The sequence below is a fragment of the Mucilaginibacter gilvus genome, from assembly GCF_004054195.1.
Classification (GTDB): Bacteria; Bacteroidota; Bacteroidia; order Sphingobacteriales; family Sphingobacteriaceae; genus Mucilaginibacter; species Mucilaginibacter gilvus.
This window is the reverse complement of record NZ_SBIW01000002.1, coordinates 576242-633912: the sequence shown is the minus strand read 5'-3', so window position 1 is coordinate 633912 and position 57671 is coordinate 576242. Positions and strand designations below refer to the sequence as shown.

Below are 57671 nucleotides of genomic sequence, written 5' to 3'. Positions count from 1 at the left end.
GCAGATTACGATAAATACCACTTATTTTAACGCTACCTCAACCCATTACACGACAACTTATAACTATACTTATAAATAAGGAAAATGGTCGGCAAGCAATTCGTTATGTGAGCGTATTCGTAATTATATTGTCGTGATTTCAGAAAAAATCAAAAACCCATACCGGACGATCCGTCTGCGGTGCTAAACACTTACTTGCAACTAAGCAAAACGGAATACAAAAAACCAGCTAATTTACCTGTTTTCGGTACCTGTTTTGGCTTTACTGCTGGGTTTCGGTGTAGGCTATGTGAACTGGCAATGGTATTTTCAGGCCTGGCGTGCAAATACGCTGCTTATGATCGCGGGCCCTGCAAATCTCCGGATTGAAAATAATTTGCTAAACCACATAAAACCAGGCTGCTCATTTACCAATATCAAATCTTGACAAGATTGTCAAATTAAATTTCGTGAATTGTATACTGCGGAATAGCTCTTACTTCAGGATTATCCGCATTGGCTCGCCAACTGTACAAATCATGTGGCGAATGTTCATATAACTCAACTGTCTTAATTTGCGTTTCCTGTAGTCGTTTTAATTAGTCGAATCGGAATTTTACTCTATTATGAAAAGAAAACAATTTATCAATGGTATTTCCGCAATTGCAGCCGCAATAACACTTCCATTAAATAGTATTGCCGGGGCATTCAACAAATTGCGTGAACAGAAAGGTTATAAGATTGCCTCAGGAAAAGATCGTGCGGAAAAGCCGATGCATTTGTTTGAGGGCGACACCTTTTATACCAAGGTGGCAAGTGCTGACACCGATGGAGATATGTATGTGTATGAATCGACAAGGGTAAAAAAAGGAGGCCCTAATCTTCACGTGCACCCCGATCAGGATGAGTGGTGGTATATTATAGAAGGTGAATTCAAGATCAAGGTAGGCGACAATCTATATGAAGTAAAGGCCGGTGACAGCGTTTTCGGCCCAAGGGGAGTACCACATGCCTTCACTAAAGTAGCCGGTGAGGGTGTCGGCCGCATGCTCACTACTTTTCAGCCGGCTGGTAATTTGGAAGCTTATTCCCTGGCGCTGAGCAACGGCGTTATGAAAGGCAAAACCGAAGCAGAAAGGATGAATTCAAGAAAAACCATGGATTTATAGCTATGGGGCCGCCATTGGATTATCTTAAGAAATTTTGATATCTTGCTGTCAGGCTAAATGTTTGTATATACCTACTCATGGCATATGTGTTCAAATAAATCAATTCCAATCTTTTTGCTGATTTGTGTTTGGTTATGCAACTGCACCCAGCTTAGGGCTCAGGATACAATTACGATCAGCGGTAAAAACTTTGGCAAGTTTCACGAGATCTCGCTAAGGGATAAAAGCTGGTTATTCCATCCCGAACCTGTTAGAGGTGGTGGAGAGCCGGCGCTCGGCTTATTCGGCTGGCAACCCCTTCATTTTACCGGTTTCGGCAAAGCAACGCTGCCTGCAGGCTGGCATGGGATCGGCTGGTTCGCCATATGGCTTAAAGCCGGTCCGGAGCTGGCTAACCGAAAGCTTGGCCTACGGATTAACCATGACGGCGCTTCTGAAATGTTTATCGATGGTAAACCAATAGGCGGATATGGGAAATTGGGACGCTCCGCACAGGAAATGGAAGCCGTCAGGGCACCATGGGACCTGACGCCGTTGTGGTTCAGTGACGGGCGACCGCATCTGTTAACTATTCACTATGCCAATCACATCGGGGTTTATCCCGATTTTTACGGATTTGAGGTATTATTAGTAGATTATCAACCCTTCGCGCAGCGCATGCGTCATAAACTAATACTTTACCAGTTTGCACCCATATGCGCTGCTGCCGGGCTCATTCTCGGCCTGCTCCATTTGTTATTGTTTTTCTTTTACCCGCAGCGAAAGCTTAATCTTTACTATGCGGTTTACGTTATACTTACTGGCATTAACGGCATCGTTATTTACGAATATTATTTCACAAGCTACCCGACTGTGCAATATTTCGCCGATTTTATGACCTGTTTTATTAAGGTATCGCTCCTCTGGTCCGGACTGATGCTGCTCTATATGCTTGATTACGGACGGGTCCCACGATGGCGGTTCCTTACTTTGTCAGCAATAGCCTTAAGTTACATCATTTCATACTTGATCAGGTTTTATATTTTCCCCGGTCAAAGCTGGCCGGATGGCTTTTCTATCGTCTTTTTTGTTTGCAATATTGATGGCTTTATTTCGGTGTATCACCTTATCTGCAAAAAACGGCGAAGTGCCTGGCTCGTTGCGGCGGGCGTATCAGCAGTTACCCTCTCTTATTTTTTTGCATTAGACGACACCTTCCATGTATGGTCATATGGCAATAACGCTATGCGGGTATTTACGTTGAGCATAGGTGACCTGATACTGCCTGTGTGCTTGTCGCTCTACCTGGCGCTCGACTTTTCCAAAACCACTCAAAGCCTTGCCGCCCGGCTCAAAGAGGTGGAAATTTTATCAGCCGCAGCCCTATCCCTGGAAAGTGAAAAAAGGGAAATGGCATCAGCGGAGGCCAGGAAACTTGAGTTAATGGTGCAGCAGCGCACCGCAGAACTAAAAGAAAAAGCGGAAAAACTGCACGAACTGGATGCTGCTAAATTTCGCCTGTTCACCAATATCGCGCACGAATTCCGGACGCCGCTTACATTGATTATCAACCCTGCGCGCGAACTGCTGGCCGACGCGAATAACCCGAATACCGAAAATTATCACAAGCTCATTTTAGGCAATGCCGAACGCCTGCTTCAGCTGATCAATCAATTGATGGAATTAAGTAAGCTGGAACATGGTTTAATGGAACTGTCCCTGTTGCCACTTGATTTGGTAGCGCTGATCTACGATCACCTGCAAAACTTTGAAACACTTGTTGTGCAAAAAGGTATTTCCCTGCACTTCCGTTGCAGTCACAAGCAATTATGGGTACTGGCAGACAGGGAAAAGCTGGATAAGATTTTCCTGAACATCATCTCCAATGCGGTGAAGTTTACGGATACCGGGCGTGTGGACGTTTTTCTGCAACAGAACGAACATGGCGAAGATAGCTTTACCATACAGGTACGAGATACGGGAAAAGGCATACCGCAATCAAAACTACCGCATATTTTCACCCGCTTCTATCAGGTGGACCCTGCCGCAAGTTACGTACCGGAAGGAAGCGGAATTGGCCTGGCAATAGCAAAAGAACTTGTGGAGTTGATGGACGGGCAAATATTGGTAAAAAGTTGGGAAGGAGCCTACACAGAAATCACCGTATTATTAACTCTCCCGCGGGCTACTGCTCCCGAAACTGAGGATGAAGAAGGCCTTATCTTAAACGATGAAAATGCCCGGTACGCCTTAGGTGAGGATGACGACAGGCCGGTTATCCTTTTTGTGGAGGATCACCTGGAGTTACGCGATTTTGTAAGAAGGCTATTAGCGGATCGTTATCGCGTTTATACGGCTACCAACGGCACCGAAGGTATAGCGCTTGGTATGGAATTGGTACCGGCGCTGATCATTACAGATGTGATGATGCCAGGGCAGGACGGCTACCAGTTATGTAGAGCTTTTAAAGAAGAGCCCCGTACCAGTCATATCCCTGTTGTGATGCTTACTGCCAAAGCAGATTCAGGCCACCGCCTGTTGGGTATTGAAACCGGTGCAGATGCCTACCTGGGCAAACCGTTTGATAAGCGGGAATTGATGGCCACGGCCAATAACCTGATCATTCTTAGCCGCCAGCGGCGTGACGCTGCGGGAACGAAAAATCGCTGGCTTAACGACCCAGCCTATTTACCTTCTATAGAACAAGCATTTATGAAAAAAATACAGTTGGCCGTAGAAAAACATCTTGATGATGCCGGCTACGGAACCGACCAACTGGCTACAGAAATAGGCCTGAGCCGCATACAGCTTCATCGCAAGCTTAAAGCGGTTATAGGTACAGCGCCGGGAGAACTGATACGGGTTATTCGCCTTCAATACGCCCATGCCTTGTTACAAAACCGCACTGCTACCGTTGCTGAAGTTGCCTACCAGGTAGGTTTTAGTAACCCGGCCAGTTTTTCCGCCAGCTTTTCACGGCATTTTGGTTTTCCTCCTAAAATGGTAACAGCAAATCCGGGAAATGCAGGTAATTAACAGAATAGCTGAAGTAACCGAAGTTAGTGCTAACCAAAGAGCGAGATGGTATTGAACCTAATAAAAGCTGACCGTAGGCATTCTAAAGACTGGTTATGCGCGCCTCCTATTTTATTCCCTTTTCCAGCTTGGCGTTTTGCCCGGCAAGTATCTTCCAAACGCCGTCGCGCTTAATCAGGATGATTGTTCTGCGAAACTCAAACGTTTGGCCGGGAAAACGTTCATCGCCATCCAAACCGGTACGCACATGCGAAATAGCGACATCAGGATGCGTGTAGATAACATCCTCCACCGCGCGGGTATAATAATGAGTAGCCTTGAAATAGGTTTCATGTACCTGCTTATAATGTAATTGGATATCGTCCCGCCCTTTATAGTAGGCGCCAAACCAATTTACCCATGTGGCATCGGCTGTATAGTTATCAGCCAGTCCTTTTGGATCGTGCCGGTTCCACGCATCCTCATAATTTTTGATGAGCTGCCTTATCGCTGTGTTTTCTTTTGTGGTATCCGCTTGCTGGCTGTGGGCTTTAATGCCAAGCAGCATGCACGCACCCAAAACAACGAATTTAAAATAGTTGATTTTCATGGTATAATGTTATAGGTGATAGTTCAATTGTCAATTCGTTTTGATAGTTATGGGATTGTGTTTTGCGGCCTCTGGATCGATAATGGTATTTTGTCCAGCAGATAATAACCATATGCCACTTTTCTTCTTATAGACCAACATTAATAAATTGTCCGTTTCGGGCGTTCTATTATTACCGCGATCGATTCCGTCTGGTGGAAAAAGAGAACCAACATGACAAACTAAATTTGCAATGGCAACATCACCCGTTAGAAAACGGATGTTTAAGCTTTTTTGTGAAAAAGGAACTCCATTAAAGAAAACATCAAAAGTGCTTTGGTGTGCCATTTTTACATCTTTTCTTCCTTTCCACCACATACCTACAATGTTTACCCATTCAACATCTTCAGTTGTATATAGGTCCATGTTTTTAAACTCATGAGTATTCCAATCAGAAATCATACGGGTAACTTGGGTTTCAATTGATTTTTCATCACTTTGAGCATAACAAAATAAGCTACTCATCAATAAAAGAGCGGTAAGTGTTAATTTTAAATTTGGCATTTATTTAATTTTCAATTATTTTGATGTTGCCCCGTCAAGTCCTTCAAATACAAAAAGCAGGCTCTATAGTATTCTGGCTACACGAAAACCCACCCCGCCACTGCGATAATTGTCTATAGTAAATCCACGCCCTGGAGCCCAATTACGAAATCCTGAACGAATCATCTGTGGGGGATCTCCCCAATCACCGCCGCGTACCATCCTGCTATCACAGGATCTTTTTCCATTCATAAAAGAATACCTGCCGGTCATCTTTAATATAACATCAGTTTTGTAAGCAGAGCCATCGGCCGGTACGTCAGAAAGCGAAGCTGAAAAGCAGTCCTCAACATATTGCAACACATTTCCCTGCATATCATATAACCCGAATTCATTTGGTGGAAACGATCCTACAGGCGAAGTACACATCCATTTGTCACGCTTTGAGATCATTCCTGTCCAGCCAGAATCAGCACCGTAATTAGCAAACTCATGACTGGCCGCCGTTCCCCACGGATAAGCTGTAGTGGTACCTGCTCTTGCAGCATATTCCCATTCAGCTTCAGTTAATAAGCGGTAAGTGTATCCTGTTTTTTTGCTTAACCATTTTACGTAATCCTGTGCATCGTTCCATGTTATGCAAACAACCGGGTGAGTGCTATCTTGTGTGAAACCAAGATTGCGCCAGGATGCGTTAGGGTTATCGTCCCAATCTTTTCGAGTCGTGTCCTTAAAACCACTAAATGCACAGCCGCCCATTACCGGGCGACTCGTGGCTTTTACGAAAGCTTGCCATTGCCCCAGTGTTACATCAAACTTGGCCGCCGCAAATTGCCCGACACTCACACTCTTCTGCGGTCCTTCTACAACAGAATGCCCATCTTCGTTCTCCGGGCTACCCATAGTAAATTTACCTGCAGGTATCACTACCATAACCGGACAATTAAAACAATCTTTAAAGGATTGTCCCGGCTTGAGTTTTTGTTGGGCAAGGGCAGTAATTGTGATGAAATTAGTAGAAAGTATTAGCAGGGCTACAGCTAAAATGTTCAATCTGCTTAAAAAGGACCTTATATCGCAGTTAATAGATATTTGCTCATTTTTTTTTGGCCATTGGGAATATGGGACTATTTTTTTACAGGTAGCGTTGTTTCGAAATTGTTTCATTACTGGTAGGGTTTTAAGCTTAATCATATGGCTTTAGACTGCCTAAAAAATGATAAAGCAAATTTAAGTCTTCAGTTTTGATTTATTATTAACTGTAATTTTAGAACGCAAATAAACATTATATTAAAAAAAAACACGTACGAGTTTGTTGCAAATCCTTTCGATTTTGTTTCATTTTTTTCGTTCAGGAACTATAAAGCCAGAAACTATAAATAATAGTTAAAATATGCAGATTCTTTGATTCACTTTAGAAATAGGTTGAAGATTGTTTGATACGCTTTGAAAACCTATGTTTCTATAGAATTGAATAGCGGCAGCCCTTGCTGCAGCGGAGTAAAGCATATTGCCATTTGCGGATCAGCTATAGGTCTGCGACAAAAGAGGAAAACAAAAAAAAGCTTACCATCGTTGTGAAATAACCGATTTATTAGTCAATAACCAAGTGGTTCGAATTATCTCCAGGTCTGGGGACAAAGGGGCTGTATCATAAATGGTGCAGCCTCGTTTCATGCTTTTGTTTGACGATGCCATATACAAAATGCCGTTAAAAACCGATTATAATAAGTGTCAATAACAAGATGGTTAATTCCATTACTTACCTGTTATCTTGCATCAGGAGTTGTATTGACATTAATGTGGCTATTTTATGATATAAACCGATTTTTCGCTTTTAGAGGTTAATACGGCGTTTTCACTGGATAAATATCTGGATGCTGTTATCAGGAAATTTGAGGCGTTAGACATGCAGGTGTCTGTCAAAGAAACACAAAAAACCAATCAGAACAATATTGAATCTGCGTTTTTAGAATCTGACACAGTTTGGAAGGAGTGACGTCCCAAAACGGTCTGGATCAAAACCTAATATCAAGGTCTAACTTAAAGTCGATACCGAACTGCCGCTGGATTGTTTTTCAGTCAGGTTGTGACAAAAAGGGTTAGAGGCACTTTAAACAAAAAAACTGTCAGAACAAACTAACAGGCTTTTCTTGTGGTCAAGACTTTGTGTTTATCCAACCATTCCCTTTGATTCTAAAAGACAATTGCTATGCCAATTGCTTAACGCTGAAAAATTTACAAACTTAAAATGAGTTTTTTAGTGATTGTGTTAGCTTTTCATCCGAGCTAACGCCGGCGGTCGGAAATCATTTCCATCGGGCGTATCAATTGAAACCGATTTGGATAATTTCAATGCAGACGATGACATGCTCTGGTTGAACCTTGTTATTTTCATCTCTTAAATAAGCTACCCGCTTGGTTGGCAAGATCAAGCCACCAAACTGTTGATGGTCATAAACATAGTGTGTAACCGGAACTGAACCCAAAATGTCTGCAAAATAATCATGCCGTCTTAAATGGCCGTATTTGTCAAAATAGAAGAATTGCACCTTGCTGTGGGTCACGATGTGATCAGGGAAAGTAACTTCCAGGCAACGCCATTGCTCATCATTTTCAGTATGCGATTCAACCTCTTTGGCCTTGAACCCTGAAAGATCAAAGTTAAAGGGCATAGTCAAATAGTTCCAGATCGCATATCCAATGAAATATAAAAGATCCAGCATATCCCATTGGGATGAAGGTCCGTGATTGTTAAATGATTCCTTTGGATTACGGCGCTCTTGCAAGATTTTACCGTCCGTTGATTGAAGAACAACCTGATTCGGCTCAAAGATACCTTTTAAATTAATTCCCGTAAAGGGGAAGAAGCAGGCCTTTTGTTCATGGCAAGATAAATGCAGGTGAAGATCATCCAAAATCCCACCCACGCCTTTAGCGGGCCACAACCGGCCTGAAATGCTCATGTGCACAGACATCTTTTCTTTTTTTTTCCAAGTGGCCGTCCCCACATTTGCGGCCAGAACAAATTTCAATAAATCATTTTCCATTAACAGTTGAATTGATAAAAATTTACATCAACGATACTCGTTATAATTTCAATAACACAACGAAGTTATTACATTTAGGATTTATATTTGTTGCTGATATACTCCAGTATATCGACAGGAACATGGGACAGTGCAAAGAATTGATAACCCCAGAATGTGTAAAGGATATGAAATATCTTCAAGATACACTTTACGTTATCAGCGGTAAATGGAAAATGCTGATCATTATTTCTTTACATAATGGAAGCAGGCACTACCGCGAAATTGCGAGAACCCTACCCAATATTACTTTTCGAATGCTTTCTAAAGAACTTAGAGAACTGGAGCAAAATAAGTTGATTACACGTGCGGTCTATGATGAAGCTTCTTTAAAGATCGAATACAATATCACAGCCTATTGCCAAAGCTTAATCCCGTTGATCTCTGAGATGATAAAATGGGGCAAAGCGCACCGGAAAGTAATTTGGCCAAGGCCGTTTTGAAATTTTGTCAAAAATTGCCTGGCAATATGCCCAGCATGTTGCCGCAGATGAGGACAAGATGCTGGAGTCGCCGGACTTTACAACGATAGATAGTGAAAAGGTGAAAGCCATCGTAGATCAGCTCAATGAAAAGCTGGCCACAAAAGACAACATCGACAAAAAGATCAAGCGAAGCTGAAGTATATCACCAAAGGTTATCCTGAAAGCATCGCTAAATACGAACAGCAGGAAGCGATGCTGATGGAAAGGAACAGCTATTGCAAAACAGACCCCGATGCCACATGCTGAACGGCCAGTTAAAGCCGGGGTATAAAGAACCAACATTCGGAAATATCAAACAAGACCACGGTTTCAGAGGGTTACTGCTCCGGGTAAGGAAAAAGTCGAGATTGAATGGGGACTGATCGCAATTGCACAAAACTTAAGAAAGAAAGCGGCTTAAAAAGCTTTTTTATTGACTTGTTTCTCACTCGGAAATCACTTTATCCCATTTTTAGGGTGAAATATTTCTCACATCAGCAAAATAATAAATAAACAAAAAAGACCGCATCATTTGAATTATGATACGGCCTCTTACTATGATTGCATCTCTTACAATGTTTTAGAGTCAATTATTGTAAAATTCATAAATTACTGAAGAAATTGATTTGGGGCCAATATGGCGCATAATGGTTTTAAAGGGGTTTTACAATTGCTGGCACCAAAATAATACTACCCGTAGTTTTACGTTCTTCCAGATCAGCGTGTGCCTGGTTAGCATTTGACAAAGGATATATTAAAGGCTTTTTTAATTGGAATACTTTGTTTCGCACCAAGGAGAATATCTCGGGCAATGCTTTTCCTGACTTATCCTGGTAAGCCGGATAATGATTTAATACAGCCTGTACAAAGTTTATTTTTCTTTGCTCAATAAACGCAGTATTAATTTCTGGCATACCGGATGCCCAACCGTACAGCACCGCACTTCCACCCGGTTTAACCAACTCAAGCGACTTTTGAAATGTGGCAACGCCAATACTATCATAAAACACATCAATACCCTTGTCATCTGTAATTTTCTTTACCTTTTCAGCAAAGTTCTCGGCCGATATATCAATAACGAGATCAAAACCTCGCGTTAAGGCAAGATCTTTTTTAGCTACGCTGCCTACAGTACCAATTACAGTAGCACCAATAGATCTCGCCCATTCACTTAATAGAGTTCCAACACCGCCGGTCATGGCATGGATCAGCACAACTTCCCCTGCCTTCAACTCATGACTTTGTTTTAATAACATATGTGCAGTCATGCCTTTTATCATGATTGACGCAGCCTGTTCATATGATATATCGTCAGGAAGTTTAAAAATTTCTTTAGCAGGAAGGATTCATCTTTCGGAGTAAGCCCCATTTGAGCCGTAGTAAGCCACCCGGTCGCCCACCCCAAATTCTTTGACGCCATCACCGGTTTGTTCAACGATTCCTGCTGCTTCTAATCCGATCAGTGCCGGATACGCAGGCAGAGGGAAAGTACCGTTACGAAAGAAGACATCCAGAAAATTTACACCAATTGCTTTTTGGCTGATTAATACTTCTCCTTCTCCAGGTTGCGGAATTTCAGTATGTTCATATTTGAGTACCGCGGGTTTTCTTGGTTGTTCAATACGGACAATGCCGCTTGTTATTGTGTTCATCTGATTTGAATTTATGAATGCAAAGCTACCATGACTAGCTTCCCTTTCGGTATCACTTTCCCAAAGGGAAGTAGTCTCCTTCGGGGAAGTATTGTAATTTTGCAATATGGAAACAAAATCGGTTGACGGACAGATATCGGTAGATTGCTGGGAGCGATTAAGAGCGATCAACGATACAAAGGATATATTAAGCGGCAAATGGAAGGCTATGATCATCGCCTGTTTAGCTTCATTCGAAAAAAAGCGATATATGGAACTACATCGGTTATTGGCCGGTATCGGTACCAAAATGCTTTCGAAAGAATTGCAGGAATTAGAGATCAACGGTTTAATAACACGAACTGTAATGGACACTAAGCCGATTACCGTTGATTACGAGTTGACCAGCTATGGCCGTAGTTTAAAACCTATAATCGATGAAATGGCTTTGTGGGGAATGCATCATAGGGGAAAAATAATTGGTGAAATAACTAAAAAAAAATAATTGCATGGCATCGCGGCTATTTGCTCTGGTTTTTTAGAGGCTTTTTTCTTATGGGAAAATGGGCCGTGAAAAACATTGCTAATTTAGAAAAAGTGCCTATGAAAGGTGCTACGCTGATTTTTGGGGCATCGAAAGTCGGCTAATCAACCGTGGTATTACACGGATCTTCGCAATATGGTAAACAAGTTATCCGAATATTTTATTATTTATTTTACAGTCCAATATATTTCAAAATGGAAATCGTCATAGCCAAACAAGAACACTTAGAAATAATAAACCGAATAGCGAATGATACTTGGCCACATACTTTTGGCAGTATACTTTCTAAAGACCAGATAAGCTATATGCTCGACTGGATGTACAATCCGGATGCGTTAATGAGACAGACAATAGAACTCGGGCATCATTTTATTCTTGCGAGTGAAAATGGCGATTATTTTGGCTACGCGTCTTACGAGCTTAATTACAAACAACAAACTAAAACCAAAATTCACAAAATTTACATATTGCCGGGAAGCCAGGGGAAAGGTATCGGCCTACTATTAATGAACTATATTGAAAATGCTGCTCTGCAAGCTAAGAACATCTCACTATCCTTAAATGTCAACAAAGATAATTCAGCCGTGATATTTTATCAGCGTGTAGGGTTCGAAATTACAGGTCGGGAGGATATTGATATCGGTGATGGCTTCATTATGGAGGATATTGTGATGGTGAAACAAATAGGTTAGAAGCCAAAAAAACTAACCACACATATCCGGTACTTTTGCCAACGAACTCGAAGGTAACACGGAATAGAAAACAACTGGTTTTTCTATCTAATCATCGAAATTCATTGTTCTGGGCCAAACCCGCAATGGTCTGAGTTGCTACTCTCTATTTCAGCGATGTTCCGAGTACGAGGTACGCATTCATTAATTTAAGGAATACTAAGTCTCTTTGTGTAGGATATATAATTCCGCAAACGACTTGCTTATATTTGTACATGGACCTGCTGATTGAATCAATTCGACGTTACATTCCACTTTCTGAAGAGGATGAAGCGATCATTAAATCTTTGTTTCGCGAACAACAACTCGAGAAAGGCCAACATCTTCTGGAAGCTGGTAATGTCTGTAAAAATATCATTTGTATCGGGCTGGGGTTTGTTCGATATTATACGATAATTGATGGAGAGGAAAAAACGACCTATTTTAATAAGGAAGGTGAATTTGTATGCGACTATGCTAGTTTTCTGCCGCAAATGCCCTCACAGATCAATATTCAAGCGTTAGAAAACTGTCTGCTGTACACCATTAGCCATTCCAATATCCAGCTATTTTATGAACAGGTGAAGCATGGCGAAAAATTCGGACGGCTCGCCCTTGAAGAAGTCTATATCAACCTAATCAACCAGGTGCGTTCGCTTTATAATGATCCGCCCGAAATTCGCTACCAATTGTTTTTATCGAGGTTTCCTGACATTGGGCAACGCGTGCCACAATACTATATCGCCTCCTATGTCGGGATAAAGCCACAGTCATTAAGTCGCATCAGAAAACGGCTTACCGGAAAGCATTAATTAACCTTGGTGAATGGCTGCTTGTTTTATGTTAGAGACCTTTGTGTTATAAATAATTTATAACATGAAAATAAAAAATGAAATGGCCAATTGGGGCCCTCGCTCGGCATCCTATTGGATGACCTTGCTCATCGCAGCGGGAATTATTATTATCGGCGTTAGGTTTATGCTGGTTCCACGGACTGGTGCAGCGGGATTTGGAATTCCACTTTCCAGCAATTTAGACCTTGCCTTTGGCAGGATAAAAGGGATACGTGATATATTTTCAGGTTTGGCGCTTTTACCCTTGCTCTTTTTTAGAATGAAGAAGGCGACGGCATATGTTTTTACGGCCGCGATCATTGTCCCGGCTACAGATTGCCTGCTGGTTTATCTGAATAACGGGCCGATAATGTCACAGCTGATCCATGGAATAACAGTGGTTTATATGGCGATAACGAGTTATATACTGTTAAGGGATACAAAAAAAACTACAGCCTGATATGAATATATTAACGCTGCGACATCTCCTGCTAATCGCACATCTTTCCGGCTTTGTATTGATGGCCGGAACGACAATTACCGAATTTGTAGCCTTTCGTATTTTGATCTTCCAATTTAAATTTAACGGAGAGGTATCGGGTGGAATAACAAAGCTCATGTCAGGCCTAACTACAGTTTTAACGGCAGGCGGAATACTATTATCCCTTTCCGGAATAGGCTTGACATGGATAACGGGAGGCATTTTTCTGCATCAGGTATGGCTTCAGTTAAAGTTGTTATTAATCGTGGTGCTTGCACTCAATGGGGTCTTTTTTGGAGGGAGGCAGCTAAGGCAGATCGAAGACAAGTTGTCCAAAAACAGTATTGAGGCTGATGAGGAGATTAGCGGCCGGGTATTTAAACTGAATGTTTTTTATACCATGCAAATAGTGATATTCATTACTATTGTTACATTGGCGATTTTTAAACTAAATTAAAATTATACATTTATATCATTTGTAAAGTATTTGTTTCATTTTGCTCGGATAAGTATACCAATTGTTAAGTATTTAGTACCGATTATTGTTTTATTGGTAAAACAGGAATAAAAATCCGTAATCGACAACGGCTCAACGGACATTAGTAAGGCGAAAAATTTTTATCAGGGCATTTTAGGGCTGAATAAAATAATGGATCACAGATAGATCGCTAGTTACGGTTCTAATAGGAAGATGGACATTCAGATAAGTTTTGCCAATGAAGGTGGTTCTGGTACTGTTGTACCTGATTTATCCATTGAAGATAAAGTGCGCAAGCAGGTAAAACAGCACATACAAAAAGCTACAAATTACCATGATAAGCTGATGGTTTACGCGCAGGTTTACTATAGCTTTTAACAGGTCAAAATCGTTCCCAATTGGAGGCTGCCCTATCCTTAATACCGCCGTGGAGGCCGATGATACAAATCTTATTTAAAAGGAAAGGGCTGTCTGGGCTATACAGTGCTGGAAGAGATCGATAGAAAACCTCATAGCCGCAGGCATAAGAGCAGGCGCGTTTAGGCATGGTATTGATACCAATGAAATTTCCCTTGCTATGATAGCACTTATTGAGTGCGGTATTATGATTGCCAAGGTAACGGGACAACCTGCTAGCCTTAATACTGTTTTAAAAACGGTGAGCGATTTAGTAGCCGGATTAAAGCAATAGATTTAGCATATAAAAAAAGAGTTGCGCAAGCTGCTCTATTCAACTTTATGAAATTAACAGAATACAAGGCAGGTAAAAATTTAGCATCCTATATTGACGCCTACTACACATTAGAAACCGGTTTATTGTATCAGCCAGCTAACCGACAGGTGTTTGCTGATGGATGTACGGAGATATTTATTAATGTCGGCAATTCCAGACCGCGTATAAATACTGATACGGTCCTCGTTCCGGGAAATATCTACTTAGGTGGCACTATGACGGTTTCAAATACTGTCCGCAGCGTACCTGGAAGTCGTTTTATTGGCATCCGATTTAAGCCTTTTGGCCTGTCTGCTTTTTATAATATCCCATTAGACGAATTGGTTGATAAGATCATCGAATTTCCCGATAAGGAGCTTTATTCATTGGCTGAGATAGACGACGGCTTGATCAATCGGTTAGACCATTTTTTTCTCGGTAAGCTAAAATTGATAAAGCACAGTCCTATCATACCTATCACAGAAACCATCTTTTTAAGCAAGGGCATGGTTTCCGTAGATTATATAGCGAAAACTTACAACTTAAGCATAAGGACACTGGAAAGAATATTTATTAAAGACATCGGAATCCCGCCAACTGAATTAATTAAGATCATCAGGTTTAAGCAATCGGCAAATAAACTACAACAGGCGGAGTCTGCCATCACCCTTTTAAAGATTGCTATAGATACTGGCTATTACGATCATGCACATTTAAGTCGGGAAGTAAAAAAGTATAGCGGTATAACGCCCTCACAAATAGCCCGAAACGACAATTGCTTGTCATAAATACTAAAAAACTCAAAAGAAAGATGTTTATATGATTAACAATATATATTTCTGGTAACTCCCATAACAAAGTTCACTTTGTCGTTTTTATACAAACAGGCTTAAAGCAATGCCCTGTAGCTTTGTCGGGAAACAAAATCCCAAGAAATGGAAACTACAAAAGTTGTTGCAGAAAAATTAATAAAATATTTACGAAGACAGGATTTTATAACCGCTTATGAAGAATTGTTTAGCCCGGACGCCGTAAGTTTTGATCCTTTAAAACCTGATTCATCTCCTGTTAAAGGCCTTGCCGTACTAATTGACCATGAAAAAGCTTTTCTATTAAGAATAAAAATTTCTACTATAGAAATATCTGACCCGGTGTACTCAGGTTCCTATTTCGCTCTTAGTTTGTTTATGAAATTCACCTTAGAAGGTTCAGAAGTTAATTTTAATGAGTTGTGTGTCTATCAAGTTCAAAATGGTAAAATATCCAGTCAACAATTTTTTATAAATAATTAACTATCCTCTCCAACGAGGATTTTCAGCATTATTACATCAACTATTTATGAAAAAAATATTGGAATCTAACTACAAGGTTAGGATACAACATTGCGATCCATTCAACCATCTAAATAATATGTATTATTTGGATTACTTTTTTAATGCCCAGGTCGATCAGATGAAAGACGCATATGGCATTGATATGCTGTCGAATCTTGAAAGTCTTGGCCTCGTTTGGGTAGTAACTTGTAATCAAATAGCTTATTTAAAACCTGTCGGCATAACGGAAACTATACTTATCGATTCACAACTGATCGCAAAAACGCCGAGAAGCCTGGTGGTTGAAATGCGTATGTGGAATAAAAATAAAACCTTGGTAAAAGCACTGCTATGGACCGAGCTTGCATATTTTAATTTACGTACGCAAAGGGCGGCGCTTCATTCTGAGGACTTGACGGATTTTTTTGAAAGAATCCTTTTGCCATCGGATCATGACAATTTTAATGATCAACGGGCATTCCTTATCAGCCAAAATAGCAAACGAAATATTCGTTAAAACCTTACAAGCTTGCAGAAAGCTTTGAACTTTCTTGGTTATCAATGAATACGGGATACACCTATCTGGCGGTGGATATTTTCGGTTGGATATGGAATGTAATAGTCAAGGATGGGGCGTTCATTATGCAAAGTGTTATGAAAACAAACGACTCGTGTTCGCTTTCGTTACAAGTATCAATATATTAAGAATTTAATTTACTGACAATCAAATATTTATATAATTGGCATAATAGTTTCAAACTAAATTTTAGGATCGTTAAATTTAACAATTATGGTATGATTAAAAACTATTTAAAAACGGCATTCCGGGGATTTATGCGGCATAAACTGTTCACCGGCATTAATATTATCGGTTTATCTATAGGGATAAGCGCTTCGATTGTTATATTCCTTATCGTTTATCACGATTTTACTTTTGACAGGTTCCATAAGGATGGCGACCGGATATATCGCGTAATAACAGATTTTGAATATTACGGTGATCGTTTCTATAATTCCGGAGTACCCGGCCCTTTGTCCGAAGCTATACGGCATGAAGTTGCAGGGATAAAAGGAACGGCGCCTATTTACACACAGAGTTATGATGTGAACATACCTAGCGTAACGAAACAAAAGTTCAAAGAAAATAAGGAAGTAGTTTATGTCGATCAATATTATTTTAAGTTGTTCAATTATAAATGGCTCGTCGGCTCACCCCAAATGCTGGATCAGCCATACCAGGTTGTCCTTACTTCAGATCAAGCAAAGATATATTTCCCTCGCCTGTCGTATAATCAGATCATCGGTAAACAGGTGATTTATGCCGATACTATCCGAACAACGGTTGCGGGAGTAATAGAGAAATTCGAGCAAAATTCTGACCTGACGTTTCACGATTTTATATCATTTTCAACCACTCAGCGTGTAAACGATATTAAGCAGCAAAATTCAAGTTGGGATAATACTAACGGGGGGTCTCAGGTATTCATAAAGATTGCCGAAAACTCATCATCTATAGGTATCGAAAAGCAGGTGCAGCAACTCTTGTTAAAATACTTACCCGAACGTGCAAAACCAGGAGGCACTGGTTACAAATCAAAATTCCGGTTGCAGCCATTAAGCGATATCCACTTCAATGGGAATTATGGTGCGATCAACAACCCTACGGCAAATAAAACTATGCTGTACGGCCTTATTGCAATAGCTGCATTTCTACTGCTACTGGGCTGCATTAACTTTATTAATCTCACCACTGCGCAGGCATCCCAACGCGCAAAAGAAATAGGCGTTCGCAAAACAATGGGAGGTACCCGCTTGCAACTGATAGGGCAGTTCCTGAGCGAAACATTTCTTATAACGCTATTGGCAGTCATTATATCTATAATACTTGCGCCATTTATTCTAAAATTATTTTCCTATTTTATTTCAAAGGATGTCACATTAGATATTATTGGACACCCTATTATTATACTTTTTATTTTTTTGTTGGTGCTGATAGTAAGCTTTGTTGCAGGATTTTATCCGGCGATGGTATTGTCAGGCTACAAACCAATTACGGTACTGAAAAATCAATCCGCGGATGCCTCAACCACACGCAACGCCCGGCTGCGGAAAATGCTTACCGTAAGCCAACTTATTATAGCGCAGTTTTTTATTATGGCTACTATATTGATAAGTAAACAGGTGCATTACGCGCTAAACAAAGACCTTGGGTTTAAAAAAGACGCTATAGTGTATGTGCAACTTCCCTCGAAGTCGACAGTCGGCAAAAAACAGGTTTTTATGAATCAAGTAAAAAGTTTGCCGAAGGTGCAAATGTTAAGCTTAGGCGGCGATGTACCATCGTCAGGAGATTGGAGCTCAAACGATGCAACTTTTACGGATGGAAAAAAACAAATTAAAACACAACTTTATCATAAGTCGGGTGATGAAAATTATATTAAAGTATATAATGTAAAACTGATAGCAGGAAGAAACATTACCCTTTCCGATACAGCAGGCAATATGCTTATCAATAATAACTATGCACACATTTTGGGTTATACAAAACCAGCGCAGGCTATAGGAAAAACAATAACGTTCGGAACGACAATGCATAAAGTGATAGTTGGCGTGGTAGCAGATTTTCACCAGGCATCGTTGCATGCACCTATTAAGCCTATGGCTATTTATCCCCAGCAGCCCCAATATGAAAACACTTTACACATTGCCTTAACGGCACAAACAATGGGTGGAAATGAATGGAAAACGACTATAGACGGCATGCAAAAAGCATATAAAGACCAATATCCTGACGATGATTTTCAATGCATTTTTTTTGATGAAACCATAGCCAAAATGTATTCCAGCGAACAGCATATCTCTATATTGTTGACCTGGGCTACCAGTATATCTGTTTTTATAAGTTGCCTCGGCCTCTTTGGCCTGGCTATATTTACCACCAATCAGCGCACCAAAGAAATAGGTGTGCGCAAAATACTTGGCGCTTCGATAGCACAGATTGTCACTTTGCTTTCAACCGAATTGATGGGACTTATTCTGCTGGCATTCATTATTGTGAGCCCAATCGCTTGGTGGGCGATGCATAAATGGATGGAAAGCTTTGCCGACCGCACGTCAATTAGTTGGTGGATATTTGCAGTGTCTGGAGGTGGAATGTTGCTTATGGCAATGCTCACTTCGAGTTTTCAAACCGTTAAAGCTGCTGTTACAAATCCTGTAAAGAGTTTGAGAAGCGAATAGATTGATAAGTAGTTTGTTTACCGAGTAAATCTTTATTGATAACGTAACTCACCAAAGCTGCTAAACGGTTGATACCGGGTTCTGCCTTACAGGGCGGTCTTGCTGAGTATATGGTACTATAGTCACAAAGCATTATGAAGACGCCGGTTTTTTCAGGAAGAAGAGGCCTATTCATTCCCAAACGTCGCTTTAACGTTACGAAAGCCGCTCGTTAATTATGAACATTTGAAGGCTGGCAGAACCCTTCTTGTTCAGAAGTGAGGCGGTATTTCCGTATTCGGCATATCGCGGAGCAAACGAAAACATTGGAGCGGGTTTAATGCATCGACTGATAACCATCTATCTTTCAGGTATAGAGGTTGCTTGTTAAAATGCAAATTAAACCCAAAAGCACTCGCGTTGATTTTAGTTAATATAATATCTTTTTTTTAAAATCCAGGCAAGAAACGACAATGAGAGTAACACAATACTGCTCCAAATTATTTGTTGAACACTAAAATGAACGATGGTGTACCCACCCATCAGTGCACCTAAAGTAACAGCAAGGTTTCCACAGGAAGTAAAAATACTATTGATAAACTCAGGTTCTTCGTTCACAGCGGAAGTTACATTGATGTTACTGATAAGAAAACCACTGGTATGCACAAACCCCCACAGGCAAATAGTTATGATCATCAGTAGTTTTGATGGTCCTGCATAGAAAATCAAAATATGAACCAGCGTTAAAGCGACTATGAATCCGACGATAGTTAACATTATGTTTTTACCCATTAGTTTCCCGGCCAGCCAGTTTCCTGCAATGCCTGTAATTCCAAACAGTAGCAGCATAAGGCTAACAGTTTTATTACTCATATGTGTAACCTTTTCAAGGTATTCAGCCATATAGCTATAGGTGGAATACATGGCGGAAACCATTAGTAAAGTTAACAGCAAACTAATCCACAAACCCTTATTAAGAAGAACCTTGCCTGGCGAACCCGATCGCTCTGGGGCTTGTTTGGGTATGTTGGGTAAGAATAGTAACACTCCTAAACAAGAAACTATATTAATTGCTGCCGATAAAATAAAAGATGCTTGCCAGTTAAAAATAGTAGCTACGAATGTGGCTAATGGAACCCCAAATACGCTGGCGATAGTAAAGCCGGCAAATACTATGCTAACAGCTTGAGGGGCTTGATCTTCGGGGACAGAGTTAGCGGCCGTTGCTAACGCAATAGACCAAAAGACAGGATGCAGAAATGCCGGCAACATCCTGGCTAATAAAAGGATGGTGAAAGTAGGCGATATAGCCGAGATTATATTGGAAACCGCAAACACGGCTACCACTAATACCAGTAATTTTTTGCGGTCAAACGGGGAAAAAAGCATCATCATAAAAGGCGCAAATACTGCAATGATGATTGCAAAAGCACTTAGCAACCAACCTGCCTTATCAATAGTTATGTGGAAAGATGCTGCTATTTGCGGCAATATGCCGATTACTCCAAATTCAGTAGTCGCAATACCAAATATTCCTAAGGCTAAAACGTATAATAATGGTTTTTTCATAGAAGACGAATGATTTTTTACAAATTTGCATCATCTATATCTTGAAGGGCTCAAATGCACTTTTAAGTGATATACTATCAAAAAGGAAAGTATACTTAATATTAAAATATTACATCATGCCCGAATTTTTTCACGATCAGAAATTATACTATACACCTATTGAATTCGCGCTAAATCATATTGGAGGTACCTGGAAAATGCCTATTCTTTGGCGTCTCCAATACAAAGTACTTCGATATGGTGAACTGAAAAAGGATATTCCGCATATCACTCATAAAATGCTGGCCAGCCAGTTACGTGATATGGAACAAAAAGGAATGATTGAGCGTAAAGTTTATCCTGTCGTTCCACCTAAAGTAGAATACAGTCTGACCGAAAAAGGTTTAAAGGCAATTCCGGTGATTGAACATATAATGAAGTTTGGCTATGATATGATGAATGAAGCGGGTATTACGTTATGAATAACATTAGTGGAGATTCCGATGAAACGAATTAATCAGATAATCGATTAAATCAACCTTAGGTAGATATATTTCTCTGAATGAACTAGCCGCCGTGACTTTTTCCTTTTCACCGGATCTTTATTAGTGTAACGAGCAGCTTTGCACCATTTAAAGGAATTCTACTTGAACCTTACTTAAGCAACTTGTAAATTGCTTATTAGTTTTTAGTTGGCTAGGTAAATGGTTCAAATTATACCCAATTTTTGAGGGATATAATAATTCAATCTTGAAAAAGCTTTTTCAAGATTTTATCGCAATAGGCTAATTATCATCTATTCGATGAAAATATAAATAGAGTTTTTACAGCTAATCTGTGCAATATGGCAAATCAAAAATGTTTAATAGCTGTTTGAGATCTATCTATCCGAAACAAGAATTAGATATCATCTGGGTTGCCAAGTCTTTATCTAATATAACTTTTTGATTTCGGATATAGTAGATTTGGTTCATGATGATTTCATCAGGTATTAGTTGATTTTTCATTTTCCGATTCTATAAATTTCGATTGATTATAAGGTGCCAATTAGGCACCTTATATATTGAATGATTTAAATTCAGCGTACTTCTGTTTAAGAGCCGCCATATCCTGGCTAACTTTCAAATCCAATATTTTAGCGTAGTGTTGAGTGGTTTTAATATTGGTGTGACCTAACATTTTGCTAACCGTTTCAATAGGCACATTATTAGAAAGTGTGACTGTTGTAGCAAAAGTGTGCCTTGCCAAATGAAATGTTAGATGCTTAAAGACATCCGATAAGTCTGCTATCTCCTTTAAGTAAGCATTCATCTTTTGGTTGCTCAAAACCGGCAATAATAAGCCCTGATTTTCACATTGCGGGTGATCCTGATATCGGTTCAAAATTTCTAATGCTACAGGTAAAAGCGGTATCCTAGAAGAAGTATCTGTTTTTTGCCTGCTTGTAAATATCCATTGGCCACCGTCCATGCCTATACCTATCTCGTTTCTTCTTAGTTTTTTAACATCAGCATAAGATAATCCGGTATAGCAGCAAAAGACAAAAACATCCTGCACCTGTGTCAAACGTTCAACAACAAATTTTTTACTGGTAATGGCATCCAGTTCTTGTTGTGTTAAGTAAGTGCGCTCTTTTGCTTTTGCAGTAGATTTGAAATTGATAAACGGGTTCTGTTTCAGCCAATTGTTTGCAATACAGTGATTGACGATTTTTTTCAAATGCTTAATATATTTGGCTGCCGAGACCCCACTAATTTTACAATGGGCTTTTAGGTAAAATTCAAATCCAGTTATAAAGGCATGGTTTAACTGGCTAATTTCAATATCGGTTTTACCGTATTCTTTTTGTAAATAACCTGTAAGATGTTTTTCGGAAGTATTATATCCTTTTAATGTATTGGCTTCGAAACCGTTTCCTATTAATGCCTTTACTTTCGAATTATGTTCTTTGAATAATTGCATCAGGAAGTGGCTCTTTTGATTCTTTCCGGCAAATTCGTTGTGGAGGCTTTCGGTTGTTACCTGTTGGTTCGTATCAATTAATGCCTGTTGTGCATTCCGAAGTTTGGTTTGCAGGCTGTCGAGATAGTTGTTAAGTGACTTGATTTCTTCTTTGGTTCCAATTGCACGCCCCGCTTGGTTGTTCCATTTTACCGGATCACAATCGCGTCCTACGGATATATCTGCGCGTTTGCCACTAACGGTAATGCGCATGTAGATGGGCATTGCACCCCCTGTGTAGTTTTTTTGCTTTCTGATGTAGAAAAGCAGATGGAAATTACTCATAATTACAAGCTTAAAAAGTTAAACAAAAGTAAGTTTGTAGCCTGCTTTTATCAAGATGTTCACTCGCTGAGCAGGTTGACAATCAATTAATTATAAGCAATTCGGTGCGTAGTTATTTTCCACTTAGTTACGCACCGAATTACGCTCATTTTTGTTGCGCTTTAGTGCATAATATGGAGTTTTGATGCCAACAAAAAACCCTGCAAACTTTTGATTTGCAGGGTTTTAGCATCTTTTGGTATTGTTTTTTGTAGCCCGTAGGGGAATCGAACCCCTGTTTCTAGAATGAAAATCTAACGTCCTAACCCCTAGACGAACGGGCCATTTTTCGGTTGCGAAATTTGATATTTTAAATTTCGTTCCCCTTATTTTGGGAATGCAAAGATATACCTTTCCCGGTAAATTAAAAATAAAGTTTAAAAAAAATTCCTGTAAGGTTTTCGCTGCAGGCGCGACCATTTATGTGGCAGATATCATTTTTGATACCGCCAAACAAAAAATTGGCTTTTACTATTTATAATTCCGATACTGTTACGGTATATTTATAAACAAATCAACCTTTATATGAAAGCGATCTGGAACAACCAGGTTATTGCCGAAAGCGATAATACCATTGTTGTGGAAAATAACCACTATTTCCCTCAGCAAAGTATAAAACAAGAGTTTTTTAAGAAGTGCGCCACCCAAACTACCTGCCCCTGGAAAGGCCTTGCTTCTTATTATACTTTAGAAGTGGATGGCAAGCAAAACCCGGATGCGGCATGGTATTACCCTGAACCGAAACCGGCTGCCGCGAACATTACCAACTATGTTGCCTTTTGGAAAGGCGTAAAAATAACCGACTGATATGAAGCATTACGACGCAATTATTATCGGTTCGGGCCAGGCGGGTTCACCACTGGCGAAAAAACTGGCCAATGCAGGTAAAAAAACTTTGCTCGTAGAGAAACGTTTTATTGGCGGTACCTGTGTAAATGATGGCTGCACACCCACCAAAACCATGGTGGCCAGCGCCCGCCTCGCTTATTTGGCGGGCCGCTGCAACGATATGGGTATTACCATTAAAGGTTACACGGTAGACCTGAAACAGGTAAAAAAACGAGCGATGGGGATTGTAAGGAAATCACGGGAGGGAAGCCAGGCGGCGATGGAGAAAACAAAAAATCTCGATCTGTTTTTTGGCGAAGCTACTTTTATCGATAACAAAACTATCTCTGTAAACCCAAAAACAGGTAAAGCAAGGCAATTTAAAGCCGAACAGATCTTCATTAACGCGGGCTGCAAAACTATTATTCCTACAGACATTGAAGGGCTGGACGATATTGATTATTTAACCTCTACCTCTATCCTCGAACTGGAGAAGGTGCCTGAACATTTACTGATCATCGGAGGTAACTATATTGGGCTGGAGTTTGGGCAGATGTTCCGCAGGTTTGGCAGCCAGGTAACGGTGCTGGAGCGTTCGGGCAGGTTGATATCACGCGAGGATGAGGATATCTCCAAAGAAATAACCCGCATATTAGAAGATGAGGGCATCAAAGTGTTGAGTAATAGCAAGGCCATTAAATTTAAAAATAAAGGGAAAAACCAAATTACCGCTACGGTACAAACCGGCGATAAAGAAAGCAAAATAAAGTGCAGTCACGTGCTGATTGCCGTTGGGCGCTCGCCACAAACAGAACGGCTTGCGCTGGATAAAACGGGTGTGAAGCTCGACGAAAAGGGTTACATCAAAGTGAACGACAAACTGGAGACCAGCGAGCCGGGCATTTATGCCCTTGGCGATATTAAAGGTGGCCCTGCATTTACCCACATCGCTTATAACGATTATACTATTGTTTACCGTAATCTTATCGAAAAGCAGGACCTCAGCATTAAAGACCGCCCAGTGCCATACTGTATGTTCACCGACCCGGAGCTGGGCCGGATAGGTATCACCGAAAAAGAAGCGAAAGAGCAGGGCCTGAATGTAAAGGTGGCCAGGCTGCCTATGGCGCATGTAGCCAGGGCTTTAGAAACCGGCGATACCCGCGGGCTGATGAAGGCCGTTGTGGATGCCGACACCAAAAAGATCTTAGGCGCGGCTGTTGTGGGTACCGAAGGCGGCGAAATTATGACGGTACTGCAAATGGCCATGGAGGGCGGCATTACGTACGATAGAATCCGCTATTGCGTATTTGCACACCCCACGTACTCCGAATCATTAAATAACCTTTTTATGGCTTTGGAGGACTAATTGCCCGCTATGATAAAAGTTGAGCAACTGGTAAAAGCATTCGGTGCAACAAAGGCTGTTGATGGCATTTCTTTCGAGGTGGCAGAGGGCGAAACTTTGGCCTTGCTGGGTACAAGTGGCTGCGGAAAAACCACGACCTTGAAAATGCTTAACCGGCTGATAGAGCCTGATAGCGGCAGCATTGCTATCAACGGTAAAAATATTTTAGAAGAGAACCCCGAAACCCTCCGCCGGGGTATCGGTTATGTGTTGCAGAACAACGGGTTGTTTCCCCATTATACGGTGGCAGAGAACATCGCCATTGTGCCGCAGCTGTTGAAATGGGACAAGGCCAAAACAGATAAACGTATAAACGAGTTGCTGGAAAAACTGCATCTCTCCAAAGAGTATCTTAACGCCTACCCAAGCGAGCTAAGCGGAGGCCAGCAGCAGCGGATAGGCCTTGCCCGGGCACTAATTGCCGACCCTCCGGTGTTGCTGATGGACGAACCTTTTGGCGCATTGGATAACGTCACCCGATCCAAAATACACAGTGAGTTTAAAGTGCTGGACGAACTGAAGCGCAAAACCATCATCCTGGTAACACACGATGTGCAGGAAGCGTTTGAACTGGCAGGCCGAATCGCTTTGATGGATAAAGGCAAAATTGTACAAATAGGCACACCTGCCGAATTGTTGTTTAACCCGGCGAACGATTTTGTAAGCGATTTTTTGCAGGAACAACGTCTGCAATTGGAATTTAAGGCGATTAAAATCACCGACCTGTGGGAGCACCTGCCGAAGGGTAGTCGAAAAACAAATACCTCCTCACTTTCTGCCGAGTCAGATTTTTGGACAGTGTTGGAACAATTCCGATTTATTAAGGGCGAGAATCTCAACATACTCAACCAGCAAAATAAAGAAGTAAAAACTATCACTTTTGAAGCTTTGATGGCGGCTTATTCACAATATAAAAACCTGCAGCCGCATGAATGAGCAACAACAGTCGCTTTGGGGGTTTATGAGCCAGCAGGCAGATAAACTGGGCGTACAAACGCTGCAGCATATCGGGCTTACGTTTATTTCGCTTTTCATCGCCGTGCTTATTGGTTTACCGCTGGGCATTTATATCACGCGCAAAAAAAGTTTGTCGGGCCTGGTGTTGGGTATCGCTGGCATACTGCAAACCATCCCCAGCATTGCGTTACTTGGGTTCATGATCCCTTTGTTAGGCATCGGCGCTAAGCCGGCTATTGTAGCTTTATTGCTTTATGCCTTGCTACCTATCATTCGCAATACTTATACCGGCATAACCGGGGTAGATGCAACGGTGAAAGAGGCTGCCGTAGCCATGGGGATGAGCAAGTGGCAGGTATTATTTAAGGTAGAGCTCCCTTTGGCTATGCCGGTGATTTTGGCGGGTATCCGTACCGCTACCGTCATTAATGTTGGTGTGGCTACGCTGGCGTCCTATATTGCCGCGGGTGGCTTAGGCGAGTTTATTTTCGGCGGGATCTCGCTTAATAATACCAACATGATTTTGGCAGGGGCCATCCCGGCGGCGTTGCTGGCCATTATTTTCGATTTTCTGCTCTCGCTCGTTCAAAAACTCAATTTTAAAAAGATAAAAGGCGCGGTTAAAATTGCGCCGGTAGCGCTGCTGATACTTTCCTGCCTGTATTTTATTCCATCAGCCTATGGCAGCAAATTAACCGCTGGTTTTACGCCCGAATTTATGGGCAGGCAAGATGGTAACCTGGGGCTGCAAAGCAAGTATGGCTTAAAGATCCACACTATCGTGATCAGCGATGCGGTGATGTATAAGGCCGCGCAGGAAAAAGAACTGGATGTGATCAGCGGTTACTCTACCGATGGGCGGTTAAAAGCATACGACCTCATTGTTTTGGATGATGATAAAAAGATCTTTCCGCCTTATTACGCTGCTCCTGTTGTTCGGGAGGATGCGCTAAGGAAATTTCCCGAACTGGAAAAAACGCTGAACCTGCTATCCGGTTTTATCACCGATTCCATCATGACTGAACTGAACTATAAAACCGATTATCTGCACCAATCGCCAGAGCGGGTGGCAAAGGACTTTTTGGTCGCGAAGAAATTGTACAGGGCTGATAAGGGCGGTAAAGCAGGCGTAGTGCGCATCGGCTCTAAAATATTTGGCGAGCAATACATTTTAGCCAGCATGTACACCATGCTGATCAAAGGCTATACCAATTACGATGTCGCGACCAAAACCGGGCTTGGCGGCACAAAAATTGTGTTTGACGCGCTGACTAATGATCAGATCGACTTCTACCCCGAATACACTGGTACGGGGCTGTTAGCCATACTTCAGGCACCGCCAAAAACGGTTACCCAACTGCAGGTAAGCAAGGATAGCACCTACAATTACGTAGCGCGTGAATTTGAAAAGCGGTACCAGCTCAAGTGGCTTAAGCCCATCGGCTTTAATAATGCTTATGCCTTAATGATGCGCGAAAAACAGGCAAAAGAGTTACATATCAAAACAATTTCTAACCTCAAACGATATTTGGATAGCAAATAATACCAATGGATTTAGCTGAATGTTACAAAAAGGTGCGCCAGCGTACCGAACAGATATGCGCCCCGCTGCAAACCGAGGATTATGTAGTGCAGCCAGTGGTGGATGTTAGTCCCCCAAAATGGCATATTGGGCACACTACCTGGTTCTTCGAAACTTTTATCCTGAAACCCTATTTTATGGGCTACCAGGAATACGACCCAAACTACAATTACGTATTTAACAGCTACTACGAAACCGTAGGGAACCGTGTTATCCGTACGGATAGGGGGAACTTAAGTCGCCCCACCGTTATCGATATACAACTTTATCGCAAATACGTGGACGATGCCATGCAGAATTATATTGCCTGCAACGAGTTAAGCGATGAGGTGCAAGAACTGCTTATATTGGGTTTCAATCACGAAGAGCAGCACCAGGAACTTTTACTGACGGATATCAAATTTATCCTCGGCAATAATCCGTTGTTCCCGGCTTATTCGCATGAATACGAAAAGCCAAAGGTTGAAGAAGCGGAAGATAAAGCCTTCATCAAACTGGAGGAAGGCGTTTATGAGATAGGTTACGAGGGAGAAGGTTTTGCTTTTGACAATGAACTGAACCGTCACAAGGTTTACCTGAATGCTTTTGAGATAAGCCCATCATTGGTTACCAATGCCGATTATTTAGAATTTATGAACGCCGGGGGCTATCACGATTTTCGGCATTGGCATGCGGCCGGTTGGGATTGGGTGAACACGAATAAGATTGAAGCGCCCATGTATTGGCACCAGATAGACGGCGAATGGCATTACTATACTTACCACGGTTTGGAGCCATTGCACCTGCACGAAACGCTTTGCCATATCAGCTATTATGAAGCCTATGCTTATGCCTCGTGGAAAAGCATGCGCCTGCCAACTGAGTTTGAATGGGAAGCTGCCGCAACACAATTTAATTGGGGCAGTCGTTGGGAGTGGACCGAAAGCTCCTACCTACCATACCCGGGCTTCGCGAAAGCGCCCGGTGCCATTGGCGAATACAATGGCAAATTTATGGTAGGGCAAAAGGTTTTAAGGGGTGCATCAGAGGTTACTTCGCCAAACCATAGCCGCATTACTTACCGAAACTTTTTTCAGCCGGAATTACGCTGGCAATTTACAGGCATACGCCTTGCAAAATAATAACATCACCATCTACCAATATGGAAAACACCACCACCTGCCAACAGCCATCTGCTAAACAAACCGATGTAACGGTCACGCAATTCTATAAAGATGTTTTAAAAGGGCTGCGCTCGGAACCAAAGCGCCTCGACTCGAAATACTTTTACGATGCCATTGGCGATAAGCTTTTTCAGGAGCTGATGAATTGCGGGGAATATTATCCAACCAATTGCGAACTGGAGATCTTTACCCAAAAAACCGCGGAACTTGCCAAGTCGATTATTGCAGGCGGCGACGCGTTCGATCTGATAGAATTAGGTGCCGGAGATGCCACAAAATCAAGCTACCTTTTAAAATATCTTATTGATGAAAAGGCCGATTTTACTTATTTGCCGATTGATATTTCGGGGAATGTAATATCCTATCTCAACATTACCCTGCCGGTTACTTTGCCGGGCATAAAAATAAACGGTTTGCAGGGAGAGTATTTTGAGATGCTGACAAAGGCCGCGTCTATATCCACTAAACGCAAAGTGGTGATGTTTCTTGGTTCTAATATTGGCAACATGGCAGTTGCCGAAGCCGAAGGGTTTTGCCGCGTGCTACGTCAGCATTTATCGCCCGGCGATATGGTACTGATAGGTGTCGACCTGAAAAAGAATCCTAAAACGGTGCTGGCTGCTTATAACGATAAGGAAGGCATTACCCGCCGCTTTAACCTTAACCTGCTTCAGCGTATTAACCGTGAACTGGATGCCGATTTTGAGGTAAACCAATTCGATCATTACCCTACTTACAACCCCGAGACCGGTGCCTGTAAAAGTTATCTCATCAGCCTGCAAAACCAGCAGGTTAAAATAAACGGAACGGAGAATATCTCCTTCGCCAAGGATGAGTACATCGATATGGAGATCTCCCAAAAGTTCACTTTGCAGCAAGTGGATAATATGGCAAGGTCTACAGGCTTTAAACCGCTTACCCAGTTGCTGGATAGCAAGGGTTGGTTTGTAGATGCGGTTTGGGTGGCGGAGTAAGGTTAATTTTCTTCGTAGAGACGCAATATTTTGCGTCTCCCGCGTTACCTGGATTTAAACCAATTTGTCATTTTTTTAATAGCAGAGACTGGTTTGTTTATGATTTCCGGTTCTTCAATTGGTTCTTCCTCTATATCGTCTTGTTCATATTCCCAGTCATCAGGCTGTTTCTCCAGGCGCGCCATCCATATTCTAAATGATGAATTTCATTAAGAGTTGGGTCCAGTTTCGTCATTTCCTCAAGCGAAACCAATTTTGCGTCTGCAAGGTTGGGGCTGTCGCTTGTATGAAATTGTCAGGCACCATCCGTATTATGGTAAGCGTAAAGTATCGGGTCACCTTCAAGTGCCTGCTTTGTAGTGTATACGCATACATTTCGCTCTTCTTTAAACTTAAAATCAGTATTCCGATCAAGCAATGGCTGCCTGAATTTCCAATCGGAGTCAAAGCTATTCTCCCATGGAAAAAATCCCTGCAAGTCAGGGTAAACCATTTGTAGCGCAGGGAAATTGAAATCGTTACCATAATACCAATTGGCATAACCCAGGTAATCCGGATAAAACTCTTTATCAACAGGGAGGAATTGGATGTTATGGCCTTCCAAAAAGTCGCTGTATGATTTTCCGGGAACTAATTTTTCGCCTTGTTTGATCAGGTCACAGGCGTGGTTGATCATACCTGACATCAACTCGGATTTGAGGTCGAAGCAGATGATTTCGGGATGATTAAAGTTTTGATGCAACCCTATCGAATAAACGAATGCCGGTAAGTAATCGCCCCTTTCAATCAATACAAGATGGCACCCGTATTTTTCAATATTTGCCTCTGCATTTTTCCGGACTTCATCTGTATGATGATCATGCTTGCATTCCATATTATTTGGCGTTAATCGCGATTCCAAGATAACGGAATTATTTTCATCTTGCGCCTCAAATAAATAAGTCTATATTTATTCAAATTATAAGCGCCAAATGGAAGCATCGTCAATTGTCTTTTATGTAATCATTTTCTTCATCTTTATCGTGGTGGTATCCTCCTTCGTTACCGTAAAGCAGGGAACCATCGCAGTGATAACCATTTTCGGCAAATACCGCCGCATATTAACGCCGGGCTTAAATTTTAAGATCCCTTTCATCGAAAATATATATTCTAAAATATCCATCCAGAACCGTTCGGTGGAGCTGGAGTTCCAGGCGGTTACCTTCGACCAGGCGAACGTGTATTTTAAAGCCATGCTGCTTTACTCGGTGCTCGATCAATCGGAAGAAGCCATCAAGAACGTGGCCTTTAAATTTGTAGACGAGCGTAACCTGATGCAGGCTTTGATCCGCACCGTAGAGGGCTCTATCCGTGCCTTTGTAGCCACCAAACGCCAAAGCGAAGTGCTGATCCTGCGCCGTGATATTGTTGAGCACGTAAAAGAACAACTGGATACCGTACTGGAAGGCTGGGGCTACCACCTGCAGGATCTGCAGCTGAATGATATCACCTTTGACGAAGTGATCATGAAATCCATGAGCCAGGTGGTTGCATCAAACAACCTGAAAGCGGCTGCGGAAAACGAGGGCCAGGCATTACTCATTACAAAAACAAAAGCTGCTGAAGCAGACGGTAACGCCATCAAAATTTCTGCCGAGGCCGAGCGCCAGGCGGCACAGCTGCGGGGGCAGGGTATAGCCTTATTCCGCGAGGAAGTGGCCAAGGGTATGACCATGGCCGCTAAGGAAATGCAGGGCGCCAATATGGATACCTCGGTTATCCTCTTCACTATGTGGACAGAATCTATCAAACACTTCGCCGAAAACTCTAAAGGCAACGTTATCTTCTTAGACGGTTCTACCGCGGGAATGGAGCATACCATGAAAGAAATGATGGCATTAAACCTTTTACAGCCAGATAAAGTCAAAAAGTAAAAATTTACTTAACGGCTTCTGAATGAGATTTAAACTATTATGTGCAGGCACGGTATCTGTGTTGTTGCTGCTTGCTTCTTCTACGCTTTTTGCGCAACAATTCAGACAATTAACGGCGGGTGATTTCCAGGGTACCCCACGTTTTAACAATCGTGGCGTTGTGGCTTATACCAATTGTACTATCGATTTTCGTTTCCAGGCATCGCGTGGCGATGATGAATACCGCCTCCATTTTACCGTCCGGCTGAATATGAACAGCGACCGGTCATGGATAGACCGCTCCCGCATTACTTCGCAGCAATCGCTTGCCGATATATTAAAGCACGAACAAGGGCATTATAACATAGCCTACCTGGAGCAGCAGGAAGTGTTGCGCGAAGTGAACCGTACACGCTTTTCTGCTAATTACCAAAACGAGGCCATGGCTATTTTTAACCGGATAGATGCCAAATACAAACAGCTGAATATTGATTACGACGACGATACCGAGCATAGCACCAATAAGCAGCAACAGCACAGTTGGGATGTTTATTTTGCTAAACGGATAGAAAACATGCCGCCGCTGAGCGCCAGGGTCTACTAAATGAGATTTGATGCTTTGGAATATTGCCGTATTTTTGGTGCTATATGCCAACCGGTAAAAATCTTTATTTCGCTTCCGACTTTCATTTAGGTGCGGGCGGGCACGCTTCTTCCCGCGAACGGGAAGATCGCATTATCCGCTGGTTGGATATGATAAAAGATGATGTTGCCGAACTGTTCCTGATGGGTGATGTTTTCGATTTTTGGTTCGAGTACAAAACGGTGGTGCCAAAAGGGTATGTGCGTTTTTTGGGCAAACTGGCACAATTAACCGATGCGGGCGTAAAACTGTACCTGTTTAAAGGCAACCACGATATGTGGATGTTCGACTATTTTGTAACCGAGCTCAACGCCACTATTATTCCCAACGAACTGGTGATAGAGCGTGCCGGGAAAAAGTTTTACCTGCACCACGGCGATGGTTTAGGCCCCGGCGATAATAAATACAAATTCCTGAAAAAGATTTTTCGCAGCAGGCTATGCCAGTGGCTTTTTGCAAGGCTGCACCCCAATTTGGGGATAGGAATTGCCAATGCCTGGTCGCATAATAGCAAGCTGGTTAACGCCCGGATAAGCGACGAAAAACTGCACCCCAAAGAGTGGATTGAGATCTACTCCAACGAAGTTTTACAAACCCAGTTTTACGATTACATGGTTTACGGGCACCGGCACAAGCCAATGGATATACCGCTCACCGGTACAAGCAGGTATATCAACATTGGCGACTGGATAAACTATTTTACCTATGCCGTTTTCGACGGGGATACACTGGAGTTGAAATATTTTAAGGAGAACCTCACCTAAACGGCGAGGTCCTTATGCAGTAGTCCTCTTCTTTGGAGAAGTTAAAAAGTGAATTTTCCTTTGGTGTGTAATGGCCAGGTAGAGATAATTTGTTAAATTTCTTTATGGTTTCATAATAAAAGATTTAGCATTTATGGTGACACTGTTATCGAAAAATGTGTTAACCCAACATGTTTTCAATATGTTGACTGTCAGTTTATTAAAAACTTAATATTGAAATTGTGTTAACTTTTGTTAACTTTTGTTAACCCTTGCCTCATACAAAAAATGTTTGAAGAGTAGTAAAAGATGGCAAAATTGAAGCGATTAATAGAAGGATCGATAAAATTGAATACGCTGTCTCTTATGGGGTTATCGCTCTTTGGAGAGGTTTGGGGTCGGTCATATCTATTTACAATCCGCTGAATAAATTATATCCCTTTATTTCTGTATTTTTGCATGTTTTTTGCACTGCACTGCGTAAACCAAACCCGATTGGAATGGAAAGTCTTTTTGGCTGGGCGCAGCAAAGGTAAAAAGGCTTGTAATAAAAAGCGGGGCTGGCATAACCAATTGGCACTGCACTTGATTTTCGAAATAAGATGTTAGAGAAATTAGAATTGATATTCCAACGCTGGAAAGCTGTAGAAGCTGAACTAAGCAGCCCTGACGCTATGAGCGACATGAAGCGTTTTGCCCAATTGAATAAGGAGTATAAAGACCTTGCTAAAATTGTGGATCAGTATAATGTTTACAAAAACATTATGAGCAACATTGACACCAATAAAGAAATTTTGTCTACCGAAAAGGACGATGAGTTCCGCGAGATGGCTAAAATGGAATTGGACGAGCTGTTGACCAAACAGGACGAGATGGAAGAGAGCATCCGTTTGATGCTGATACCGAAAGATCCGGAAGATTCTAAAAATGCCGTTATCGAGATCCGTGGTGGTACCGGCGGCGATGAGGCTGCATTGTTTGCAGGCGATATGTACCGCATGTATATGCGCTATTGTGAACGCCGTGGCTGGAAAACCGAACTGATCGACTATACCGAAGGTACTGCCGGTGGTTATAAAGAGATCGTGTTCAACGTAAACGCCGAGGACGCTTACGGTAACTTTAAATACGAAAGCGGCGTGCACCGTGTACAACGTGTGCCCGATACCGAAACCCAGGGCCGCGTGCATACTTCAGCTGCTTCGGTAGTGGTATTGCCCGAAGTGGATGAGTTTGATATTGATTTGCAGGTGAGCGATATCCGTAAGGATCTTTTCTGCGCGTCTGGCCCGGGTGGCCAGTCGGTAAATACTACCTACTCTGCGGTTCGTTTAACGCACATCCCTACTGGTATTGTGGCGCAGTGCCAGGATCAGAAATCGCAACTAAAAAACTACGATAAAGCGCTGGGTGTACTCCGCTCACGTGTATACGAAATGGAGCTGCAAAAGCACCTGGAAGAAACTTCTAAAAAGCGTAAAACCATGGTAGCAACCGGTGACCGTTCGGCTAAAGTACGTACCTATAACTACCCACAGGGGCGTTTAACCGAGCACCGCATTGGCTTAACCATATACAACCTTACCGGCGTAATGAACGGCGACCTGCAGGAAATTATGGAAGCTTTGCAATTTGCAGAGAACGCCGAAAGGTTGAAAGAAGGTACGGCTGCTTAATGCACCCGGAAGATTAAGCCACCACCCAGGTAATCACAATCGCTGTTGTGGATGTAAGCTTTCACTTGTAAAGCCATCCACGGCAGCATGTAATATTTTACGCCGGGGGTCCAGTAGGTGTTAATTTTGGTGGTGCTTTTGTAATGGAGGTAATACCCGTAGTTTGCCATAATAGCCAGCCGGCCCAGCCAGAGGTCGGCACCTACGCTAAGCCCGTAACGCCACCTATCGAACGATGTGCCATGATATTGGTAAGTAGGCTCCAAGTTAGTTTTGGGGTCGTTATCGGGATGATAGAGCGTAAAGTAATACACGGCATCGCCGCCTGCCTTTAAACTCAATACAGGGCTTAGCCGGTAATTATAAGCTGCCGAAAAGCCAGTTTTGTACAACCCCCCCTCAGCTTTTTGTATGCCACGGCGGCCCACATCAAAACCAAGCTCAAAAGAATGTTTATAAAAAGTGCTGAAGGCCTTACTGCTTGTTTGCGGCCCGGGTGTACTTAAAGTTTTAATAAGGCCTAATGATGTTTCCACCGTGTTAACCCCATTATTGGGTACCCTTACGGCGCCGTTGGAGTAATGAAAAATATCTATCCCACCCTTTAGCGTTATGGTGTTGCTCAAAGGGGTGGTTATGAACAACCCCGCTTGCGTACATAAATTAATGTGGCTGCCTATGAGCGGGTTTCCATTGGTAAAATAAGTACCCGTTGCATAGGCAAAACCCAGTGCGGGCGCAAAAACAACACGGGTGCCACCTGCTTTAATTATCGGGAACTCTAACCTCCCCATTAGCGAATAAACTTGCCCTATAGGCTGGGTTACAACGTTATTACTATCAATTACACTTACGTTGTTAAAATTACGGAAGCCGGCAACCACGTCAATAGCCTGTACGTTTAATAGGCGAATGTATGGGGCTTTGTTATTCCCCATATCAAAATGGTAGGCTGCTTCGGCACCACCTATGTGCCCTGGTGTTTTATAAAATTCAGCGGTGAATGTGCTTAGGCCATACAGGCCATTAAGCTCTAATTTATTATTGCTTTGGGCCAGCAAACGTGCAAACGAAAATAACAGGAAAACGACAAGCGCGAGTTTTTTCATGGATTGATGTACACAGTAGTCAGCTGCGCTAATGGTTCAAATTGATCGGTTGTTTTACATATATTGAAATATTTATATATATGTACCCCGCAAAATAATAATTTAATATCACTTTATAACCTTTTCATCTCAATTTCATAATGCCCGGTTATTTTAGCAGTGTTAAGTTATGTGCTGGCAATAATTTTTGTATCCGCTGTAACTTATTTTAACTGTACGTAATCTTTATGCATATGCTGGCAGTAAAAAGTTTAACAAGTAATAATTCGGTTTTCGCACGCGAAGCCCGCTTAATGGGTAATAGGTTCGGGATAAGTTTAGTGGCTAATGATGCCGCCTGGGCAGACGAACGTATAAGCGAAGCCGTTAATGAGATCAATCGTGTTGAAAAACTGTTGAGCACTTTTACAGATGACAGCAAACTGAACGAGATAAACCGCAACGCCGGTATCAGGCCGGTGCGTGTTGATGCCGAAATTTTTAAGCTTGTTGACAGAGCCCTGCAGATCTCTGACCTTACTCATGGTACTTTCGATATCACCTATCCCGCAACCCAAATAGTTGTTGCTGATACTAAAGCGGCTAAACGCAAGCTAAGCCTCACAAATTATAAAAACGTAGTGCTGGATGCTGCTAAGCAAACCGTGTTTTTAAAGAACAAAGGTATGCGAATTGGCCTGGGCGCTATTAGCCGCGGCTATGCTGCCGATAGGGCAAAATATATTTTACAGATGCAGGGTGTAAGCAGCGGTGTTATCAACGCCGGTGGCGATCTGCTGAGCTGGGGCCTGCAGCCCGATAATACTCCCTGGACCATTGGCGCTGCCGACCCTTCACAGGCGACACAGCCCTTCGCAGATGTAAACATCAGCAACATGGCAATAGCTACATCTTTCAATTCGGAAGAAATGTCAGTCGTAAGCAGTGCGAAACCTGCCGGCAGTATAAACCCGGAGAGCGGTTTCCCGGTTAGCAAAATTAAGAGCGTAAGCATTATAACCCCCGGCGCAGAACTGGCCGATGCTATGGCAACGCCTATTATAGCAATGGGCATAAACGCAGGCTTGTATTTAATAAACAAACTAAACCAAATGGCCTGCATTATTGTTGACGACCACGCCCGCGTTTACACATCAAAAGATATCAAATTAACGGTATAGGCACTTGGCTGCTTATATCGCTATTTATATATTTACCAATATTATAACCAAGCCTTTATAAGAAAATTTTTACCCCCAATTATTTACTGATGCATGCATTGGCGTTTAGCTTTTGTTGCATAGGTAATAAAGCTTTTGTTTGCCTCCTGAAATGATAAAGTGGTTTTTGTATATTGTACTCTTAATGATATCCGCACCACGCCTTTTATCCGCAAGCACCAACACTATTAATCATAAAACTTTTACTGGCTTTACTATACGTATAGGTGTTACCCCTGCGTTACAAAAGGATACCACCGCTAAGGCCAGGCAGCGTCAGCAGGAGGAGGACAAAAAGAAAATTAAAGAAGTAGCTAAAGCAAAAAAACAGCCCAAGCCCGAAAAAGTGGAGGAGATTGACCCGGCAACAGGCAAGCCCAAAGCTAAAACTAAGCGGCAGCGCCGGCCAGATGGTATGGAGCGACCGCCTGAGATACCAAGAAGAAATAATAATTAGTATTAAGTTTACAGCATTATTAATGAGATACTTCGGCATATTGGTTCTTTTAGTGAGTTGTAACGCGTTGAGCGCTGCAGTGGCAAAACCTTTGCTTATTGCAGCCTTGCAAACCCGTTTGGCTGCCGATACAGATACGGTTACCAAAACTCCTGCCGATACAACGGCCGCTGTTGTAAAAAAGAACTCCCTTTCCGCAGGCATAAATTACGGTAGCGACGCGCTTTTTTTTGGGCGTACCGGCCCAACCAAATATCCCTTTATGGCGGCCGACCTGGTGATAAACTATCAATCGGGCTTTTTTATATATGGTTCTGCATTAAAAGTGTTGGGCTATAAGCCTGTGGTAGACGAAATTGACGTGGGCGGCGGGTATTATTACCGGGTCTCCAAAAAGTTTACCGGCACCATCAGTTACACCCGGTTTATTTTTAATAACGAATCGGAGATCATTAAATCGGCATCATCTAATGATATCAACTTTAAAAACTCGTACGATTGGGGTCCGTTTAAAACCAGCGTCATAGGCGACTACCTTTTTGGCAAATCGTACGATGTATTTGCCACCATCAGCAATTCTAAATATTGGGAAAGCAGTTGGGGTATTTTTGACGATCAGGATTACCTGTCTATAAACCCATCTTTTAATTTTATTTTGGGCACGCAAAACTTTGTGCAGCGCTACTCTATCGACCATAAATACCGGCTGGAAGCAAATAATATTTATATCCGAAACGAAAACGGGGTTGGGGCGAGGGCAAATGCTAAGTTTACTATGCTTAATTACAGCTTTAAAGTGCCTATATCCTATAACAGGCCACATTATACTTTAGAGTTTTCGTACCGGTATTCTATCCCGGTGAATGTGGAAGGCGCGCTGCTTAACCGGCGCGAATCTTTTTATAACTTAACATTTTATTACGTTTTTTATTGATGCCTGATGAATGTTTTAATTATAGAAGATGAAAAGGCGCTTGCCTACGAAGTGGAGTTGTTTTTGTCAAAAAACAACTACATCTGCGAGGTATGTTTTAACGGTACATCTGCATCCGAAAAAATAGCGGTAAACCTTTATGATTTTATCCTGATAGACCTCGGCCTGCCCGATTATGAAGGACTCGACTTGTTAAAGGAGGCAAAAAAGAGTCGCCCCGAAGCGGCCTGTATCATTCTTACCGCCCGCGCGGAGGTTAACGATCGTATAAAGGGGCTGGACCTTGGCGCCGATGATTACCTTGCAAAACCATTCTCGTTGCTGGAGTTGCAAAGCCGTATGCAGGCGATTACCCGCCGCAAATTTGGCTTGGTAAACCAAACGGTAGACCTGGATGGCTTCCTGGTGAACCTAACGGACCGTACCATCACGCATTTGAGTAACACCGTTAGTACGATAACCAAAAAGGAGTTCGATCTCATAGCGTACCTCATTTTGCATAAAAACCGCACCTTAACCAGGGCGCAATTAAGCGAGCATATTTGGGGCAGCGTGGTGAACGACGATTACGACTCTAACTTTATTGACGCTCACATCAAAAACATACGCAAAAAGCTAAGCGTTTTTGCCGCTACCGAGTGGTTGGAAACCGTGCGGGGACTGGGTTACCGGATAAAAACAAACGTTTAAGTATTGAAACTTAAAACCAAACTTACGCTGTTTAATGCCATATCAAAATTGGTTATTGTAACCCTTTTTGTGCTGTTGCTGCCCTCTATTATCGAAAACATTAACCGCAATTACACCGATAGCCGCCTGATAAAACAAAAGGACAAGCTTTTGCAAATTGTTAAGGATAGAGGGATAAAAACTTACATTGAGGATGGCCAGAGCTACGGCAGTTACCTCCCGCTAAAGGAGGAATACATTAGTTTGGACGAAGTTGAACCCGATTACTATGCCGATACCATCCAAAATGAACCCCGTCTTGTGGAGCGCGATACTATTGGCTATCGCATACTTAGCCACACCTTTACGGTTGATAATAAAAATTACCTGTTGGAGATTGGGAAAAGCACCGAAACCATTGATGATACCACCGGGCCTTTACAGAATATCGCCTTCCTGATATTGTTGGGGATGATATTGTTAACCATCATTGCCGATCAGGTGTACTCCAACTATATTCTCGCGCCACTAAGCCGCATTATTCGCACCAAGCTGGTCGGTGCAAAGTTCCCGAGTTTTACATCTTACACGCAGGTTAAAACCAGCACGTCTGATTTTCAGCACCTCGATCTGAGCATCCATAAAATGATCGGGACCATTGAGAACGCTTTTCAAAAGGAACGTGAGTTTATCTCCAACGCCTCGCACGAATTGATGACACCGATATCTATCCTTCAATCGAAGATTGAGAACATGTTTGAGCAGGAAGATATTGGCGATGAGATGAAAGTGCGTATGCTGGAGATGCAGAAGATACTCAACAGGCTAAAAAGCATTACCAAAACCTTGCTGCTGATATCCCAGATAGAGAACGAACAGTTTTTAAAGGAAGATGAGATCTCGCTTACTTATATGCTTCAGGATCTGTATGAAGAGATCTCCATTCGCCTACAGGAGAAAAATATTGGGTACGCGCTGGCGCTCTCACAGGAGGTAACCTTGAACAATGTAAACAAGTTTTTGCTGTTCAACCTGCTGTTTAACCTGGTGAACAATGCTATCAAATACAATAAACCTGATGGTACGATCATTATCACGGGGGAGCGAGTGAAGAATTATTACACCATCAATATAAACGATACCGGCATTGGCATTGCTGCCGACGAGCTACCGTATATTTTTAACCGGTTTAAAAAAATAAAACAATCGCTTAAACAGGATAGCTTTGGCCTGGGGTTGCCTATTGTAAAATCTATAGCCGCCTTTCACGATATAGAAATACAGGTGCGCTCCGAACAGAGTGTGGGCAGTACCTTTACCCTCATTATACCTGCAAAATTGGTAAAGCAATAGTATTGCGCCAATTTTGTACTAAAATGCAGTCAGTCGTTAAATATGGCAGTTGCCGTTTCTGCTATTTTTTTACTTTTGTTTTCCTAAACATTAAAAAAATGTTGTTACACTATCATTTATTACCCTTGGTGATGGTTGTCGGTTATTAACCAAAAACTGTATAATTTGGCATTCACTTTGCAACGGTTCTGGTATATAACACATCAACTAAACAACATGAAGACTTTAAAATTAAAGATAGCTACGTTCAGTATTGCATTAGCTACGTTAGGCGTTTTGGGCGCTGGCTGTAATTCACTTACCAAAACACAAAAAGGCGCAGCTATTGGCGCAGGTGCCGGCGGTACCATTGGTGCAATAATTGGTAAAGCAGCGGGTAATACTGCATTAGGAGCTATTATAGGCGGTGCCGTTGGTGGTACAGCAGGTGCTTTTATTGGCCGTAATATGGACAGGCAAGCAGCCGAAATTAAACAAACCGTACCGGGTGCTACCGTTATCCGCGAAGGCGAGGGTATTTTGGTGAAATTCGATTCGGGTATTTTATTTGATACCGATCAATCTGCACTTAAAGCTGCCGCACGTACCAATCTGCAAAATCTTTCTGCATCGTTGGCAAACAACCCGCAAACAAATATTTTAATTGTTGGCCATACCGACAACACCGGGTCCGACGCTCACAACATGGATCTTTCTATCCGCAGGGCAGAAGCCGTGAAAGCATTCATCGCGGCCGGTAATGTTGCCAACTCCAGGTTGTCTACTTCGGGTAAAGGCGAAATTGAGCCGATTGCAGATAACACTACCGTTGACGGCCGCTCACAAAATCGCCGTGTAGAGATTGTAATTGTTGCCAACGAGCAAATGAAAAATCAGGCCCGCGCAGCACAATAAGATTAATAATAGAGATCAGTTAATAGTTTTACAAAGCCCCTTGCCAAAAGCAGGGGGCTTTGTTTTTGTAGCCGCCCAGCCCTTTCCAATGGCGAGGTAGGTTATGCATAGGGACAAGAAAGCCTTTTCCTTTGGAGGGGATTTAGGTGAGGCTTCGTACGGCACAAAGTTTGTTTTTTGTACCTTTGCGCCATGGCATCCATCAAACCATCTGTACCCAAGGGTACCCGCGATTTTTCTCCGGCCGAAATGGCAAAGCGTAATTTTATTTTTGATACCATTAAGGGCGTGTTCCGCAAGTATGGCTACCAGCAAATAGAAACGCCAACGATGGAGAACCTGAGCACCCTTACCGGGAAGTATGGTGACGAGGGGGATAAGTTGATATTTAAAATTATTGATTCTGGAGATTATACTTCTAAACTAATTAAAGACTTAATTAAATCGGTAAATAGCACTCGGATTGACGAGGACTTTATTGAATTGTTTAAAAGTATTGCCGCTGAATTAGCAGTAAGTTTTTTAAATATGGATGATACCGTATTCGAGGGGCGCATAAAACAGATTAAATCTAATTTGTTTATGAATTTCCATTCGGATATTTTATTAGCGGAGATAAAAAAGCAGGAGTTTGTTGAATCTATTAAGGAAGCGTTTGTTAAATACCTTTTCTCAAGGAATGATAGCCTCAAAAAGAATAATGTAAAGAATCGCCTTGAACATTATCGTTCAATAAAGAATACTCAATATAAAGAAGATACAGTCAAAACAGACTTTATTCGGGCTGTTAATAGTTACTATAGATTGCGAACTGTTATAAAATTTGAAAAATTCATTAATAAACAACTTTCTCCAGCAAGCATTACCAGTTCCATTTCCGAAAAAGCCCTCCGCTACGATCTCACCGTGCCTTTTGCTCGTTACGTAGTGCAGCACCAAAACGAAATCACCTTCCCGTTCAAACGCTTCCAGGTGCAGCCGGTTTGGCGTGCCGACAGGCCGCAGAAGGGACGTTACCGTGAATTTTACCAATGCGATGCGGACGTGGTCGGCTCCGCTTCTTTATTAAACGAAGCTGAGTTTGTGATGATTTATGATGAGGCTTTGAGCTTGTTAGGCCTGCAAGATTTCACTATAAAAATAAATAATAGAAAAATACTATCAGGAATAGCACAAGTTATAGATAAATATGATAGTATTGTTGATCTTACTGTAGCCATTGATAAGCTGGACAAAATAGGCCTTGATGGCGTTATAAGGGAGCTTTTAGAGCGCGGTTTTACAGATGCGGATATTGATAAATTAAAGCCCGTTATTTTGCTGGAAGGCAGCAACGAGGAGAAATTGCGAAAACTCCGCGAAGCTTTGAAAACTTCGGAAATAGGTTTACAAGGTTGCGAAGAATTAGAAACTGTATTTAACTATTTAAAATATACGCCTCTTAAAAAGGCGGTGTTGGAATTAGACATCACCCTTGCCCGTGGACTTAATTATTACACCGGCGCTATCTTTGAGGTGAAGACCAACGAAGTTGCCATGGGCAGTATTGGTGGTGGCGGCCGTTACGACGACCTTACCGGCATGTTCGGTTTAAAAGGTTTAACCGGGGCGGGCATCTCTTTCGGTGCCGATCGTATTTATGATGTGTTGGAAGAACTAAATCTTTTCCCTGCATCTGCAGAGCAAAGTACCCAGGTGCTTATTATAGCCTTTGATACCCAGGCCGAAATTTACGCTTTGCCCTTACTGCAAAAACTTCGCGATAGCAACGTAAGTGCCGAATTGTATCCTGCAGGTGCTAAGGTTAAGAAGCAAATGGATTACGCCAATAACAAGCAGATCTCCTATGCCGTGTTAATAGGCAGCGACGAAATGCAAAGTGGTTTACTTGCCTTTAAGAACATGGAAAGCGGTGTGCAGGAGAAATTATCTGCCGAGGACATTTTAGCGCGTTTGACTGATTAGTTAAGGTAAACTTTAAAAGTTGTCCCTTTACCCAATTCGCTGCTCACTTCTATTTTGCCTCCGAAAGATTCTACCTGGTTCTTGGTAATAAAGAGCCCCATACCCCTGGCATCCCTGTTGCCGTGGAAGGTTTTGTACATGCCGAATAATTGATCTCCGTTTTTCTTAAGGTCGATGCCGATGCCATTATCGGCTACGATAAAACCCTGCCTGCCGGTTTGCTCCTCGAAATACTCGATGGTTATTTTGGGAGGATTGGTTAAAGAGCGGTACTTGATGCCATTGCTCAATAAATTAAGCATAATGCTTTCCATATAGGCCGGGCTATAAACCAGCGAGCGGTCTTTTGGGATGCGGTTATCTATTTCCACCTTCCACATAGCAATATCATTGCTTAATAGTTCTATCGCTTTTTCCGCATAACCGTATAGATTCACTTCGGCTGTGTGGATGTCTATGTTGGTTTGTATAGAAACCACCTCGTTTAAATTCGCAATAGTATCATTCAACTGCTCAGATACTTTTACCAAATGGCCGGATAGCTCTACTTTTTCTTCCTCGTCGGTATTCGGGTCGCTCAGGACATCCATTATCATTTTAAAATTGCTGGAATGCGTACGCAGGTTATGCGATACAATGTAGGCGAAATTCAGCAGTCGATTATTTTGGCCGCTGACCATATCAAGCGTTTCGCGCAGCTGCGCTTCTTTATTCTTTTGCTCGGTGATATCGGTATGGGTGCCTATGATACGGACAGGCTTATTTTCGATGTCGTATTCCATTACCTTGCCTCTATCAAGTACCCATTTGTAGGTATTGTCTTTACATAAAACACGGTGTTGGTTTGCGTACATTTCCTTTTGGCCACTTAAATGTGCTTTGATGTCAGCTATATAGTTCGCGCGGTCTTCCGGATGTACGCGGCTTGTCCAATCGCCAAGCTTATTGCCAAAATCCTCGTTCTCCATGCCTATCATACGCAAGCATTGCTGAGAATGGTAGATGGTGCCGTTTTTTATATCCCAATCCCACAGCCCCCCGCCCGATCCTTCCGACGCGAATGCCCAGCGGCGCTCACTTTCTCGCAGGGCCTGTTCCGCTTTTCTACGTTCCGTAATATCTTTTATCTGCGATACAAAGTAAAGCGGGTCGTCGTCCTCGTCCCGCACTAACGATACATTTAACACTACCCAGATAGTTTTTCCGCTTTTGGTAAAATAGCGTTTTTCCATCTGGTAGTTCTTAATCTCATTGTTAAGCGTTTTTTGCAATAAGCTAAGGTCGGCCTCCAGGTCGTCGGGGTGGGTTATCTCCTGGAAAGTTTTGGTGATCAGCTCATCGGCGGTATAACCCAGCATGGCGCAGATGCTGCCGTTTACTTTAAGGAACAGGCCATCGGTAGAAACCAGCACCATGCCTATTGAAGAGTACTGGAAGGCATTCCTGAATGTTTCCTCGCTTATCTTAAGGCTTAGTTCGGTCTTCTTTTTTTTGGTTATATCTGAATGGCAACCCACCATGCGCAAAGGTTCATCCCCATCCCATTCTATTACCCGGCCTGTAGTGTTTGTCCAAACTATCGAGCCATTTTTATGCTTGTATCTAACGTCAATATTATAAGGTTTCCGGCCGTGGCTTAAATAATGCTCAGTTACACATTTATCCATAAGGGGGCGGTCCTCTTCTACAATGAGCTTAGCCCAGGTATCTGTAGAATTTGCCAGCTCATGATCCTGGTAACCGAAAATGGCCTTAAATGCTGGGCTAAGCACAACCGTATTTTCTCTGACGTGGTAATCCCAATACCCGGCAAGGGTTTCTTCAAGGATAATTTTGTAAATATTCTCCATTAATGGCAGGGGCTTTTAGCGGCAGTATATTTTTATGTAAAATACAACAATAGCGCTAATTAATGAAAAGTACTTACAGGAATGATTTTTAAGTGAAAATCTGTTCCGGCAAGGGGTTTCAATGCGAAGAGATGTGCCTGTGGTGACAACGATTGGCTATACAAAATTTAACCCTGCAAAATTCCTGTTCAATACATGGCTGTTGTTCACGTTGAGCCATTTGTCAAGCAGGGTGGCATAAACGTCCCTAAAATCTACCTCATATTTCAGGTCGCCATTGTCTAACTGGGCCAAGTTTGGCGCGTTGTTATAAATGCCTTGCTTTTTAAGCTTGCCGCCAAAAATCATTATGTTATTGGCGGTGCCGTGGTCTGTACCGTCGCTGGCGTTTTGCTCCACTCGGCGGCCAAACTCCGAGAAGGCCATCACCAGCGTATCATCCAGTTTATCGGCTTGCTTCAAATCTTTTACAAAGGCAGCGACTGCATCGCCATAAGTTTTTAATTGCCTGCCCTGCTGATTTTGCTGGCCGGTATGGGTATCAAACCCACTGAGTGATACATAATATACCCTTGTTTTTAAACCGGCGTTAATGAATTTTGCAACGCTTTTTAGCTGGTTGGCGAATGCTGTTTGCGGGTATAAGGCGGTGGTATTATACGTTTTTGATGTTTGCTGTATATAATCTGCCGAGGAGTAGGTCTCTATCATGGTTTTATACAGGTAGCCTAAATTATCCTCGTTAAGGTTGGCGCTATTATGCTGATGTACCAGTTGTTTAAAAAAAGGGTCGCGCGTGGCTTGGTATAATTTAGCCGGGTTTTCTACAGCAATCCCTTTCATTTTAGCACCCTTCATAGCCAATGATAGTGTGTCGTCCACTTCAATAGCAGTGTATGGGTCTGTACAGGTGCTGCAGTTCGAATCGAGATAACGCCCGATCCAACCGGTGGTTAAAAATTGGTTTGCATCGCTACCTGTTTGCCATATATCCATGGAGCGGAAGTGCGACCTGTCCGGGTTAGGGTATCCTACCGAATTGATGATACTCATCCAGCCCTGGTCGTAAATTTCTTTTAATGCCGATAGGTTGGGATTAAGCCCCTGCGCATCGGTGAGCTTTATAATATCCGGCTGTTGTATGGCAATGGTTTTACGTTTTTGATAGTAGATGTCATTTCCAAAAGGCACAATGGTGTTCAATCCGTCGTTCCCGCCAGATAGCTGTATAATAACCAGGTTTTTATAGCCCGACATATCGCCCATGGCTATTGCTTCCAATGGTTTTAAAAACGACGGGATTAGTAATGCACCCGAAGCCAACGTTGTGTTCCTTAAAAAATCCCGCCTCTTCATAATCTGTTTAATTAGTGAATTAAATAAGTTAGTGAATTAGCGATTGTTGTTTTTTAAACGCCCTAATTCCCTATTTCCTCAGCAAAGCTGATATTCTGGTGTTGATGCCAGTTCTATCACCAAAGTTTTTATATCAGTAGTTTTATTGATGATCTCGGTAATGTTGCTGCTAATACTGGTGGCCAGTATGGTTTGTGCGATAGTAGTTTTGCCGGTGCCCTTGGGAATGCTGTTTAAAAACTTATCCCAATCGGCCTGGGCCTGCACCTTGGTAGTTACCGCCTCTTTTTGTTTGCGGGTGGTGGCTATAAAAGCCTCGTCCTCCGGGTCAACCTTGCCGCTAAATTCAATTACCCCACCGTTTAATACGGTTGATGGGATCTTGATCCGATACATCAGCGAGGAGCTGTCTATCCAATTCCTGCCACCAGGCCAGCCGGCCACGTTTGGCGGATAAAACAGCACCTGCCCCAAGGCGCGCTCAAATTGCAAAACTACATCAGGGTTTTGGTAGGTGATGTAAAACTGGCTATTAAGCCCCACAATAAATTCAACAGGGGCTTTTATCAGGTTGCCTATGTTTTTATCAGCATAAAACCAATCGGCAGTAAAAACAAATTCCAACAATGGTTTAAGCTCGTAATTGTTGCTGTAAAACACATCTGCCATTGCGCTTATATGCAAGTCATCGGGTGCCTCGTTCACAAAGTATTTGTATAACTTAGTGCAGATGAAGCGCGCCGTCTCTTTTTTGGTAAGCAACATATCGATGATGTCCTCTCCGTTAAAGTTGCCGGTATTGCCTAAAAAAGTTTTAGGCCCGGTATCGTGCAATGCGGGCCGGGCAATAAAACTGCCTTGCTTATTAAAGCTCCAGCCTGTAAAAGCCCTTGCCGATTCTTTTACATCCTGTTCGGTGTAGTTGCCACGGCCAATGGTAAAAAGCTCCATCAGCTCACGTGCGAAGTTTTCGTTTGGGTGGTTTTTTTGGTTTTGCTGGTTATTTAAAAATTGCAGCATAGCCGGGGCTTTAGATACCTCCAACAGCAGCGTTTTAAAATTGCCTACAGCGTTGTTCCGCTGTATATTGTTTAATTGCTGTGCATGCCAGGCATTTTGGGTGCGGCAAGCGAAGTGATTATGCCAAAACAAGGTCATTTTTTCCCGGAGCGGAGTATTTCTGGTGCTCATTTTATTTATCCAGTCGATATTAAGAGCCTTCTCTTGCTGGCGCTGCTCCTGCAGAAACATCTTTTTAGTGCCTTCGTTTGCCAGCAGAAAATCCTTATAACTGATGTTCGCTGCTATGATATCGACAGGGATAATGTTCTCTGATGCTTTAAACAATCCGGCTACTGCCTGCTTAACAGATAAGTTTTCTACTTGCTTCAACTCCTCAAAGCGGATACCGAAGCCCGCCCGCGCATATAAATGCCGGATGTGTTTTACACTGCTGATCATGTACTTATGACAGGTAAAAGCGGCGAGAGTTTATTTTATTTTTAATTAAAAAATTTGGCGGTAATGTGAAATATCAAAACCGGGTGCTATATTCGTGTGGCCTAACCTAATTAGCTATATGACCAAAACCTTTACACTCATCCTTGCTTGTGCAATTACCTTAACTGTTAAAGCGCAAACCATTCCAACAACCCAAACATTCGGCAAAATAGATAAAGCCGACCTCGAACTGAAATCATGTGATTTTGAGATGGATGCCAATGCCATGGTTTTGTTTAATAAAGGTGAAATAAGCTATGATAGTAATTTCGACCTTTCGATGGAACGGCACGTGCGAATTAAGATATTTAATGATAAAGGTAAAAACCAGGCGAACGTAAGGTTGGAGTACTTTAGCGGCGGGCATGTGGAGTATATTAATGGTGTGCAAGCGCAAACCATTAATTTGGTTGACGGTAAACCAGAAATAACTAAAATAGATAAAAAACTTATTTATACCGAGTTGGTTGACAAAAGCAGGTCGGCTTTGGTATTTAGCCTGCCAAATGTAAAAGCAGGTTCGGTAATCGAGTATAAATATGTATTAAATACCAACTCAATCGCCAATTTTCCCGATTGGTATTTTCAGGATAAAATACCGTCGAGGTATAGCGAGCTTACTACTATAATACCCGAGCAGCTTTATTTCAGCCTCAAAACAAATGTCACCCAACCCTTTATCAAAAATAGTGAAGAAAGTGATGCCCGTACTGCTAATGGTGTTACTTACAAGATGCAAAAAACAACGAAGGCGATTGCTAATATACGCTCATTGCCCGATGAGCCATACATGTCATCATTTGTTGATAACTTGCAATCGCTTACTTACCAGTTAGTGTCTATGCAGCCAGTTGGCGGCGTTATTAAAAAGTTTACAGATTCCTGGCCAAAGGTTGGTGGCGTACTGGCCGATGATAGCGATTTTGGTATGCAGTTGAAACGGAAGCTTGAGGATGAAGAAGCTATAATAGCCAAAGCGGCCGGTTATAAAACCAATGAGGAGAAGATAGCTTATATTTTTAGCATAGTTAAAGATGCCATGAAATGGAACGGCTCCAATAGCTGGTATACAAACGAAGGTACAGTTAAAGCTTGGGAGAAAAAAACCGGCAACGCGGCAGAAATTAACCTCATTTTATATCACTTGTTAAAAAAAGCAGGAGTGCCGGTTTACCCAATGGTAGTAAGCTCCCGCAATCATGGTAAGGTTTCGTCTTATTACCCTTTTTTGTATCAATTTAATAAAGCTGTTGTTTATGCCGAACTTGGCGATAAAACCTTTGTGTTGGATGCAACTGATAAGTTTAATATTTATAAAGAAACCCCCGCTTCGCTATTAAATTCTCAAGGGTTATACATAGATAAGGATAAAGGTATTTTTGACTTGGTACTGCTTAAAAAAGAAGAGCCGGTAAGGCAGGTGACTTTAATAAACGCGGAGATTAAGCCTACGGGCAAAATGCAGGGGACGGCGCAAATAAACAGTTTTAGTTACAACCGTATCAGCAGCTTAAGCCGTTTTAAAACCGACGGCGAAAAAAAGTATATTGAATTCCTGACAGATAATAGTAACAATTTAAAGGTTACATCGCTCAAGTTTGATAACGCGGAAGTTGATACACTCCCGCTTAAACAAAATATTGATTTTACGCAGGAATTAACCGGGTCTGATGATAACTATATTTATTTTAATGCAAATCTTTTTACCTCGTTACGTACCAATCCGTTCTTAAGCGAAGGCAGGGCTACAGATATAGAATTTGGCTATCATAACAATTATCTTATCAGCGGTACTTTTACCATACCTGCTAACTATAAAGTAGATGCTTTACCCAAGCCCGTGAATATGGCGATGCCTGATAATAGTATTGTATTCAAAAGGGCGGTGTCTAATGAGGGAGTAAATATTGTTATACGCTATAGTATCGATTTTAAGAACGCAGTGTATAGCCGCGCTAATTATGCCGAATTTTACGACTTTAACAAAAAGATGTACGAATTCCTGAATGGGCAGATCGTATTGAAAAAATCCTGATAACTGTAACGTTAGAAATGCCAATTGGCACCTGTAAGGGCAAGCTGGTTTTACCAGCTAAAAACGGTTGTTTTTCTATCTTATAATTACAAAGGTGTTCCGAATATTATTGAATCCGCGCTGTATATATTATATTCGTGTGGCCTAACCTAATAGCTATATGACCAAAACCTTTACACTCATCCTGGCTTGTGCAATTACCTTAACTGTTAAAGCGCAAACCACTCCAACAACCCAAGCATTCGGCAAAATAGATAAAGCCGACCTCGAGCTAAAATCCTGTGATTTTGAGAAAGATGCAAACGCCATGATCTTATTTGATAAAGGAGATGTGTTTTTCGACCAACAGTACAACATTATCTACAACAGGCACAAGCGAATAAAGATCTTTAATACCAACGCCAAAGATGAAGCCAATATCCGCATAGAATATTACAGCGCAAACCGTGAGGAATATATCAGTGGGCTACAGGCCCAAACCATTAACCTTAACAACGGCAACGTTGAGATTGTAAAAGTTGATAAGAAGCAGATTTTTACGGAGGCGATAGATAAATTCCGCTCGGCAATGGTGTTTTCTTTTCCTAATGTACAAGCAGGATCGGTATTAGAGTTTAAGTATAATCTTACCTCAGCCAATGTGGGCGATTTCCCCGACTGGTATTTTCAAAGCCACCTGCCAAACCGTTACAGCGAGCTGCAAACCACTGTGCCGGATATTTTGTATTACAAAAACCTGGAGAGCAGGTACCAGCCATACGCGGTAAATAAAGGGGATGCAGGCGGTACCCAGGTAAGGGCCATTGCCAATGTGCCTTCTATTCCCAATGAACCTTTTATGACCTCCCGAGAAGATAACTGTGAACGCCTGCTTTTCCAATTGCTAAGCATCAGGGGCGTGGGAGCCGCTTCGCAGAACTTTTCTGATACTTGGACCAAGGTGGGCACAAATCTGATGGAAAACGATTATTTGGGCGGCCAGCTTGGCAAAAAACTAACTGGTGAGGAAGCGATCATCGCGAAAGCAAAAACAATGAAAACAGATGATGAGAAAATAGCCTACCTATTCGCGGAGGTTAAAAACGCCATGAAATGGGATGAGCACTATTACAAATTTTCGGATGATGGTATCAACAAAGCATGGGACAAAAAAACCGGAGGCTCCGGCGAGATTAATATGATGGTTTGCCATTTGCTGAAAAAAGCAGGCGTGAAAGTGTACCCGATGATTGTAAGCACCCGTGGTAACGGGAAGGTAAACCCAGGCTATCCTAACTCCTATAAATTCAATAGCCTGGTGGCGTATATACCGGTAGACAGCGCAAAATCTTATGTGCTTGATGCCACTAATAAGTACAACCTGTACAACCAGATCCCATCTAACCTCCTCAACACATTCGGGCTGGCACTGAATAAAGATGCCAACAGCTACGAAATGACCTTTCTGCAAAACCAAAAGGCGGTTAGACATTTTGTTTTGGTTAATGCAGAGATAAAACCCGATAGCAAAATATCGGGTACGGCCAGCCTAGTATACTATGGCTATAAAAAAGTAAATGCCGTTGAAAAGTACAAAACAGACGGGGAGAAGAAATATATAGACTATTTGAGGGATGATAACAACAGCATGAAGATCTCGAATATTAAGATGGAAGATATGGATGTTGATACGTTACCGTTGAAACAATCTTTGGATTTTGCCCTGGATCTTACCGGATCTGACGATAACTATATCTACTTTAATCCCAATGTGTTGGGTGCCGCCAGGACAAGTCCATTTTTAAGCGTGAACCGCCTTACCGATATCGATTTTGGTTATCGCAACGGTTTCACGCTGGTTGGTGCCTATAAAATACCGGCGGGATATAAAATAGAATCGCTGCCAAAAAGTGCGAGTATGGCTATGCCCGATGCCAGCATTACTTTTAGGCTGATAATTGCTGAGCAGAATGGCACGATAGCCGTGCGTTACGTTATCGACGCAAAAAAATCGATGTTTTTTAAAGAAGACTACCCGGATTTTCATGAGTTTTATAAACGCATGTACGAAATGCTGAATGAGCAGATCGTTCTAAAAAAATCATAGTATGAAAGTGCTGAAATATATATTTGCATTGCTGCTATTAACCTATGGCATTACTACCCATGCTTTTGCCCAGGATAAGAAAGTGCCTGCGGGATCATACCTGGCTTCAGTTATCCCCGACTCCTTAAAAGAAGGTGCCAATGCCGTTGTGCGCTACGAGAATAACGAATACATGGTTAAAGAGGTTGGTAAGGTGGCTGAGAGGTACCACCGCATTGTAACCATACTTAACGAAAAGGGCGACCACAATGCCCAGTTTGTGTTAGGTTACGATAAAAAATTCAACAGCGTAGGCAGCTTCGAAATGATTGTGTATAACGCGGCCGGGGTAAAAATTAAAAAGTATAGTAAGAGCGATATGTACGACCATTCGGCCGTTGATGGTGTTTCCATTGTAACGGACGACCGTGTGTTGGCCATCAGCCATACCATCGCTTCATACCCAACCACTATTGAAGTAACTTTTGAGAGAAGCAAAAATAGCTACCTTAATTTGGGAAGCTGGTTGCCGCAGTCGAACGAGGAATCGGTGCAGAACTCATTTTGCTCTGTTACGGTAGATCCTGCCATGGGCTTTAGGTACAGCAGCAGCAATACCAATATTAAACCCACAAAAACCAACCAGGGTGGGGTAGATACATACACCTGGGCGGCTAATAGTTTAAAAGCCATTAAACTGGAGGACGATGCAGTAGCCTGGCAGGTTTTCCCAAAGGTAACTTTCGTGGATAATAGTTTTATTTTTAACGGCGTGCCAGGAGATTTTAGTACGTGGCAAAATTATGGCAAATGGCAGCAGGCTTTAAATAGCAATGTTTCTTCACTCAGCCCAAAGCGGGTAGAGGAAATTCAAAACATGACCGCCGGTATAAAAACGGATAAAGAAAAAGCCAGGTTTTTGTACGAGTATATGCAGCAAAACATGCGCTACGTAAGCATACAACTGGGTATAGGCGGCTTAAAGCCATTCCCCGCCACATTTGTTGACGAGAAGAAGTATGGCGATTGCAAAGCGCTGTCTAATTATATGTATGCATTGCTAAAAGCTGTTAATATCCCGTCGTATTACGCTATAGTGCGTGCGGGTGCGAACGAAGAACCGGCTAACGCAGCGTTCCCTTCAGATCCGTTTAATCACGTAATATTGTGCATTCCCTTTAAAAACGATACTACCTGGCTGGAATGTACCAACAACACCCGGCAATTTGGTAAGCTTGGTAATTTTACCGAAAACCGCAACGCGCTGTTAGTTACCGAAGATGGCGGCAGACTTGTTAATACCCCGATGAGCGTAGGTACCGACAATCAATTTAATAGCGAGGTGCATATAACGCTTACGCCCGAAGGCGCTGCAAAAGCCGTTGTGAAAGTGTTGGCGAGCGGCGCATACCGAGACGATTATATTGCTATTAGCTATTTAAAAGTTGATGAGCAAAAAGAACAATTAATACGCAGCCTGGGCATGAAGCAACCAAGCGATATTCAGTTTAATCCGGCTGCTGACAAGGATGGTGTTAAGGAAGTAGGCATCAACGTAGACTACGAAAGGTTTTATGATATCGCCGCAGGCAATAAGCAATTTTACCGCCCAAGGCTGTTTGATTTATGGCGACTGACATTGCCGGTGCTGGAAAAACGGAAATATGATTATTATTTTGAACAGCCGGTGCAAAAAACCTGTGTTACCACAATAGATCTACCAGCCGGATTTGAGGTGGAGACCTTGCCAACCAACCAGTTATTAAAATTCAGCTACGGTAATTACGAGGTGAATTATGTTTATAACGCCGGGAAAAACCAGGTGATAAGCACCGCGAAGTTTAATTTGAATAGCCTGGTAGTGCCGGCTGCCAAATACGCCGAGATGCAGGTTTATATGGAGGCCGTGGCCAAAGCGCAAAATAAAAAGCTGGTAATACGCAAGAAGGCATAAATTTGCCGCAATGGTATTCAGGCTTGATGAGCGCAAATTATTTCCCGACCCTGCCCTTGCTGAAGAGGATGGCTTGCTTGCCATAGGCGGCGACCTGTCTACCGACCGCCTGCTGCAGGCATACGCCAACGGTATTTTCCCCTGGTATAGCGAGGATGAGCCCATCCTATGGTTTTCCCCGCATGAGCGTTTTGTGCTATTCCCCGGGCGGCTTAACGTTTCCAAATCTATGCGAAGAGTGTTGCAGTCGGGTATATTTACCATAACCACCAACCAATGTTTCAATGATGTTGTAGCCGCCTGTTCTTCTGTTGCGCGCGAGGGGCAAGATGGCACCTGGATAACTGCTGATATGAAGGCTGCCTATGCCGAACTGCACAGGCACGGATATGCCCATTCGGTAGAGGTTTGGCAGGGTAGTATCCTTGTTGGCGGCTTATATGGCATAAAGGCGGGCGATGTGTTTTGCGGTGAGAGCATGTTTAGCCGGGTAAGCAATGCATCTAAAACAGCACTTATCTGGCTGTGCAACACCGGTAAATACAATTTGATAGACTGCCAGGTATATACCGAACACCTCGAAAGCATGGGCGCCATGATGATAAGCCGGGAAGAATATATCAGCATACTGCATAAAACCATTGCTTAAAGCTTAGTTTTGTAGCGCAGATGGATGAACCCAACAAAAAGGAACGCATAATTTTAGGTATTGACCCGGGCACAGCTGTAATGGGCTACGGGTTGGTGCTGGAGAAAGGGCCCAAAATAGAACTGATAAGCCTTGGCGTGGTGAAGATGGAAAAGATAGATGACCACATGCTGAAACTGCAGCGCATCTTCGAGAAAACCGTCGCCCTTATTGACAATTACAAACCAGACTGCCTGGCCATAGAAGCACCTTTCTATGGGAAAAACATACAGGTGATGTTAAAACTGGGGCGTGCACAGGGTATGGCTATTGCAGCCGCGCTATCGCGCAATATTGTAATTACCGAATACGCTCCACGAAAGATCAAGCAATCCATCACAGGTAACGGGAATGCTACTAAAGAGCAAGTTGCCGCCATGCTGCAAACCTTGCTGAAATTCAGCGAAACGCCCGATTTTTTAGATGCTACGGATGGTTTGGCCGTTGCAGTTTGCCATTCATTCCAAAGGATCCCTACGTCTGCCGGCAAGAGTAAAAAATCTTATTCGGGCTGGGAAACCTTCGTGAAAGATAATACTTCGCGCGTAAAAGGTTCGTCTAAGTAAGTCTTGCATTATTTATAATTATTCTAAATAATTTGAAACTACAGCTGCCTTCGTGTACTTTTGACTACTTATTTATAATTAGTCTTAATACAATGAATAAATTCCCACCTTATTTTTCCTGTTCGATCGCGGTTATCGCAATCATCTTCTTACTCCTAAATCCTTCAGATACATTAGCGCAATCGCGCGGCACAGTAGCCGGCAAAGTTGTTACCTCAAAAGGCGAAGTTGCAGATAACGTATCCATCGGTTTAATAGGAACCAGCTACGGCAGCACTACAAATAATGCCGGTGAGTTCTCTTTTAAAGCGCACGCAGGTTCATATACCTTAATTATTTCTTACGTGGGTTTGCAGCGTGTAGAACTTCCGGTTAGTGTTACTGCCGGCCAAACTACTGCAGTACCGCAAATAACCATCAATGCAAGCTTATTGCAATTGAGCGAGGTAAACGTTATTGCAAGCCGTGCAAATCGTTTTACCCGTAAAATAAGTGTGGATGTTTGTAAAATACCTTTGAACAATTTAGAGAATGCCCAAAGCTATACTACTATAACCAACGAGCTTTTTAAAGAGCAAAATATTTTCACTGTTGACGAATCTCTCAGGAACTCTCCGGGGATTCAAAAACTTTGGGATGCTACCGGCCGTGCAGGCGATGGCGGTGGGTACTTTACCTTGCGCGGTTTTGTTACCCAAACATCGGTGCGTAACGGTATAGCAGGCTTGGTTACCAGCGGTATAGACGCGATTAATATTGATAAAATTGAAGTAATAAAAGGCCCTTCGGGTACTTTGTACGGCAGTACATTAAGCTCTTTTGGTGGTTTAATAAACAGGGTTACCAAAAAACCTTATGATACCTTTGGTGCAGAAATTGGCCACACCGTTGGTAATTACGATCTTAACCGTACCACGCTCGATTTAAATACACCGCTTGGCACAAATGTATCTTTCCGTTTAAATACAGCTTACAGTTATGAGGGTAGTTTTCAAAATTATGGCAAGAGCCGTACGTTCGCGGCAGCGCCGAGCTTAGCTATTAAGGCGAATGATAAACTATCCTTCCTGTTAGAGGCCGAGATGTTTTATGGCCGCAACTCTGCCAAGCCATTTTTCTTCTTTTATTCCTCGCCAAAAGAAATGGGGATAACCAATGTTAACCAGTTAAATATCGATTACAAACAAGCGTACTCTAATGATAATATTGCATCTTACTCACGCAGCTTAAACTATTTTGGGCAGGCAAACTACAAGATCTCGGATAAATTAACCTCACAAACCGTTTTCTCGTCATCAAACAGCTTTTCTAACGGTGCCAGCCCTTATTACTATTTAGTTACTGATGCCTTGGCGGGTACGATAGATCCAACAAAACCAGATCTTCCGGGCAATAACAACTACATCTTCCGTAACGATCAGTCTACCGCTAACAGCAGGCTTACAGCTACCGAGATACAGGAGAACATCAATGGCGACTTCGATTTTGGCGGAATGCGCCATCGTTTTGTTGTGGGTTTAGATTTCCAGCGGGAAAACTCCCGCCAGATATATTTTGGTAATAGCTACGGCATAGTTCCAATTAACGACCCCACCTTTGATTACGGCGCGTTTAATAAGCAATTGGTTGATGCTACCAACGCGGCAAACCCGCTTACTTCGGCAAATACTTATCCCTACATCTACAAAAAAAATACTTACAGCGCTTACGCATCAGATGTTATAAACCTTACCGATAGGTTGATAGCTTCGTTAGGTGTGCGTGTAGACAGGTACGAAAACAAAGGTGCCTACAGCCTTGATGGGGTACAAACCTCAAAACCATTTAGTCAGACAGCATTTTCGCCAAAATTTGGTTTAGTTTACCAGCCAATAAAAGATGCCCTTTCGTTATTTGCCAACTACCAAAATGGTTTCCAAAACCCCAATCCATTTCAAGATGCCAACAATCAGGCTGTTCAACCTAAAATACAAAACGCAAACCAGATAGAAGGTGGTGTTAAATTAGGCTTGTTCAATGATAAACTGAACGGTACAGTTAGCTATTACCGCATTAACGTTACTAACATTATTCGCCCAATTCCAGGCTCGGCCATTGGCTCGGTCCAGGATGGTACGCAAAATAGCAAAGGTTTTGAAGCGGAGATTGTTGCAAACCCTGTAGCTGCTATTAATATTGTAGCCGGTTTTGCTTGCAACGACTCAAAATTTACAAAAGCCGACGCTGATGTACAGGGCCTTCGCCCAAATACTGCAGGATCGCCATACTCGGGTAACCTGTATATCAGCTACCGCCTACCACAAAATACCATTAAAGGTTTAGGAGTAGGCTTGGGCGGCAATTACGTAAGCCGTAATAAAATAATTAACAGCGTAAGCCAGGGAACATTCGAGCTGCCATCATATACGCTGTTAAATAGCTCCGTGTTTTTAGACAGGGCAAAACTCCGTTTCACCTTAAGCGGGAACAACCTTACCAACAAGCATTATTACACAGGCTATACTACTATAAACCCGCAAAAACTCCATCAGTTTATATTATCTGCCAACTACAAATTTTAAAGTATGACTAATTTAAAAAAGGTTATGCT

At 42.3% G+C, this 57671-nt stretch carries 53 protein-coding genes, 1 tRNA gene and 3 pseudogenes (2 of these 57 running past the window's edge); 43 read left to right on the top strand and 14 right to left on the bottom strand.

Going from position 1 to position 57671, the window contains the following annotated elements:
- The 3 genes from EPL05_RS06035 to EPL05_RS06025 all read left to right on the top strand — a co-directional run.
- On the top strand, positions 1–79 hold the 3' end of the coding sequence (locus EPL05_RS06035) for a hypothetical protein (RefSeq protein ID WP_128533043.1). The gene continues 1010 nt to the left of window position 1, outside the view; the window shows 79 of its 1089 coding nt (coding positions 1011–1089); its start codon lies off the left edge, out of view; its stop codon occupies positions 77–79.
- Positions 80–605: 526 nt separating this feature from the next.
- Positions 606–1148 (top strand): cupin domain-containing protein, encoded by a 543-nt coding sequence (locus EPL05_RS06030; RefSeq protein WP_128533042.1) that lies wholly within the window; start codon positions 606–608, stop codon positions 1146–1148.
- A 114-nt stretch (positions 1149–1262) separates the two neighbouring features.
- Positions 1263–4163 carry a hybrid sensor histidine kinase/response regulator transcription factor gene (locus EPL05_RS06025; RefSeq protein WP_166727642.1) on the top strand — a complete coding sequence of 967 codons (2901 nt, stop codon included), beginning with the start codon at positions 1263–1265 and terminating at the stop codon, positions 4161–4163.
- 106 nt (positions 4164–4269) lie between these two features.
- Here the strand turns inward: EPL05_RS06025 and EPL05_RS06020 are convergent, their stop codons facing one another.
- The 4 genes from EPL05_RS06020 to EPL05_RS06005 all read right to left on the bottom strand — a co-directional run bounded on the left by EPL05_RS06020 (position 4270) and on the right by EPL05_RS06005 (position 8324).
- The gene (locus tag EPL05_RS06020; RefSeq protein WP_128533040.1) at positions 4270–4752 is read right to left on the bottom strand and encodes a YybH family protein; all 483 of its coding nucleotides are present in this window, start codon (positions 4750–4752) and stop codon (positions 4270–4272) included.
- Between the two features lie 30 nt (positions 4753–4782).
- Positions 4783–5295: an SgcJ/EcaC family oxidoreductase gene (locus EPL05_RS06015; protein ID WP_128533039.1), complete on the bottom strand. Its 513-nt coding sequence runs from the start codon at positions 5293–5295 to the stop codon at positions 4783–4785.
- A gap of 63 nt (positions 5296–5358) precedes the next feature.
- Entirely contained in the window at positions 5359–6441 is a 1083-nt protein-coding gene (locus EPL05_RS06010; RefSeq protein ID WP_166727641.1) for a formylglycine-generating enzyme family protein, read from the bottom strand.
- A 1160-nt stretch (positions 6442–7601) separates the two neighbouring features.
- Complete coding sequence (locus EPL05_RS06005; RefSeq protein ID WP_128533037.1) at positions 7602–8324, bottom strand: hypothetical protein; 723 nt, start codon at positions 8322–8324, stop codon at positions 7602–7604.
- 167 nt (positions 8325–8491) lie between these two features.
- On the opposite strand from EPL05_RS06005, the gene EPL05_RS06000 reads away from it, so the two are divergent.
- From EPL05_RS06000 to EPL05_RS24715, 3 genes and pseudogenes are all read left to right on the top strand, one after another.
- Positions 8492–8806, top strand: a complete 315-nt coding sequence (locus EPL05_RS06000) for a winged helix-turn-helix transcriptional regulator (protein ID WP_243837224.1) — start codon at positions 8492–8494, stop codon at positions 8804–8806.
- A 4-nt stretch (positions 8807–8810) separates the two neighbouring features.
- Positions 8811–8984: a hypothetical protein gene (locus EPL05_RS23905; protein ID WP_166727640.1), complete on the top strand. Its 174-nt coding sequence runs from the start codon at positions 8811–8813 to the stop codon at positions 8982–8984.
- A 136-nt stretch (positions 8985–9120) separates the two neighbouring features.
- A pseudogene (locus tag EPL05_RS24715) lies at positions 9121–9248 on the top strand (transposase); the annotation flags it as partial.
- A gap of 232 nt (positions 9249–9480) precedes the next feature.
- Here the strand turns inward: EPL05_RS24715 and EPL05_RS24280 are convergent.
- The gene (locus tag EPL05_RS24280; RefSeq protein WP_243837223.1) at positions 9481–10107 is read right to left on the bottom strand and encodes a zinc-binding dehydrogenase; all 627 of its coding nucleotides are present in this window, start codon (positions 10105–10107) and stop codon (positions 9481–9483) included.
- Positions 10108–10173: 66 nt separating this feature from the next.
- Entirely contained in the window at positions 10174–10479 is a 306-nt protein-coding gene (locus EPL05_RS24275; protein WP_243837222.1) for an alcohol dehydrogenase catalytic domain-containing protein, read from the bottom strand.
- Between the two features lie 106 nt (positions 10480–10585).
- On the opposite strand from EPL05_RS24275, the gene EPL05_RS05990 reads away from it, so the two are divergent.
- The 11 genes and pseudogenes from EPL05_RS05990 to EPL05_RS05950 all read left to right on the top strand — a co-directional run bounded on the left by EPL05_RS05990 (position 10586) and on the right by EPL05_RS05950 (position 18769).
- Positions 10586–10963 (top strand): winged helix-turn-helix transcriptional regulator, encoded by a 378-nt coding sequence (locus EPL05_RS05990; RefSeq protein ID WP_128533036.1) that lies wholly within the window; start codon positions 10586–10588, stop codon positions 10961–10963.
- 233 nt (positions 10964–11196) lie between these two features.
- Positions 11197–11694 (top strand): GNAT family N-acetyltransferase, encoded by a 498-nt coding sequence (locus EPL05_RS05985; protein ID WP_128533035.1) that lies wholly within the window; start codon positions 11197–11199, stop codon positions 11692–11694.
- 254 nt (positions 11695–11948) lie between these two features.
- Positions 11949–12524: a Crp/Fnr family transcriptional regulator gene (locus EPL05_RS05980; RefSeq protein WP_128533034.1), complete on the top strand. Its 576-nt coding sequence runs from the start codon at positions 11949–11951 to the stop codon at positions 12522–12524.
- A 64-nt stretch (positions 12525–12588) separates the two neighbouring features.
- On the top strand, positions 12589–13005 hold the full coding sequence (locus tag EPL05_RS05975) for a DUF4267 domain-containing protein (protein ID WP_128533033.1): 417 nt from the start codon (positions 12589–12591) through the stop codon (positions 13003–13005).
- Between the two features lies 1 nt (position 13006).
- A complete protein-coding gene (locus EPL05_RS05970) occupies positions 13007–13483 on the top strand; it encodes a DUF2214 family protein (protein WP_128533032.1) in 477 nt (158 codons plus the stop codon).
- A 234-nt stretch (positions 13484–13717) separates the two neighbouring features.
- Positions 13718–13882, top strand: a complete 165-nt coding sequence (locus EPL05_RS23900) for a VOC family protein (protein WP_166727639.1) — start codon at positions 13718–13720, stop codon at positions 13880–13882.
- 94 nt (positions 13883–13976) lie between these two features.
- Positions 13977–14195, top strand: a pseudogene (locus EPL05_RS24605) (TetR family transcriptional regulator C-terminal domain-containing protein); the annotation flags it as partial.
- Positions 14196–14242: 47 nt separating this feature from the next.
- Positions 14243–15004 carry a helix-turn-helix domain-containing protein gene (locus EPL05_RS05965; protein WP_128533031.1) on the top strand — a complete coding sequence of 254 codons (762 nt, stop codon included), beginning with the start codon at positions 14243–14245 and terminating at the stop codon, positions 15002–15004.
- A gap of 147 nt (positions 15005–15151) precedes the next feature.
- Positions 15152–15508, top strand: a complete 357-nt coding sequence (locus EPL05_RS05960; RefSeq protein ID WP_128533030.1) for a nuclear transport factor 2 family protein — start codon at positions 15152–15154, stop codon at positions 15506–15508.
- A 46-nt stretch (positions 15509–15554) separates the two neighbouring features.
- Positions 15555–16046, top strand: a complete 492-nt coding sequence (locus EPL05_RS05955) for an acyl-CoA thioesterase (RefSeq protein ID WP_128533029.1) — start codon at positions 15555–15557, stop codon at positions 16044–16046.
- A gap of 278 nt (positions 16047–16324) precedes the next feature.
- A complete protein-coding gene (locus EPL05_RS05950; protein WP_128533028.1) occupies positions 16325–18769 on the top strand; it encodes an ABC transporter permease in 2445 nt (814 codons plus the stop codon).
- Positions 18770–19174: 405 nt separating this feature from the next.
- Here the strand turns inward: EPL05_RS05950 and EPL05_RS05945 are convergent, their stop codons facing one another.
- Positions 19175–20317, bottom strand: a complete 1143-nt coding sequence (locus tag EPL05_RS05945; RefSeq protein WP_128533027.1) for an MFS transporter — start codon at positions 20315–20317, stop codon at positions 19175–19177.
- 116 nt (positions 20318–20433) lie between these two features.
- On the opposite strand from EPL05_RS05945, the gene EPL05_RS05940 reads away from it, so the two are divergent.
- Positions 20434–20778 (top strand): winged helix-turn-helix transcriptional regulator, encoded by a 345-nt coding sequence (locus tag EPL05_RS05940; RefSeq protein ID WP_128533026.1) that lies wholly within the window; start codon positions 20434–20436, stop codon positions 20776–20778.
- A 574-nt stretch (positions 20779–21352) separates the two neighbouring features.
- Here the strand turns inward: EPL05_RS05940 and EPL05_RS05935 are convergent.
- A complete protein-coding gene (locus EPL05_RS05935; protein WP_317127883.1) occupies positions 21353–22582 on the bottom strand; it encodes a site-specific integrase in 1230 nt (409 codons plus the stop codon).
- A gap of 251 nt (positions 22583–22833) precedes the next feature.
- Positions 22834–22905: transfer RNA gene (locus EPL05_RS05930), tRNA-Glu, on the bottom strand.
- Positions 22906–23146: 241 nt separating this feature from the next.
- On the opposite strand from EPL05_RS05930, the gene EPL05_RS05925 reads away from it, so the two are divergent.
- Genes EPL05_RS05925 through EPL05_RS05900 form a run of 6 tightly spaced genes read left to right on the top strand, consistent with a single transcriptional unit; the run spans position 23147 to position 29533 of the window.
- Positions 23147–23428 (top strand): DUF427 domain-containing protein, encoded by a 282-nt coding sequence (locus tag EPL05_RS05925; protein ID WP_128533024.1) that lies wholly within the window; start codon positions 23147–23149, stop codon positions 23426–23428.
- 1 nt (position 23429) lies between these two features.
- Positions 23430–24818 carry a dihydrolipoyl dehydrogenase gene (gene lpdA, locus EPL05_RS05920; RefSeq protein WP_128533023.1) on the top strand — a complete coding sequence of 463 codons (1389 nt, stop codon included), beginning with the start codon at positions 23430–23432 and terminating at the stop codon, positions 24816–24818.
- Positions 24819–24827: 9 nt separating this feature from the next.
- Positions 24828–25793, top strand: a complete 966-nt coding sequence (locus tag EPL05_RS05915; RefSeq protein ID WP_128533022.1) for an ABC transporter ATP-binding protein — start codon at positions 24828–24830, stop codon at positions 25791–25793.
- Positions 25786–27357, top strand: coding sequence for an ABC transporter permease/substrate-binding protein (locus tag EPL05_RS05910; protein WP_128533021.1), 1572 nt, complete (start codon positions 25786–25788; stop codon positions 27355–27357). Before EPL05_RS05915 ends, EPL05_RS05910 begins: the two co-directional genes overlap by 8 nt.
- A gap of 5 nt (positions 27358–27362) precedes the next feature.
- The gene (gene egtB / locus EPL05_RS05905; protein WP_128533020.1) at positions 27363–28517 is read left to right on the top strand and encodes an ergothioneine biosynthesis protein EgtB; all 1155 of its coding nucleotides are present in this window, start codon (positions 27363–27365) and stop codon (positions 28515–28517) included.
- A 20-nt stretch (positions 28518–28537) separates the two neighbouring features.
- Positions 28538–29533 carry an L-histidine N(alpha)-methyltransferase gene (locus EPL05_RS05900; protein WP_128533019.1) on the top strand — a complete coding sequence of 332 codons (996 nt, stop codon included), beginning with the start codon at positions 28538–28540 and terminating at the stop codon, positions 29531–29533.
- 295 nt (positions 29534–29828) lie between these two features.
- Here EPL05_RS05900 and EPL05_RS05895 read toward each other — a convergent pair whose 3' ends face one another.
- A complete protein-coding gene (locus tag EPL05_RS05895; protein ID WP_128533018.1) occupies positions 29829–30407 on the bottom strand; it encodes a DUF4262 domain-containing protein in 579 nt (192 codons plus the stop codon).
- A 97-nt stretch (positions 30408–30504) separates the two neighbouring features.
- Between EPL05_RS05895 and EPL05_RS05890 the strand changes: the two genes are divergently transcribed.
- From EPL05_RS05890 to prfA, 4 genes are all read left to right on the top strand, one after another.
- Entirely contained in the window at positions 30505–31446 is a 942-nt protein-coding gene (locus EPL05_RS05890) for an SPFH domain-containing protein (protein ID WP_128533017.1), read from the top strand.
- 22 nt (positions 31447–31468) lie between these two features.
- Positions 31469–32029 carry a DUF922 domain-containing protein gene (locus EPL05_RS05885; protein ID WP_128533016.1) on the top strand — a complete coding sequence of 187 codons (561 nt, stop codon included), beginning with the start codon at positions 31469–31471 and terminating at the stop codon, positions 32027–32029.
- Positions 32030–32073: 44 nt separating this feature from the next.
- Positions 32074–32832, top strand: a complete 759-nt coding sequence (locus EPL05_RS05880) for a UDP-2,3-diacylglucosamine diphosphatase (protein WP_128533015.1) — start codon at positions 32074–32076, stop codon at positions 32830–32832.
- Between the two features lie 581 nt (positions 32833–33413).
- Positions 33414–34487, top strand: a complete 1074-nt coding sequence (gene prfA / locus EPL05_RS05875) for a peptide chain release factor 1 (RefSeq protein ID WP_128533014.1) — start codon at positions 33414–33416, stop codon at positions 34485–34487.
- Here the strand turns inward: prfA and EPL05_RS05870 are convergent.
- Positions 34484–35596 carry an acyloxyacyl hydrolase gene (locus tag EPL05_RS05870; protein ID WP_128533013.1) on the bottom strand — a complete coding sequence of 371 codons (1113 nt, stop codon included), beginning with the start codon at positions 35594–35596 and terminating at the stop codon, positions 34484–34486. The two genes, prfA and EPL05_RS05870, sit on opposite strands and share 4 nt — an antisense overlap.
- Before the next feature lie 233 nt (positions 35597–35829).
- Between EPL05_RS05870 and EPL05_RS05865 the strand changes: the two genes are divergently transcribed.
- The 8 genes and pseudogenes from EPL05_RS05865 to hisS all read left to right on the top strand — a co-directional run bounded on the left by EPL05_RS05865 (position 35830) and on the right by hisS (position 43067).
- On the top strand, positions 35830–36756 hold the full coding sequence (locus EPL05_RS05865; RefSeq protein ID WP_128533012.1) for an FAD:protein FMN transferase: 927 nt from the start codon (positions 35830–35832) through the stop codon (positions 36754–36756).
- 184 nt (positions 36757–36940) lie between these two features.
- Positions 36941–37252 (top strand): hypothetical protein, encoded by a 312-nt coding sequence (locus tag EPL05_RS05860; protein WP_128533011.1) that lies wholly within the window; start codon positions 36941–36943, stop codon positions 37250–37252.
- A 22-nt stretch (positions 37253–37274) separates the two neighbouring features.
- A complete protein-coding gene (locus EPL05_RS05855) occupies positions 37275–38186 on the top strand; it encodes a hypothetical protein (RefSeq protein WP_128533010.1) in 912 nt (303 codons plus the stop codon).
- Between the two features lie 6 nt (positions 38187–38192).
- Positions 38193–38876 (top strand): response regulator transcription factor, encoded by a 684-nt coding sequence (locus EPL05_RS05850; RefSeq protein WP_128533009.1) that lies wholly within the window; start codon positions 38193–38195, stop codon positions 38874–38876.
- A 3-nt stretch (positions 38877–38879) separates the two neighbouring features.
- A complete protein-coding gene (locus tag EPL05_RS05845; RefSeq protein WP_128533008.1) occupies positions 38880–40208 on the top strand; it encodes a sensor histidine kinase in 1329 nt (442 codons plus the stop codon).
- Between the two features lie 216 nt (positions 40209–40424).
- Complete coding sequence (locus EPL05_RS05840) at positions 40425–41102, top strand: OmpA family protein (protein ID WP_128533007.1); 678 nt, start codon at positions 40425–40427, stop codon at positions 41100–41102.
- Positions 41103–41294: 192 nt separating this feature from the next.
- Positions 41295–41447: pseudogene (locus EPL05_RS24600) on the top strand (histidine--tRNA ligase); the annotation flags it as partial.
- Between the two features lie 237 nt (positions 41448–41684).
- Positions 41685–43067 carry a histidine--tRNA ligase gene (hisS, locus tag EPL05_RS05835; RefSeq protein ID WP_208394685.1) on the top strand — a complete coding sequence of 461 codons (1383 nt, stop codon included), beginning with the start codon at positions 41685–41687 and terminating at the stop codon, positions 43065–43067.
- Here hisS and EPL05_RS05830 read toward each other — a convergent pair.
- From EPL05_RS05830 to EPL05_RS05820, 3 genes are all read right to left on the bottom strand, one after another.
- Positions 43064–44917, bottom strand: a complete 1854-nt coding sequence (locus EPL05_RS05830; RefSeq protein WP_128533005.1) for a sensor histidine kinase — start codon at positions 44915–44917, stop codon at positions 43064–43066. The genes hisS and EPL05_RS05830 overlap by 4 nt on opposite strands.
- A 156-nt stretch (positions 44918–45073) precedes the next feature.
- The gene (locus EPL05_RS05825; RefSeq protein ID WP_128533004.1) at positions 45074–46273 is read right to left on the bottom strand and encodes a DUF1501 domain-containing protein; all 1200 of its coding nucleotides are present in this window, start codon (positions 46271–46273) and stop codon (positions 45074–45076) included.
- Between the two features lie 78 nt (positions 46274–46351).
- Entirely contained in the window at positions 46352–47734 is a 1383-nt protein-coding gene (locus EPL05_RS05820; RefSeq protein WP_128533003.1) for a DUF1800 domain-containing protein, read from the bottom strand.
- A gap of 118 nt (positions 47735–47852) precedes the next feature.
- On the opposite strand from EPL05_RS05820, the gene EPL05_RS05815 reads away from it, so the two are divergent.
- From EPL05_RS05815 to EPL05_RS05785, 7 genes are all read left to right on the top strand, one after another.
- Positions 47853–49808, top strand: coding sequence for a DUF3857 domain-containing protein (locus EPL05_RS05815; protein ID WP_128533002.1), 1956 nt, complete (start codon positions 47853–47855; stop codon positions 49806–49808).
- Between the two features lie 160 nt (positions 49809–49968).
- The gene (locus tag EPL05_RS05810; protein WP_128533001.1) at positions 49969–51894 is read left to right on the top strand and encodes a DUF3857 domain-containing protein; all 1926 of its coding nucleotides are present in this window, start codon (positions 49969–49971) and stop codon (positions 51892–51894) included.
- Position 51895: 1 nt separating this feature from the next.
- A complete protein-coding gene (locus EPL05_RS05805; RefSeq protein ID WP_128533000.1) occupies positions 51896–53827 on the top strand; it encodes a DUF3857 domain-containing transglutaminase family protein in 1932 nt (643 codons plus the stop codon).
- A 10-nt stretch (positions 53828–53837) separates the two neighbouring features.
- A complete protein-coding gene (aat, locus tag EPL05_RS05800) occupies positions 53838–54476 on the top strand; it encodes a leucyl/phenylalanyl-tRNA--protein transferase (protein WP_128532999.1) in 639 nt (212 codons plus the stop codon).
- Between the two features lie 20 nt (positions 54477–54496).
- Positions 54497–55081 carry a crossover junction endodeoxyribonuclease RuvC gene (gene ruvC / locus EPL05_RS05795; RefSeq protein WP_128532998.1) on the top strand — a complete coding sequence of 195 codons (585 nt, stop codon included), beginning with the start codon at positions 54497–54499 and terminating at the stop codon, positions 55079–55081.
- Between the two features lie 92 nt (positions 55082–55173).
- Positions 55174–57642: a TonB-dependent siderophore receptor gene (locus EPL05_RS05790; protein ID WP_128532997.1), complete on the top strand. Its 2469-nt coding sequence runs from the start codon at positions 55174–55176 to the stop codon at positions 57640–57642.
- A gap of 3 nt (positions 57643–57645) precedes the next feature.
- Positions 57646–57671: the start of a PepSY-associated TM helix domain-containing protein gene (locus EPL05_RS05785; RefSeq protein WP_128532996.1), read on the top strand. The gene runs 1144 nt beyond the window's last position; 26 of the gene's 1170 nt are visible here — the first part of the coding sequence; its start codon is at positions 57646–57648; the stop codon falls past the right edge of the window.

Bases quoted from the DNA above. Each gene is read 5' to 3' on its own strand.
- EPL05_RS06030 (WP_128533042.1), top strand. From the start codon at position 606: ATGAAAAGAAAACAATTTATCAATGGTATTTCCGCAATTGCAGCCGCA.
- EPL05_RS06020 (WP_128533040.1), bottom strand. From the start codon at position 4,752: ATGAAAATCAACTATTTTAAATTCGTTGTTTTGGGTGCGTGCATGCTG.
- EPL05_RS06015 (WP_128533039.1), bottom strand. From the start codon at position 5,295: ATGCCAAATTTAAAATTAACACTTACCGCTCTTTTATTGATGAGTAGC.
- EPL05_RS06010 (WP_166727641.1), bottom strand. From the start codon at position 6,441: ATGAAACAATTTCGAAACAACGCTACCTGTAAAAAAATAGTCCCATAT.
- EPL05_RS06005 (WP_128533037.1), bottom strand. From the start codon at position 8,324: ATGGAAAATGATTTATTGAAATTTGTTCTGGCCGCAAATGTGGGGACG.
- EPL05_RS06000 (WP_243837224.1), top strand. From the start codon at position 8,492: ATGAAATATCTTCAAGATACACTTTACGTTATCAGCGGTAAATGGAAA.
- EPL05_RS24280 (WP_243837223.1), bottom strand. From the start codon at position 10,107: ATGATAAAAGGCATGACTGCACATATGTTATTAAAACAAAGTCATGAG.
- EPL05_RS24275 (WP_243837222.1), bottom strand. From the start codon at position 10,479: ATGAACACAATAACAAGCGGCATTGTCCGTATTGAACAACCAAGAAAA.
- EPL05_RS05990 (WP_128533036.1), top strand. From the start codon at position 10,586: ATGGAAACAAAATCGGTTGACGGACAGATATCGGTAGATTGCTGGGAG.
- EPL05_RS05985 (WP_128533035.1), top strand. From the start codon at position 11,197: ATGGAAATCGTCATAGCCAAACAAGAACACTTAGAAATAATAAACCGA.
- EPL05_RS05980 (WP_128533034.1), top strand. From the start codon at position 11,949: ATGGACCTGCTGATTGAATCAATTCGACGTTACATTCCACTTTCTGAA.
- EPL05_RS05975 (WP_128533033.1), top strand. From the start codon at position 12,589: ATGAAAATAAAAAATGAAATGGCCAATTGGGGCCCTCGCTCGGCATCC.
- EPL05_RS05970 (WP_128533032.1), top strand. From the start codon at position 13,007: ATGAATATATTAACGCTGCGACATCTCCTGCTAATCGCACATCTTTCC.
- EPL05_RS23900 (WP_166727639.1), top strand. From the start codon at position 13,718: ATGGACATTCAGATAAGTTTTGCCAATGAAGGTGGTTCTGGTACTGTT.
- EPL05_RS05965 (WP_128533031.1), top strand. From the start codon at position 14,243: ATGAAATTAACAGAATACAAGGCAGGTAAAAATTTAGCATCCTATATT.
- EPL05_RS05960 (WP_128533030.1), top strand. From the start codon at position 15,152: ATGGAAACTACAAAAGTTGTTGCAGAAAAATTAATAAAATATTTACGA.
- EPL05_RS05955 (WP_128533029.1), top strand. From the start codon at position 15,555: ATGAAAAAAATATTGGAATCTAACTACAAGGTTAGGATACAACATTGC.
- EPL05_RS05950 (WP_128533028.1), top strand. From the start codon at position 16,325: ATGATTAAAAACTATTTAAAAACGGCATTCCGGGGATTTATGCGGCAT.
- EPL05_RS05945 (WP_128533027.1), bottom strand. From the start codon at position 20,317: ATGAAAAAACCATTATTATACGTTTTAGCCTTAGGAATATTTGGTATT.
- EPL05_RS05940 (WP_128533026.1), top strand. From the start codon at position 20,434: ATGCCCGAATTTTTTCACGATCAGAAATTATACTATACACCTATTGAA.
- EPL05_RS05935 (WP_317127883.1), bottom strand. From the start codon at position 22,582: ATGAGTAATTTCCATCTGCTTTTCTACATCAGAAAGCAAAAAAACTAC.
- EPL05_RS05925 (WP_128533024.1), top strand. From the start codon at position 23,147: ATGAAAGCGATCTGGAACAACCAGGTTATTGCCGAAAGCGATAATACC.
- lpdA (WP_128533023.1), top strand. From the start codon at position 23,430: ATGAAGCATTACGACGCAATTATTATCGGTTCGGGCCAGGCGGGTTCA.
- EPL05_RS05915 (WP_128533022.1), top strand. From the start codon at position 24,828: ATGATAAAAGTTGAGCAACTGGTAAAAGCATTCGGTGCAACAAAGGCT.
- EPL05_RS05910 (WP_128533021.1), top strand. From the start codon at position 25,786: ATGAATGAGCAACAACAGTCGCTTTGGGGGTTTATGAGCCAGCAGGCA.
- egtB (WP_128533020.1), top strand. From the start codon at position 27,363: ATGGATTTAGCTGAATGTTACAAAAAGGTGCGCCAGCGTACCGAACAG.
- EPL05_RS05900 (WP_128533019.1), top strand. From the start codon at position 28,538: ATGGAAAACACCACCACCTGCCAACAGCCATCTGCTAAACAAACCGAT.
- EPL05_RS05895 (WP_128533018.1), bottom strand. From the start codon at position 30,407: ATGGAATGCAAGCATGATCATCATACAGATGAAGTCCGGAAAAATGCA.
- EPL05_RS05890 (WP_128533017.1), top strand. From the start codon at position 30,505: ATGGAAGCATCGTCAATTGTCTTTTATGTAATCATTTTCTTCATCTTT.
- EPL05_RS05885 (WP_128533016.1), top strand. From the start codon at position 31,469: ATGAGATTTAAACTATTATGTGCAGGCACGGTATCTGTGTTGTTGCTG.
- EPL05_RS05880 (WP_128533015.1), top strand. From the start codon at position 32,074: ATGCCAACCGGTAAAAATCTTTATTTCGCTTCCGACTTTCATTTAGGT.
- prfA (WP_128533014.1), top strand. From the start codon at position 33,414: ATGTTAGAGAAATTAGAATTGATATTCCAACGCTGGAAAGCTGTAGAA.
- EPL05_RS05870 (WP_128533013.1), bottom strand. From the start codon at position 35,596: ATGAAAAAACTCGCGCTTGTCGTTTTCCTGTTATTTTCGTTTGCACGT.
- EPL05_RS05865 (WP_128533012.1), top strand. From the start codon at position 35,830: ATGCTGGCAGTAAAAAGTTTAACAAGTAATAATTCGGTTTTCGCACGC.
- EPL05_RS05860 (WP_128533011.1), top strand. From the start codon at position 36,941: ATGATATCCGCACCACGCCTTTTATCCGCAAGCACCAACACTATTAAT.
- EPL05_RS05855 (WP_128533010.1), top strand. From the start codon at position 37,275: ATGAGATACTTCGGCATATTGGTTCTTTTAGTGAGTTGTAACGCGTTG.
- EPL05_RS05850 (WP_128533009.1), top strand. From the start codon at position 38,193: ATGAATGTTTTAATTATAGAAGATGAAAAGGCGCTTGCCTACGAAGTG.
- EPL05_RS05840 (WP_128533007.1), top strand. From the start codon at position 40,425: ATGAAGACTTTAAAATTAAAGATAGCTACGTTCAGTATTGCATTAGCT.
- hisS (WP_208394685.1), top strand. From the start codon at position 41,685: ATGAATTTCCATTCGGATATTTTATTAGCGGAGATAAAAAAGCAGGAG.
- EPL05_RS05830 (WP_128533005.1), bottom strand. From the start codon at position 44,917: ATGGAGAATATTTACAAAATTATCCTTGAAGAAACCCTTGCCGGGTAT.
- EPL05_RS05825 (WP_128533004.1), bottom strand. From the start codon at position 46,273: ATGAAGAGGCGGGATTTTTTAAGGAACACAACGTTGGCTTCGGGTGCA.
- EPL05_RS05820 (WP_128533003.1), bottom strand. From the start codon at position 47,734: ATGATCAGCAGTGTAAAACACATCCGGCATTTATATGCGCGGGCGGGC.
- EPL05_RS05815 (WP_128533002.1), top strand. From the start codon at position 47,853: ATGACCAAAACCTTTACACTCATCCTTGCTTGTGCAATTACCTTAACT.
- EPL05_RS05810 (WP_128533001.1), top strand. From the start codon at position 49,969: ATGACCAAAACCTTTACACTCATCCTGGCTTGTGCAATTACCTTAACT.
- EPL05_RS05805 (WP_128533000.1), top strand. From the start codon at position 51,896: ATGAAAGTGCTGAAATATATATTTGCATTGCTGCTATTAACCTATGGC.
- aat (WP_128532999.1), top strand. From the start codon at position 53,838: ATGGTATTCAGGCTTGATGAGCGCAAATTATTTCCCGACCCTGCCCTT.
- ruvC (WP_128532998.1), top strand. From the start codon at position 54,497: ATGGATGAACCCAACAAAAAGGAACGCATAATTTTAGGTATTGACCCG.
- EPL05_RS05790 (WP_128532997.1), top strand. From the start codon at position 55,174: ATGAATAAATTCCCACCTTATTTTTCCTGTTCGATCGCGGTTATCGCA.